Annotated in this window: 58 protein-coding genes (2 of these 58 cut by a window edge); 35 read left to right on the top strand and 23 right to left on the bottom strand. The window is 68.2% G+C overall.

Annotated features, from left to right (window positions below):
- The 5 genes from ABC419_RS07515 to ABC419_RS07535 form a co-directional block, all read left to right on the top strand.
- Window positions 1-157, top strand: the end of a protein-coding gene (locus ABC419_RS07515) for an enoyl-CoA hydratase (protein WP_412877858.1). 617 nt of this gene lie to the left of the window's left edge; only the last 157 of its 774 coding nucleotides appear in the window; the start codon falls outside the window, past its left edge; the stop codon is at window positions 155-157.
- 63 nt (window positions 158-220) lie between these two features.
- Window positions 221-733 carry a GNAT family N-acetyltransferase gene (locus tag ABC419_RS07520; protein WP_412877857.1) on the top strand — a complete coding sequence of 171 codons (513 nt, stop codon included), beginning with the start codon at window positions 221-223 and terminating at the stop codon, window positions 731-733.
- Window positions 734-781: 48 nt separating this feature from the next.
- Entirely contained in the window at window positions 782-1,342 is a 561-nt protein-coding gene (locus tag ABC419_RS07525) for a DUF1285 domain-containing protein (protein ID WP_412877856.1), read from the top strand.
- Complete coding sequence (locus ABC419_RS07530) at window positions 1,339-2,013, top strand: CoA pyrophosphatase (protein ID WP_412877855.1); 675 nt, start codon at window positions 1,339-1,341, stop codon at window positions 2,011-2,013. The genes ABC419_RS07525 and ABC419_RS07530 overlap by 4 nt, the downstream gene beginning before the upstream one ends.
- A complete protein-coding gene (locus ABC419_RS07535; RefSeq protein WP_412877854.1) occupies window positions 2,010-3,218 on the top strand; it encodes a CCA tRNA nucleotidyltransferase in 1,209 nt (402 codons plus the stop codon). Before ABC419_RS07530 ends, ABC419_RS07535 begins: the two co-directional genes overlap by 4 nt.
- Here ABC419_RS07535 and ABC419_RS07540 read toward each other — a convergent pair.
- Entirely contained in the window at window positions 3,199-4,146 is a 948-nt protein-coding gene (locus ABC419_RS07540) for an endonuclease/exonuclease/phosphatase family protein (protein ID WP_412877853.1), read from the bottom strand. The genes ABC419_RS07535 and ABC419_RS07540 overlap by 20 nt on opposite strands.
- 226 nt (window positions 4,147-4,372) lie before the next feature.
- On the opposite strand from ABC419_RS07540, the gene ABC419_RS07545 reads away from it, so the two are divergent.
- The 13 genes from ABC419_RS07545 (at window position 4,373) to ssb (ending at window position 15,424) form a co-directional block, all read left to right on the top strand.
- The gene (locus ABC419_RS07545) at window positions 4,373-5,860 is read left to right on the top strand and encodes a DUF2793 domain-containing protein (protein ID WP_412877852.1); all 1,488 of its coding nucleotides are present in this window, start codon (window positions 4,373-4,375) and stop codon (window positions 5,858-5,860) included.
- A 4-nt stretch (window positions 5,861-5,864) separates the two neighbouring features.
- On the top strand, window positions 5,865-6,065 hold the full coding sequence (locus ABC419_RS07550) for a hypothetical protein (RefSeq protein ID WP_368923962.1): 201 nt from the start codon (window positions 5,865-5,867) through the stop codon (window positions 6,063-6,065).
- Entirely contained in the window at window positions 6,062-6,328 is a 267-nt protein-coding gene (locus ABC419_RS07555; RefSeq protein ID WP_412877851.1) for a hypothetical protein, read from the top strand. The genes ABC419_RS07550 and ABC419_RS07555 overlap by 4 nt, the downstream gene beginning before the upstream one ends.
- Window positions 6,325-6,708, top strand: a complete 384-nt coding sequence (locus ABC419_RS07560; protein ID WP_412877850.1) for a M15 family metallopeptidase — start codon at window positions 6,325-6,327, stop codon at window positions 6,706-6,708. Before ABC419_RS07555 ends, ABC419_RS07560 begins: the two co-directional genes overlap by 4 nt.
- Entirely contained in the window at window positions 6,705-7,184 is a 480-nt protein-coding gene (locus tag ABC419_RS07565) for a hypothetical protein (RefSeq protein WP_412877849.1), read from the top strand. Before ABC419_RS07560 ends, ABC419_RS07565 begins: the two co-directional genes overlap by 4 nt.
- A gap of 348 nt (window positions 7,185-7,532) precedes the next feature.
- The gene (locus ABC419_RS07570; RefSeq protein ID WP_125899723.1) at window positions 7,533-8,339 is read left to right on the top strand and encodes a flagellin; all 807 of its coding nucleotides are present in this window, start codon (window positions 7,533-7,535) and stop codon (window positions 8,337-8,339) included.
- Between the two features lie 111 nt (window positions 8,340-8,450).
- A complete protein-coding gene (locus ABC419_RS07575) occupies window positions 8,451-9,254 on the top strand; it encodes a flagellin (protein ID WP_200216580.1) in 804 nt (267 codons plus the stop codon).
- 90 nt (window positions 9,255-9,344) lie between these two features.
- Window positions 9,345-9,626, top strand: coding sequence for a flagellar protein FlaG (locus ABC419_RS07580; protein ID WP_125899724.1), 282 nt, complete (start codon window positions 9,345-9,347; stop codon window positions 9,624-9,626).
- 137 nt (window positions 9,627-9,763) lie between these two features.
- Window positions 9,764-10,702: a flagellin N-terminal helical domain-containing protein gene (locus tag ABC419_RS07585; protein ID WP_125899725.1), complete on the top strand. Its 939-nt coding sequence runs from the start codon at window positions 9,764-9,766 to the stop codon at window positions 10,700-10,702.
- A 246-nt stretch (window positions 10,703-10,948) separates the two neighbouring features.
- Window positions 10,949-13,666, top strand: coding sequence for an NHL repeat-containing protein (locus tag ABC419_RS07590; RefSeq protein WP_412877848.1), 2,718 nt, complete (start codon window positions 10,949-10,951; stop codon window positions 13,664-13,666).
- Between the two features lie 79 nt (window positions 13,667-13,745).
- Window positions 13,746-14,414 carry a hypothetical protein gene (locus ABC419_RS07595; RefSeq protein ID WP_200168794.1) on the top strand — a complete coding sequence of 223 codons (669 nt, stop codon included), beginning with the start codon at window positions 13,746-13,748 and terminating at the stop codon, window positions 14,412-14,414.
- A gap of 26 nt (window positions 14,415-14,440) precedes the next feature.
- Window positions 14,441-14,836, top strand: coding sequence for a hypothetical protein (locus ABC419_RS07600; RefSeq protein WP_412877847.1), 396 nt, complete (start codon window positions 14,441-14,443; stop codon window positions 14,834-14,836).
- Window positions 14,837-14,926: 90 nt separating this feature from the next.
- Complete coding sequence (gene ssb / locus ABC419_RS07605) at window positions 14,927-15,424, top strand: single-stranded DNA-binding protein (protein WP_125899729.1); 498 nt, start codon at window positions 14,927-14,929, stop codon at window positions 15,422-15,424.
- Window positions 15,425-15,488: 64 nt separating this feature from the next.
- Here ssb and ABC419_RS07610 read toward each other — a convergent pair whose 3' ends face one another.
- Window positions 15,489-16,055, bottom strand: a complete 567-nt coding sequence (locus ABC419_RS07610; protein ID WP_412877846.1) for a nucleoside 2-deoxyribosyltransferase domain-containing protein — start codon at window positions 16,053-16,055, stop codon at window positions 15,489-15,491.
- Between the two features lie 52 nt (window positions 16,056-16,107).
- Between ABC419_RS07610 and ABC419_RS07615 the strand changes: the two genes are divergently transcribed.
- Window positions 16,108-17,064, top strand: a complete 957-nt coding sequence (locus ABC419_RS07615) for a DMT family transporter (RefSeq protein WP_125899731.1) — start codon at window positions 16,108-16,110, stop codon at window positions 17,062-17,064.
- Window positions 17,065-17,069: 5 nt separating this feature from the next.
- On the opposite strand, the gene ABC419_RS07620 is transcribed toward ABC419_RS07615, so the two are convergent.
- The gene (locus tag ABC419_RS07620; protein ID WP_244911901.1) at window positions 17,070-17,555 is read right to left on the bottom strand and encodes a superoxide dismutase family protein; all 486 of its coding nucleotides are present in this window, start codon (window positions 17,553-17,555) and stop codon (window positions 17,070-17,072) included.
- A 249-nt stretch (window positions 17,556-17,804) separates the two neighbouring features.
- On the opposite strand from ABC419_RS07620, the gene gyrA reads away from it, so the two are divergent.
- Genes gyrA through ABC419_RS07645 form a run of 5 tightly spaced genes read left to right on the top strand, consistent with a single transcriptional unit; the run spans window position 17,805 to window position 23,697 of the window.
- Complete coding sequence (gene gyrA, locus ABC419_RS07625; protein WP_412877845.1) at window positions 17,805-20,579, top strand: DNA gyrase subunit A; 2,775 nt, start codon at window positions 17,805-17,807, stop codon at window positions 20,577-20,579.
- 6 nt (window positions 20,580-20,585) lie between these two features.
- Window positions 20,586-21,389, top strand: coding sequence for an aminotransferase class IV (locus ABC419_RS07630; protein WP_412877844.1), 804 nt, complete (start codon window positions 20,586-20,588; stop codon window positions 21,387-21,389).
- A gap of 54 nt (window positions 21,390-21,443) precedes the next feature.
- A complete protein-coding gene (gene coaD, locus ABC419_RS07635; protein WP_412877843.1) occupies window positions 21,444-21,929 on the top strand; it encodes a pantetheine-phosphate adenylyltransferase in 486 nt (161 codons plus the stop codon).
- A 26-nt stretch (window positions 21,930-21,955) separates the two neighbouring features.
- Entirely contained in the window at window positions 21,956-22,777 is an 822-nt protein-coding gene (locus tag ABC419_RS07640) for a peptidylprolyl isomerase (protein ID WP_200168806.1), read from the top strand.
- 35 nt (window positions 22,778-22,812) lie between these two features.
- Window positions 22,813-23,697 (top strand): peptidylprolyl isomerase, encoded by an 885-nt coding sequence (locus ABC419_RS07645; protein ID WP_412877842.1) that lies wholly within the window; start codon window positions 22,813-22,815, stop codon window positions 23,695-23,697.
- On the opposite strand, the gene ABC419_RS07650 is transcribed toward ABC419_RS07645, so the two are convergent.
- Window positions 23,694-24,803: a Ppx/GppA phosphatase family protein gene (locus ABC419_RS07650; RefSeq protein ID WP_412877841.1), complete on the bottom strand. Its 1,110-nt coding sequence runs from the start codon at window positions 24,801-24,803 to the stop codon at window positions 23,694-23,696. The two genes, ABC419_RS07645 and ABC419_RS07650, sit on opposite strands and share 4 nt — an antisense overlap.
- A 200-nt stretch (window positions 24,804-25,003) precedes the next feature.
- Here ABC419_RS07650 and phhA point away from each other — a divergent pair, with 200 nt between their 5' ends.
- The gene (gene phhA, locus ABC419_RS07655; protein WP_200168804.1) at window positions 25,004-25,879 is read left to right on the top strand and encodes a phenylalanine 4-monooxygenase; all 876 of its coding nucleotides are present in this window, start codon (window positions 25,004-25,006) and stop codon (window positions 25,877-25,879) included.
- 479 nt (window positions 25,880-26,358) lie between these two features.
- Here phhA and ABC419_RS07660 read toward each other — a convergent pair whose 3' ends face one another.
- From ABC419_RS07660 to ABC419_RS07680, 5 genes are all read right to left on the bottom strand, one after another.
- Complete coding sequence (locus ABC419_RS07660) at window positions 26,359-27,789, bottom strand: alkaline phosphatase PhoX (protein WP_412877840.1); 1,431 nt, start codon at window positions 27,787-27,789, stop codon at window positions 26,359-26,361.
- Window positions 27,790-27,880: 91 nt separating this feature from the next.
- Entirely contained in the window at window positions 27,881-29,215 is a 1,335-nt protein-coding gene (astB, locus tag ABC419_RS07665) for an N-succinylarginine dihydrolase (protein ID WP_412877839.1), read from the bottom strand.
- A complete protein-coding gene (astD, locus tag ABC419_RS07670) occupies window positions 29,212-30,630 on the bottom strand; it encodes a succinylglutamate-semialdehyde dehydrogenase (RefSeq protein WP_412877838.1) in 1,419 nt (472 codons plus the stop codon). Before astD ends, astB begins: the two co-directional genes overlap by 4 nt.
- A 14-nt stretch (window positions 30,631-30,644) precedes the next feature.
- On the bottom strand, window positions 30,645-31,652 hold the full coding sequence (locus ABC419_RS07675) for an arginine N-succinyltransferase (protein WP_292056555.1): 1,008 nt from the start codon (window positions 31,650-31,652) through the stop codon (window positions 30,645-30,647).
- A 160-nt stretch (window positions 31,653-31,812) separates the two neighbouring features.
- A complete protein-coding gene (locus ABC419_RS07680) occupies window positions 31,813-33,069 on the bottom strand; it encodes a hydrolase (protein ID WP_412877837.1) in 1,257 nt (418 codons plus the stop codon).
- 117 nt (window positions 33,070-33,186) lie between these two features.
- On the opposite strand from ABC419_RS07680, the gene ABC419_RS07685 reads away from it, so the two are divergent.
- Together ABC419_RS07685 and ABC419_RS07690 are read left to right on the top strand one after the other, a co-directional pair.
- The gene (locus tag ABC419_RS07685; protein WP_412877836.1) at window positions 33,187-33,645 is read left to right on the top strand and encodes a hypothetical protein; all 459 of its coding nucleotides are present in this window, start codon (window positions 33,187-33,189) and stop codon (window positions 33,643-33,645) included.
- A 26-nt stretch (window positions 33,646-33,671) separates the two neighbouring features.
- On the top strand, window positions 33,672-34,013 hold the full coding sequence (locus ABC419_RS07690; protein WP_412877835.1) for an ArsC/Spx/MgsR family protein: 342 nt from the start codon (window positions 33,672-33,674) through the stop codon (window positions 34,011-34,013).
- Here ABC419_RS07690 and ABC419_RS07695 read toward each other — a convergent pair.
- On the bottom strand, window positions 34,010-34,234 hold the full coding sequence (locus ABC419_RS07695) for a hypothetical protein (protein ID WP_412877834.1): 225 nt from the start codon (window positions 34,232-34,234) through the stop codon (window positions 34,010-34,012). The genes ABC419_RS07690 and ABC419_RS07695 overlap by 4 nt on opposite strands.
- A gap of 140 nt (window positions 34,235-34,374) precedes the next feature.
- On the opposite strand from ABC419_RS07695, the gene ABC419_RS07700 reads away from it, so the two are divergent.
- Window positions 34,375-34,728 (top strand): ArsC family reductase, encoded by a 354-nt coding sequence (locus tag ABC419_RS07700; RefSeq protein ID WP_412877833.1) that lies wholly within the window; start codon window positions 34,375-34,377, stop codon window positions 34,726-34,728.
- 3 nt (window positions 34,729-34,731) lie between these two features.
- On the opposite strand, the gene ABC419_RS07705 is transcribed toward ABC419_RS07700, so the two are convergent.
- Window positions 34,732-34,968, bottom strand: coding sequence for a DUF2188 domain-containing protein (locus tag ABC419_RS07705; protein WP_200166786.1), 237 nt, complete (start codon window positions 34,966-34,968; stop codon window positions 34,732-34,734).
- 176 nt (window positions 34,969-35,144) lie between these two features.
- On the opposite strand from ABC419_RS07705, the gene ABC419_RS07710 reads away from it, so the two are divergent.
- The 6 genes from ABC419_RS07710 to der all read left to right on the top strand — a co-directional run bounded on the left by ABC419_RS07710 (window position 35,145) and on the right by der (window position 40,552).
- Window positions 35,145-35,522, top strand: a complete 378-nt coding sequence (locus tag ABC419_RS07710) for a DUF6249 domain-containing protein (RefSeq protein ID WP_412878125.1) — start codon at window positions 35,145-35,147, stop codon at window positions 35,520-35,522.
- 25 nt (window positions 35,523-35,547) lie between these two features.
- Complete coding sequence (locus ABC419_RS07715; RefSeq protein WP_412877832.1) at window positions 35,548-36,105, top strand: RNA polymerase sigma factor; 558 nt, start codon at window positions 35,548-35,550, stop codon at window positions 36,103-36,105.
- On the top strand, window positions 36,095-36,529 hold the full coding sequence (locus tag ABC419_RS07720; RefSeq protein ID WP_412877831.1) for a hypothetical protein: 435 nt from the start codon (window positions 36,095-36,097) through the stop codon (window positions 36,527-36,529). Before ABC419_RS07715 ends, ABC419_RS07720 begins: the two co-directional genes overlap by 11 nt.
- A gap of 118 nt (window positions 36,530-36,647) precedes the next feature.
- Entirely contained in the window at window positions 36,648-37,454 is an 807-nt protein-coding gene (locus ABC419_RS07725; RefSeq protein WP_412877830.1) for a tetratricopeptide repeat protein, read from the top strand.
- A 19-nt stretch (window positions 37,455-37,473) separates the two neighbouring features.
- Window positions 37,474-38,895: a PQQ-like beta-propeller repeat protein gene (locus ABC419_RS07730; protein WP_125899753.1), complete on the top strand. Its 1,422-nt coding sequence runs from the start codon at window positions 37,474-37,476 to the stop codon at window positions 38,893-38,895.
- Between the two features lie 31 nt (window positions 38,896-38,926).
- On the top strand, window positions 38,927-40,552 hold the full coding sequence (gene der, locus ABC419_RS07735; RefSeq protein WP_125899754.1) for a ribosome biogenesis GTPase Der: 1,626 nt from the start codon (window positions 38,927-38,929) through the stop codon (window positions 40,550-40,552).
- Between the two features lie 6 nt (window positions 40,553-40,558).
- Here der and ABC419_RS07740 read toward each other — a convergent pair whose 3' ends face one another.
- The 6 genes from ABC419_RS07740 to radA all read right to left on the bottom strand — a co-directional run bounded on the left by ABC419_RS07740 (window position 40,559) and on the right by radA (window position 46,577).
- On the bottom strand, window positions 40,559-41,890 hold the full coding sequence (locus tag ABC419_RS07740) for an O-antigen ligase family protein (protein ID WP_412877829.1): 1,332 nt from the start codon (window positions 41,888-41,890) through the stop codon (window positions 40,559-40,561).
- 7 nt (window positions 41,891-41,897) lie between these two features.
- Entirely contained in the window at window positions 41,898-42,659 is a 762-nt protein-coding gene (locus ABC419_RS07745) for an SDR family NAD(P)-dependent oxidoreductase (protein ID WP_200166791.1), read from the bottom strand.
- Window positions 42,660-42,698: 39 nt separating this feature from the next.
- Window positions 42,699-43,040 carry a VOC family protein gene (locus ABC419_RS07750; RefSeq protein WP_412877828.1) on the bottom strand — a complete coding sequence of 114 codons (342 nt, stop codon included), beginning with the start codon at window positions 43,038-43,040 and terminating at the stop codon, window positions 42,699-42,701.
- A 6-nt stretch (window positions 43,041-43,046) separates the two neighbouring features.
- Window positions 43,047-44,552 carry an amidophosphoribosyltransferase gene (purF, locus tag ABC419_RS07755; RefSeq protein WP_087139228.1) on the bottom strand — a complete coding sequence of 502 codons (1,506 nt, stop codon included), beginning with the start codon at window positions 44,550-44,552 and terminating at the stop codon, window positions 43,047-43,049.
- A gap of 81 nt (window positions 44,553-44,633) precedes the next feature.
- Window positions 44,634-45,170, bottom strand: coding sequence for a CvpA family protein (locus ABC419_RS07760; RefSeq protein WP_412877827.1), 537 nt, complete (start codon window positions 45,168-45,170; stop codon window positions 44,634-44,636).
- Between the two features lie 33 nt (window positions 45,171-45,203).
- On the bottom strand, window positions 45,204-46,577 hold the full coding sequence (radA, locus tag ABC419_RS07765; RefSeq protein WP_412877826.1) for a DNA repair protein RadA: 1,374 nt from the start codon (window positions 46,575-46,577) through the stop codon (window positions 45,204-45,206).
- Window positions 46,578-46,738: 161 nt separating this feature from the next.
- Here radA and ABC419_RS07770 point away from each other — a divergent pair, with 161 nt between their 5' ends.
- Window positions 46,739-47,356, top strand: a complete 618-nt coding sequence (locus tag ABC419_RS07770) for a Yip1 family protein (protein WP_200166797.1) — start codon at window positions 46,739-46,741, stop codon at window positions 47,354-47,356.
- Window positions 47,357-47,386: 30 nt separating this feature from the next.
- Here ABC419_RS07770 and alr read toward each other — a convergent pair whose 3' ends face one another.
- The 6 genes from alr to rplI form a co-directional block, all read right to left on the bottom strand.
- On the bottom strand, window positions 47,387-48,451 hold the full coding sequence (alr, locus tag ABC419_RS07775; RefSeq protein ID WP_412877825.1) for an alanine racemase: 1,065 nt from the start codon (window positions 48,449-48,451) through the stop codon (window positions 47,387-47,389).
- 178 nt (window positions 48,452-48,629) lie between these two features.
- The gene (locus ABC419_RS07780; RefSeq protein WP_125899761.1) at window positions 48,630-50,132 is read right to left on the bottom strand and encodes a replicative DNA helicase; all 1,503 of its coding nucleotides are present in this window, start codon (window positions 50,130-50,132) and stop codon (window positions 48,630-48,632) included.
- Window positions 50,133-50,251: 119 nt separating this feature from the next.
- Window positions 50,252-50,653, bottom strand: coding sequence for a hypothetical protein (locus ABC419_RS07785; protein ID WP_312204947.1), 402 nt, complete (start codon window positions 50,651-50,653; stop codon window positions 50,252-50,254).
- Between the two features lie 49 nt (window positions 50,654-50,702).
- The gene (locus tag ABC419_RS07790; protein ID WP_412877824.1) at window positions 50,703-51,077 is read right to left on the bottom strand and encodes a hypothetical protein; all 375 of its coding nucleotides are present in this window, start codon (window positions 51,075-51,077) and stop codon (window positions 50,703-50,705) included.
- 183 nt (window positions 51,078-51,260) lie between these two features.
- Window positions 51,261-53,669 carry a TonB-dependent receptor plug domain-containing protein gene (locus tag ABC419_RS07795; RefSeq protein ID WP_412877823.1) on the bottom strand — a complete coding sequence of 803 codons (2,409 nt, stop codon included), beginning with the start codon at window positions 53,667-53,669 and terminating at the stop codon, window positions 51,261-51,263.
- A 538-nt stretch (window positions 53,670-54,207) separates the two neighbouring features.
- Window positions 54,208-54,219 carry the 3' end of a 50S ribosomal protein L9 gene (gene rplI / locus ABC419_RS07800; RefSeq protein ID WP_125899765.1) on the bottom strand. It continues 573 nt past the right edge of the window, so the window shows 12 of its 585 coding nt (coding positions 574-585); the start codon falls outside the window, past its right edge; its stop codon occupies window positions 54,208-54,210.

The raw sequence follows: 54,219 nt of genomic DNA on the forward strand, positions 1-54,219 counted from the left end.
CAAGACCAAGGCGTTGATGCGCAACGCGGAGCTGTTGTGGACGGTGATGCAGCGCGAGGCCGAGGCCTTTGGTTCGCAGATGCGCAGCCCTGAGGCGATGGAGGCCTTCATGGCCTTCAGCCAGAAGCGGGCGCCGGACTTCTCCAAGCAGGGCTGATTTCCCGCCATTTCGCCGAAAATCGCGATTGATTCGAGGGGCGCGGGGGACTAGGGGCCGCGCATGAACGCCGCGCCTGCTTCCGCCCCTGAAAACGACCCGCAGATCGCGGGGGCGATCACGCGTGAGACGACGGCTGATGCAACCGCCGTCGACGCCCTGGTCATCGCCGCCTTCGGTCCCGGCCGTTTCGCCAAGACGGCCGAGCGTCTGCGCGAGCGCGCGCCGCTGGCGGCCGGGTTCTGCCTGCATGAAGACGGCCGTCTGATCGGTTCGGTGCGGCTGTGGTCGATCCTGACCGGCGAGGCGCGCTCGGTCTTTCTGGGGCCGATCGCCGTGGACAAGGCCAACCGCAGCACCGGCCTGGGCGGCGAACTGGTGCGCGCCTGTATCGAGGAGGCGAAGGCGCTGGGGCTGGACGGCGTCCTGCTGGTCGGTGATCCGCCTTATTTCTCGCGTTTCGGATTCGTGCCTGCGCCCGACGCCGTGCTGCCGGGGCCGGTGGATCAGCGGCGAGTGATGTGGCTGCCCTTCACCGCAGCGGCGCCGGTCGGAGCGGTTCGACCCGACGCCTGAGCCGGGCGCAGCCTTCCTTTGCGAGGCGACGCATCCCATAGTTCGGATATGACAAACCCACCGACATCCTCGGGTCTGACAGGCGTGGCCGAGGCTGCGCGACAGGCGCCGGGGCGTGGCCTGCCGCCGGTGCATCTGTGGCATCCGGAACATTGCGGCGAGATCGACATCCTGATCCGCGCCGACGGCGTGTGGATGCATGAGGGCTCGCCCATCGGTCGGGCCGAACTGGTGCGGCTGTTCTCGACGGTGCTGAGGAATGACCCGGACGGCTATCATCTGGTCACGCCGATCGAGAAGCTGAAGATCGCGGTCGAAGACCTGCCGTTCCGCGCCGTGGCGGTGCGCGAGGAAGACGACGCCCTGGTCTTCACCACGGATCAGGGCGACGAGGCCGCCGCAGGCCTCGACCACGCCATCGTCGTCGAGACGGACGCGGCGACTGGCGAGCCTGCGCCGCGCGTCCATGTGCGCGGCGATCTGTGGGCGCGGATCGCGCGGTCGGTCTTCTATGAACTGGTCGAGCGGGCGGGGGAGACTGACGGGCGCTTGGCCGTGCGGTCAGGCGGCGTGACGTTTCCGCTGGGGCCGGAAGGGGCGGGCCTGTGACGTGCAACAGCTTGAAGGCGCGCCTTCAGGCGCGGCTGGATCCGGTGTCCGACTGGTCGCCGGAGCGTGTGGCGGTGCGGTCCGACTATGACCTGAACCCCGATTTCAGTCGCCCGAAGGTCAAGCTGAGGCCCGCGGCGGTGCTGATCCCCATCATTGCGCGGGAGGACGGCCCCAGCGTGCTGCTGACGCGCCGGTCCGACAGTCTGGCCAGCCATACGGGGCAGATCGCCTTTGCCGGCGGGCGGCTCGATCCCGGCGAGACGGCGCTGGACGCAGCCCTGCGCGAGGCGTGGGAGGAGATCGCGCTGGACCCTGCCGTGGTCGAGCCTGTGGGGCTGGGCGATCCCTATGAGACGGGCACCGGCTTTCTGGTGACGCCGGTGGTGGGCTGGCTGACGGCGCCGCCGGTCGTCACCGCCTCGCCCGCCGAGGTGGCCGAGGTGTTTGAGGCCCCGTGGGACTTCCTGATGGACCCGGTGAACCATCGCCGTGACTACTACGATCAAGAGAACGGGCCACGCCGCTGGTTCTGGGCCATGCCCTATCGCGAGCGCTACATCTGGGGCGCGACGGCGGGTATTCTGAAGGGGCTGTTCAACCGGCTCTATGGCGAAGAGGCTGCGCCGCATCAGGCCGCCGAGGCCGATGCGACCGAGAGCGTCGAATGAGTCGTGTCCTTGAGGGCCAGGACTGGCTGACCGCGAGCGCTACCCGTGCGGTGATGGCGGCGCTGGCGGCGGCGGGCGGGGCGGATTGCGCCCGCTTCGTCGGCGGCTGCGTGCGCAACGCCGTCCTGGGCGCGCCGATCGACGACGTGGACATCGCCACCGTGCTGACGCCCGAGGCGGTGGTGAAGGCGCTGAAGGCGGCGGGCCTGAAGAGCGTGCCGACCGGCATGGAGCACGGCACGGTGACGGCCATATCGGAGCGCCAGCCGTTCGAGATCACCACCCTGCGCCGGGACGTCTCGACCGACGGGCGCCGCGCCACGGTGGCCTTCACCGACGACTGGGCGGAGGATGCGGCGCGCCGGGATTTCCGCCTGAACGCCCTCTATGCCGATGCGGACGGGCTGATCCTCGACCCGACGGGCGCGGGGTATGAGGACGCCCTGGCCGGGCGGATCGTCTTCGTCGGCGAACCGGAACAGCGCATCCGTGAGGACTATCTGCGCATCCTGCGTTTCTATCGTTTCTTCGCCTGGTATGGGCGCGGCGCGCCGGATGCGGCGGCGGTGGAAGCCTGCGCGGCCTTGGCCGAGGGGGTGGAGCGGCTGTCGGCCGAACGGGTGTCGAAGGAACTTCTAAAGCTGCTGGCCGCGCCCGATCCACGCGCGGCGGTGCGGCTGATGGATCAGGCGGGCGTGCTGGGGCGTGTGGCGCCGCAGCCGGAAAGTCTGACGCTGTTCGAGGCGATGGTCGGGATCAGCGCGGACTCGGTGCTGCGTCTGTCGGCGCTGTTGCCGGATGACGCGGAGGCTGTGCGCGCAGCGGCGTTGAAACTTCGTCTGTCGAACGCCCAGCGGGACCGGCTGGTCGAGGCGGTCGCCGAACGGATCGACCCGGCGATGAGCGAGGCCGAGACGCGCGTCGCCATCTGGCGCGCCGGGCGTCAGGCGGTCGAGGATCGTCTTTATCGCGTATGGGCGGCGGGCGCGGACGCCGGGACGACGCAACGCCTGCTGACGCTTGCGGCGAACTGGTCGCCGCCGAAGCTGCCGGTCGGAGGCAAAGATCTGGCGCGGCTGGGCCTGTCTCCGGGACTGGAGACGGGGCGGCTGCTCAAGGCGTTTGAAGACGGCTGGATCGCCGACGACTTCCCCGACCACGGGCATGAGGCGCGGCTGAAGGCCCTTATGGCTCGGTCCGGCTGAGGCGCACGATCACCGGGCGGTGGTCCGAGCCCGTCTTCTGGCCCAGCCGTCGCTCGACCAGCGCCAGATCGGGCGAGCGCCAGACGTGGTCGATGGTGATGCCGAGGGAGGCGGGCAGGGCCGAGGGCCAGGTGCCCGGCCGGGCGGGGGCGGGGATCAGGCCCGTCTCGGCCTTGATCTGACGGCCGATGCGGCCGCTTGAGATGCTGTTGAAGTCGCCCGCCACGACGACCGAGCCTTCCAGTCCGGCGCGCAGTCCGGCTAGGCGTTGCGCCTGACTGATCTGGCCGTAGGGATGCTGGAAGGGCCAGGGCCGCGTCATGTGGACGGCGATCAGGCTGACCGGCCCCAGCGGCGTCTCGGCCCGGGCGACCAGGGCGGCCAGGCCCTGACCGTCGGCGTCGCGCACACGGCGTAGGGGCAGACGCGAGGCGATCACTGAGCGCGCGGCGCCGCTGGGCCGGTCCTTGCGCGGCGTGGCGACGCGGTGGGGATAGGCGGCCAGGATCGTGTCCAGTTGCGCGGCGGGGGCGTCGCCCAGTTCGATCAGCATGACCACATCGGCGTCGGCCTGTTCGATGGAGCGGGTGATGGCCGCCACATCCTGATTTCGCGCCCACAGGTTTGCGGAATAGATGGTCAGGGTTTCGGGTCCGGCGGGGCGGTCCCGATCCGGCGCCCACTGCGGCCAGACGGCCAGAAGCAGCAGTACCGCCACGCCTGCGCCCAACGCCGCCATGTCCCACAGGCGAAGCAGCAGGAAGAGTCCGCACAGCACGACCGTCGCGATCAGGGCGGGCGCGGTGAACTGGGTCAGCAGGTCGGGCAGGCGGTGGCCGATGCGGCTGAGCGCCGAGACGGCGACGAGGCCGGGCGGCGCCAGCAGAGCCAGGGCGGCCAGCCGCATCAGGGCCTGGGTCAGGGTCATGCAGCGACCTTTGAAGAGAGCGTGTGGGCGCCCCCGGTTAGCGCGTCGGCGCAGCGCCTGTCGAGCGGGGCGTCATGCGTCCAAATGCGCGGGCGGGGCGCGGGTCGATAGCGTGCCTGACGCGGCCAATCCCAGAAAATTCCCGGCTTTGGCGCTGTGTGGAGCGGATCGGCGCGCCGGGGCTCGGCGCCTGACCAGACTGCGGTCTCAACCTTTGGAGACCGCCATGAGCGATGACGCCAGCGCGCGGCTGGGCCTGCCTTATCTGGCGGCCGGACAGCTGCAGAAACACGTGACCCTGAACGAGGCCCTGACCCGTCTGGACGCCCTGATCCAGACGGCGGTGGTCAGCCGCACGGTCAGCGATCAGCCCGCCGATCCCGCCGAGGGGGCGCTCTACATCCTGCCGGAGGGTGCGACGGGCGCGGACTGGGCGACGCATCCGGCAGGCCGTCTGCTGCGCCATGAGCGGGGCGGCTGGCTGCCGGTTCCGGCGTCGGACGGTCTGCTGGTCGTGGTGCTGGACAGCGAGGAGATCCTGGTCCGCCGCGAAGGCGTCTGGACGCCCCTGTCCTTCGGCCTGCCCGAGGAGATCCAGCAGATCACCCGTCTGGGCGTGAACACCACGGCGGATGCGACGAACGTCGTCGCAGTGCGAGCCAACAAGGCGCTGTGGACCGCGCTGGAAAGCGAGAGCGGCGGCGACGGCGATCTGCGCTTCACCTTCAACAAGCAGACGGCGGGCGACGTCCTTTCCCTGCTGTTCCAGAGCGGCTGGGGCGGGCGGGCCGAGCTGGGTCTGGTCGGGGACGACGACCTGCGGCTGAAGGTCAGCCCCGACGGCGGCGCCTGGCGCGAGGTGCTGATGGCCGACCGTCACACGGGCCGGGCCTGGTTCGCCAAAGGCGCGACGCGGCGCGAGACGACGACCCTGACGACGGGCGGCGCCTGGTCTCCGCCTGAATGGGCGCGGTGGGTCGAGGCGGTCTGCATCGGCGGCGGCGGAGGCGGCGGCGCCGGTCTGGCCGGTGCGGCGGGAACCGCACGCCACGGCGGCGGAGGCGGGGGCGCGGGCGGCGTGATGAGCGCCCTTTGGCCTGCCGAGGCCCTCGGCGTCGGGCTGACGGTCGTCGTCGGCGCGGGCGGCGGCGGCGGTCCCGGCTCGGGCGCAGAGGGCGCGTCGGGCGCGGACAGCCGCATCGCCCTGGGCGGCGTGACGCTGCTGACCGGCGAGGGCGGGCGCGGCGGGGCGGGGGGCTCTGCGGCGTCCGGGCTCGGCGGGGCGGGCGGCGGGGGCCTGCCTTCATCAAACGCGGGCGGCGCATCCGCCGCCACGCTTGCGGGCGGCGGCGGACAGTCGGGTGCCCGCCCTGACGGCGCGGGCGGCGGCGGGGCCGGGGGCGGGCTCAGCGCGGCTGACGTCGCCCAGTCCGGCGGAGCGGGCGGTGATGGCGGCATTCTGTCGGTGAAGGCGCTTGGCGGCGCTGCCGGCTCAGGCGTCGGCGCGGCGGGGCAGGGCGCGCCTGTCGGCGACCTGCACTGGGCGGGCGGCGGCGGCTCCGGCGGCGGCGCGCAGGCCTCGGGCGCGGGAAGCGCGGGCGGCGACGGCGGTCTTTATGGCGCAGGCGGCGGCGGCGGCGGGGCCGGCGTCACCGCGGCGGGCGTCGGCGGGGCGGGCGCGGCCGGCGTGGTCCGGCTGACGGCGATTGGGTGATCCGATGACACGACGCCTGCACCGCATCCTTGAGGCCGTGGAGCCTTGGGAAGACGCCGCGTCCGCCCTGTCGGAACTACCGGAACTGCCGGACCAGGAGATCTGGTCCGCGCCTGACCGTCTCAGCGCCGACGACTGTTTCGACCACCTGGGCGCCGACTGGCGAGGGCCGGTCCGTCCACATGATCCAGAGGATGAGCAATGATGTCAGAACATCACGACAAGCCCGCCCCCGCTGAAATGGCCGAAGGCCGCTGGTTGTGGCGCCGCCTCTATGTCTATGGCGCCAGTCTGGCGCTGTGGCTGCTGTTGCGCCTAGCCGTGAACCGGACCGAGGCTGCGGACATGCCGCGCATCGCCGAGGGGCTGATGGGGCTGATCGCCCTGATGCTGCTGCTCTATCTGGTGGCGCCCAGCGCCCAGCAGATCGTCAACATGATGCGCCTGCGCGCGGGCGGTCGGCCATGAGCTTTCGCCTGTCGCAACGCTCGCAGGATCGGCTGAAGGGCGTTCATCCCGATCTGGTCGCCGTGGTCGAGGCGGCGATCCGCATGACGCCGGTCGACTTCATGATCACGGAGGGGCTGCGAACGCCCGCTCGTCAGGCCGAACTGGTTCGCGCGGGGGCCAGCCGGACGCTGAACTCGCGCCACCTGACCGGGCACGCGGTCGATGTCGTCGCCTGGGTCGACGGCGACGTGCGCTGGGACTGGCCGCTCTACCCTCGCATCGCCGAAGCGTTCAAGGCGGCGGCGAAGGGCCGGGATGTGGCTCTGATCTGGGGCGGCGACTGGCCGCGCCTGCGCGACGGACCGCATTTCGAACTGGATCGGAGGGCCTATCCATGAGCGCGCGATTTCTGCGCGTGCTGACGCCTCTGGGGCGGTTGGTCGTGGCGATGTTGGCGCTGGGCCTGATGCTGCTGATCGGCAAGGGGGCGGGGCTGAACTGGGATCCGCTCGGCCTGCAGGCCCGGCGTCATGTCGAGACGGAGCGCCGCGCCGACCGGGCCGAACAGGACGCGGCCGCCCGCACGATCGAAGCGGAAGGGCGGGGGCGTCAGGTCGATCGCCTCCGCGATTTTCACGAACAGAGCCGGGCTGTCGATAGCGCGACGATCATGGCCGAACAGAAGGCGAGGAGCGCCGATGACGCCGACACACCCCTGGATGACGCTGTCGCTCGGCGTCTTGATGATCATGACCGCGAGCTGTGCCGTCTCTCGCCCCGTCTCGGCGGTTGCGCCGCCTCGGCTGATGCTGCCGCCGGAAGCCGAGGCGCGGTGCGGCCTGGCGCGGTTGCCGCCCCAGGCGACGGCGGCTGATCTGGAGGCCGCCTATGTCCGGCGCGGCGCTCAGATCGCGGCCTGCGACGCGGCGCGACAGCTGGCGGTGGACACGCTGAGGGACGAACGCGCCCTTATCGACGTCTGGATGGAGTGCGTAGGGCGGCAAAAAATGCCTGCCAACTCGGTAAAAAATGCCGCCCATCGGTGCTGAGGGGAAGGAAGTGCCGAGTGTCCCGCAGGTCGAGATGGTTTGTTTTCAATGAGATACATGAGGCGGGGCGTCGGTGCGGCCTGGCCCGCGGCTTGCTGCGTAGGCGTCCGAGCAGAATGCTCCCGGCAGCCAAAATGGCGTCGGACATCGTCTGAAGACAAAGGACAGCCAAAATGGCTAACAGCATCAACACCAATGCTGGCGCTCTCATCGCCCTGCAAAACCTGAACGCGACGAATCGTGACCTGAACGTCGCGCAAAACCGCGTGAACACGGGTCTGAAGGTCTCCACGGCCAAGGACAACGGCGCCATCTTCGCCATCGCCACCGCACAGCGCGCCGAAATGGGCGCTCTGGACTCGGTGAAGCAGTCGATTCAGCGCGGTCAGTCGATCGTCGACGTGGCCCTGGCCGCCGGCGAGACCATCACCAAGGCCCTGGAAGAACAGAAGAGCCTGGCGGTCGCCATCGCTTCGTCGACCGGCGCGGCTCAAACGGCTTACTTGGCTGACTACAACGCCCTGGGTGGTGAAATCACCAAGGCCCTGGCCGGCGCGACCTTCGACGGCGTGAACCTGTTCTCCAACACCACGCAGCAGTCGGTTCTGACCAGCACCTCGGGCGCGACCCAGAACATCGGCACGGGCGCGGCGATCACGGTCGCCACCACGGCTACCCTGTCGGCTCCGGCGGACGCCACGGCCGCTCAGGCTGCGATCACGGCCGTCGACACCGCCATCAGCGGCTTCACCGCCGAACTCGGCAAGCTGGGCACCCAGTCGAAGTCGATGGAGCGTCAACTGACCTTCGTCAGCAAGATGCAGGACTCGCTTGAAGTCGGCATCGGCAACCTGGTCGACGCCGACCTGGCCAAGGAAAGCGCCCGCCTGACGGCTCTGCAGACCAAGCAGCAACTGGGCGTGCAGGCGCTGTCGATCGCGAACCAGTCCAGCTCGATCCTGCTGGGCCTGTTCCGCTAACACTGAAGGCGGCGGTTGAGGCCGCCGCCTGACCACCTCTCGCTACCGAGCAGAATGCTCACCGACGCCAAAACGGCGTCGGCCATCGTCTGAAGACAAAGGACAGCCAAAATGGCTAACAGCATCAACACCAATGCGGGCGCTCTCATCGCCCTGCAAAACCTGAACGCGACGAACCGCGACCTCAACGTCACGCAGAACCGCGTCAACACCGGCCTGAAGGTCTCCACGGCCAAGGACAACGGCGCCATCTTCGCCATCGCCACGTCGCAGCGCGCCGAAATGGGCGCTCTGGACTCGGTGAAGCAGTCGATCCAGCGCGGTCAGTCGATCGTCGATGTGGCCCTGGCCGCCGGCGAAATCGTCACCAAGGCTCTGGAAGAACAGAAGGGCCTGGCGGTCGCCATCGCTTCGTCGACCGGCGCAGCTCAAACGGCCTACCTGGCTGACTTCAACGCCCTGGGCAATGAAATCACCAAGGCCCTGGGCGGCGCGAGCTTCGACGGCGTGAACCTGTTCAAGGCCAACGCTGCGGCTGTCGACGTCCGCACCGGCACCGGCGCGGCCGACACCTTTACTGTGAAGGCGATCGCCGCGACGGATACCGCCGTCGCCACCGCCGGCGGCGCGGCGACCGTGGCTACCGCCACGACCGCTGCGGTCGAGGGCGCCATCACGGCCTTCACCGCCGTGCTGGGCGACCTGGGCACCAAGTCCAAGTCCATGGATCGTCAGCTGACCTTCGTCAGCAAGATGCAGGACTCGCTGGAAGTCGGCATCGGCAACCTGGTCGACGCCGACCTGGCCAAGGAAAGCGCCCGCCTGACGGCTCTGCAGACCAAGCAGCAGCTGGGCGTGCAGGCGCTGTCGATCGCGAACCAGTCCAGCTCGATCCTGCTGGGCCTGTTCCGCTAATCCGACGCGGTTAAGGAAGGGGCGGGCCGCTGGTTCGCCCCTTTCTCGCATCGTTGAGACGGGAGGCGCGGCAGGGCCGCGCAGAGGGATATGGCTGACAATGTCGCAGGCGTTTCCAGCGTAACCTATCTGGATCGCGAGCCGCAGGGTGTCGTGGTCGAGCCGAAACCCGCTGTTCAGGCGTCTCAGGACGCAGCCGATGACGCGGGCCGTTACCGACTGACGATCGAGCGCGAGTCGACGGGCTATGTCTACAAGACCCTGGATCGCGTGACCGGGGAGGTGATCCGCCAGTTCCCGCGCGAGGAAGTGCTGAAACTGCGCCAAAGCCCGGCCTACGACGTCGGGAAGATCATCAAGACCGAGGCCTGACCAGCCGCGCGTCCGAACCATGAAACGCCCCTCGGCATGGCCGGGCGGCGTTAACAGGCGTTGCGATGGCGTTAACCATACGCTCAGGAATCAGCGTCACTAATGCTCGCCAGAATCGGACTGAGGCGAGAACAGCCATGAGCAACAGCGTAATCACCAATGCGTCGGCGCTTGTCGCGCTTCAGAACCTGAACGCCACCAACTCCAAGCTGGCGGCGACCCAGAGCCGGGTGAACACGGGCCTGAAGGTGCAGGGCGCGCGCGACAACGCCGCCACCTGGGCCGTCGCCCAGAACCAGCGCGCCGACATGAATGCGCTGGAATCGGTCAAGACCAGCCTGAACCGCGCCACCTCCATCGCCGATGTCGCCCTGGCCGCTGGTCAGCAGATCTCCGACATTCTGGTGGAACTGCGCCAGAAGGCCACGGCGGCGGCTGATCCGTCGGCTTCTGATGCGACCCGCAAGGCCTACAACGACGAGTTCCAGTCGCTGCTGAAGTCGTTGCAGTCGTTCGCGGACAACGCCGCCTTCGACGGCGAGAATATTCTGAACGGCAAGGTTCCGGGCGTGACGCCGACACCGAACCCGCTGACGCCTTTGAATTTCCTGGCCAATGCGGATGCGTCCGAGACGATCACCATGAACCGTCAGGACATGACGCTGGAGGGGCTTGGCCTGAATAACGTTTTCGGCGGCACACCCGGCAACGCCGGTCCGGATGGGATTCCGGGCAATGCGGATGACGTGGCGGCGGTGCCCGGAACGGCTGCGCCCAGCCTGCTGACGGAAGCGAATGCGACAGAGGTGCTGGCCGCCGTCGAGACCGCGCTGGCGACGGCCAACTCCAGGCTGGCTGAACTGGGCGCACAGTCCAAGCAGATCGAGAAGCACACTCAGTTCGTCACCAAGCTGATGGACTCGCTGGAGGTCGGCGTCGGCAATCTGGTCGATGCGGACATGGCCCGTGAAAGCGCGCGCTTGCAGGCTCTGCAGGTTCAGCAGCAACTGGGCGCTCAGGCGCTGTCGATCGCCAACCAGGCGCCGCAGATCATCCTGTCTCTGTTCAAGGGCTGATCGCGGCCTTAGCCCAGCCGCCGGTGCGCGCCGTGTCCTAGCGACAGGGGAGGCGGCCGACGGCGGGTCGGTCGGGGGATCAGGCCATAGAGGCTCATCAGCCTCATCAATATCCAGCGCACGCGTGACATGGGTGGTCTCACCTCGGCTGTGGCGAGGCGAAAACGACGCCGTCGGGCGCCGGTTCCTGGCGACGGTTAAACAGTTCGTTACCGCAGTGGGCGATGCTGACGGGCGGAGGTTTGCGTGGCGGCGATCAACAACAGCTATCTGCTCGGTCTTTTCGGCACGGGGACGGGTCTCGGCGGCCTGCCTTCGGCTGCGCCTGCGCCAAAGCCCAAGACGCAGCCGACCGCGCCCTGGACCCTGACTCCCAAGGAAAAGCCGAGCCAATCGGACCTGCTGCGTTCGGCGCTGAGCGGGCGCAAACTCGTCAACGAAGAGAATGCGGTCCTTGACGTCAAAGGGGCCTCGTCCGGCGATTATCGCAAGATCTTCGCCATGTATCAGGGGCTGACCATGCTGGAAGCCCTGACGACGCGGGCGGGCGAGCGGGGCGTGGGCAGGTTAGAGGCGGACCAGTTGTCGCGCCGTTTCGCCTCGGGCGTCGCCGAGATGACTGACTTCCTGGCCTCGGCCCAGTTCGACGGCGTGCGTATCGTACAGGGCGTTTCGGCCTCGCAGAGCCAGTCCACGGCGGCCGTCGCACGCGACAACTCCAAATATCTGACCGGCCCGATCCATGACGGCGCCCTGACCGATCCGGTCGCGGCCTTTCAGGGCGACGTGCGTTTCGGCGTCACGGTGAAGACCCTGACGGGAACCCAGACGGTCAACATCGACCTGGCCGAGATGGGGACGACGCCGCGCACCATGGATGCGGTGCTGGAGCACATCAACGGCAAGCTGGAGGCGGCGGGCGTGCAGACCCGAATCCACCGCCAGATGATCGAGGCCGAGCCGCGAACCGTGAAGGCGGGCGACAAGACCATCACCCTGCCGGCCGGGCCGACGCGCTGGGGGCTGACGGTCAGCGGAACCTCGGCGGAGACGATCAGCTTCGTTCCCGCAGAGGCGCGCGATTCGATCCAGGTGGTGCAGGGCGTCGGGACCAAGGGCGGTCACGAAGTGCTGAAGTTCGACCCGGACGGCAATCCGGTCGCCGGCGCGGGCGGCGAGAGTTTCTGGGTCGAGGGCCGCAGCGGCGTCTCCACCCTGCCGGACGGCGTAGAGACCGTGCGCGCCAGCGCCGCGGGGCCCGACGGCTCCATGTGGATCGTGGCTGACGTCAACGCCGGCTCCTCGACGCGGCCGATCAAGGGCCAGGCCGACGTCGTTCTGATGAAGCTGGATTCGGCGGGCAATGTGGTGGTCAGCCGGGCTCTGGGCGCGGCCTCGAAGGCCAGCGGCTACGCCATCGCCGTGGATGCGGACGGACGGGTGGCGGTGGCCGGCTCAGTGGTCGGCGCCTTGGTTCCTGGCGAGGCCGGAGCCTCGGCCACGACGGCGGACAGCTTCGTCACCGTCTTCGACGCCGAGGGCCGCGAGCAGTGGACCCAGAGGCGCGGCGCCAGGGCCGAGGATGAGGCGACGGCGGTCTCCTTCGGCGCGGACGGCCGGGTCTATGTGGCGGGGCGCGCCAAGTCGGCCATGCCGGGAACCTCGGCCGTCGGCGGCTGGGACGGCTACGTCCAGGCCTTCAGCGAAAGCCAGATCCACAGCCTGGCGCCGATCAAGGCGACGGCGACCGGCGCGGCCCAGTTCGGCACGGCGGGGGACGACAACGTCCAGGCCATGACCATCGACGGCGACAATCTCTATACGGCGGGCGTCGAGAACGGCGCCTTCGTGCTGCGTCACTTCCGCGTCGGCCCGACGGGCGCGCCTGAACTCTTGAGCGTGCGCGACCTGGGCGCGTCCTCGGGCGGCGAGATCGCCGGTCTGGCGGTGGCGGACGGGCGGCTGATCGTGTCGGGCGCGACGGGCAACGGCGCGCTGAACGCGGGTCAGGCCGTCAACGCGCATGCGGGAGGGCAGGACGCCTTCGTCGCCACCCTGTCCACGGACCTGGCCGCCTCGGGCGCGGATCGGCTGACCTATTACGGCGGCGAGGGCGACGACACGGCCGCCGACGTCAAGGTGCATGACGGCAAGGTCTGGCTGACAGGTGTTTCGGACCGCCCTCTCGGCGCCAAGAAGGATGATCCCACGCGCGGTTATCTGGCGCGACTGGACGCTCAGACCGGCCAGGTGGAATGGAGCCAGACCTGGACGGCGGCCGAGGGACAGGCCAAGCCGCTGGCCCTGACGGTTTCCTCCGGCGGCGCCAGCGTTCTGGATCGTCTGGGTCTGCCGCAAGGCGAGATCGATCAGAGCGATTCCAAGGCTCTGGTGGACGCCACCGCCGTGCGCGCCGGCGATCGCTTCTATGTGCAGAACCCCGCGACCGGGCGACAGACGGCTGTGACCATCGAGGCCAAGGACACGCTGCAGTCCCTGGCGCGCAAGATCGAACTGGCCTCGGGCCGCCATCTCAAGGTCACCATCAAGACGGATCGGGACTATCTGACGGGCATGGACGGCGACACGCGCGTGACCAGCGGCGGCGTTCAGCGTCTGTCGATCACCAGCGCTGACGGGCGGGCCGGGGCCGTGCTGATCCCTGGTGAAGGGGGACGCGACGCTCTGGCGGGGCTGGGCTTGACGCCCGGTTTCATCGGCAAGTCGGCGGACGACAAGAAGAAGACCTTCGGCGTCGACCTGTCGCCGCTGCTCAATCTGTCCAGCGCCGAGGCCATCGCCAAGTCAAAGGATCAGGTGCAACTGGCGATCAAGGCCATGCGCGACGCCTATCGCGCCCTGTCGCCCGAAGCGTCCAAGCCGCCGGTCACGGGACAGGCGCCGGCCTATCTGCAAGCTCAGCTGGCCAACTACCAGGCCGCCCTGGCGCGACTCACAGGCTAAGCCGGGATGAAAGGCGCTTTCGGTTGACGGCCGTAGGGCGGACGGGGTTAGTGGGGCCTTCTTTAGCGTTGAGAGCTGCATGGCCCTTTCCAAAGACAATCGTACGGTCCTGATCGTCGGCGCCGGCCTGGCCGTCGTCGGCGCGGTGGCGGCCGCCCTGGTCTTCAGCGGCGGGCGCGACGGACCTGTCGAGGCGCCGCCGGCGTCCAAGGGGGGGCTGACCATCGACGTCGCCGAGGCCCCGACCCTGGAGCCGACGCGAGAGCTGCGTTGCTTCGTCAACGGACAGTTCGTCGGCCTGGCCACCCTGGCCGATTGCGCCCAGAAGAACGGCGTGGCCACCAGCGCCCTGGACGTCGGCCTGGACGCCTCCGGTTCCCTTGTCGCCGCTCCAACCGCGTCCTTTGCTCCGCCGCCTGAACTGCCTGCGGCCCCGATGGTCGAGCTCGCTCCCGCCGGTCAGCCTGGAACGGTTGAAGACACGCGCCCTGCGCCGGCGTTGTCAGGCTCGGCCTGTCTGCGCCACACCGGCTCGGAATGGCGTCAGATTTCGGGCAACATGAGCCTGGCCGCCTGCGTGCAGGCCCTCTATTCCGGTACCTGCGTTTCACCGGGCGAGGCGCGCTATGGCCGTTGGGGCGACTCCACCCTGCGCTTGGTGCCGCGTCGCGTCGAGCAGTCGACGGACAACAACCGCTTCCGCACGCTGGCCCAGCAGGATCGCCAATGTCAGTTCCCGGAGTTGTGAGCATGTCGCGGTTTTCGATCGCGGCCATGGCCGTCGTGCTCGGCGGCGCGGGTCTCTCCGCTTGCGCCCAGAAGGTCGAGGCGCCGGCCGACAAGGGCGTCTGCTACCATGTGGGCGACACCGACGACGGCGGCGCGCTTTTCAATGTAGTCGCTCGCGATCAGCCGCAGATTGAGTTCTGCGCGGCGAGGCTTGAGGAGATGCGTCTGCGCTTCCTGCGTATGGGCGGGAGCAAGACTGAATTGGTGGGCGCCTACCAGGGACAGTTCATCTTTATCGATCGCGCGGGCGTCAAGTTCGGCAAGAGCCTGGACGGCCCTCGCTTCTTCGCTCTGGCGCGCACTGGCGACGGCCGGCTGGCTATTCCGGGCGCTATTCAACGCCAGATGGACGGTCGCCCCATCGCCGTCGCACCGAACTAATTTCGCCGTCCTTCGCGGCGTGAACAAAACTGGAACATTTCGTCGATCTCCGCTAGGGATCGACGCAACGATATATAAAGGACATCGGTCATGGCGGGCAGCGTCAACAAGGTCATTCTGGTCGGCAACCTGGGTCGCGACCCGGAAATCCGCTCGCTGAACAACGGCGATCGCGTCGCCAACCTGCGTATCGCCACCTCGGAAACCTGGCGCGACAAGGCCACGGGCGAGCGCAAGGAAAAGACCGAGTGGCACTCGGTCGTCATCTTCAACGACAACATCGTCAAGGTGGCCGAAAACTATCTGAAGAAGGGCTCGACCGTTTACGTCGAAGGCGCGCTGCAGACCCGCAAATGGACCGATCAGCAGGGCGTCGAGAAGTACTCGACCGAGATCGTCATCCAGCGCTTCAACGGCCAGCTGACCATGCTGGGCGGCCGCAGCGACAGCCAGGGCGGCGGCGGTGATCGCGGCGGATACGGCGGCGGTCGCGACGACGACTATTCCTCGGGCTTCTCGACCGGCGGCGCCAACAAGCCCTCGGGTCCGAAGGAAAGCTACGACCTGAACGACGACATTCCGTTCTAAGGTTCGTTCAGCGGAACATGAAGGCCGCGCCTCTGCTGGGGGCGCGGCCTTTTTCAATGAAGGATCAGCGCGCGAAACGGCCCTTCTCGGCGGCTTCGGTCAGGGCCTGGCGAACGGCGGCGGTCAGTTCGTCCATGGTCTGCACCTGATGTACGCCATAGGCGCGGGCGGTGATGTCGACGTTGCCCTTGCGCCAGAAGCCCTCGGGGGCCAGCACGATCAGCTTTCCGCCGCGCGCGTGCAGGCCCATTTCCAGCAGGCTGATCGGGCTTTGCGTGCCGGGCGCGAAATACATGACGATGACGTCGGCGCTTTCCAGGGCGGCCAGCTCCCACTCGACCTGACGACGGAACTCCGGCTCGTCCGCCTCGGGCCGCCAGGCGGGGTTCCAGTCGGGACGGCGGGGGTTCAGGACCGTGACGTCCATGTCGGACAGGGCGCGCGTCAGCGCCGCCTGCCACTCGGGCGCGCCGCCCATGTCGATGCTGCCGCCCAGGAAGACGCGCGGACGGGAGTCGTCGATCGGCAGGGGCTGGGGCGAGACCACGACTGTCGGCTCCCCGGTTGCGGGCGCTGCGGCGATGCAGGCGGACACGACGGCGAGGGCGGACAGCAGGGCAGGGGTCTTCATGGCGGCCTCTATAGCCGACAGGGCGGGCGGTTGTGCAGGGTAACCTGCGGTCATGCTTCGTGAGAGGCCAATCGTCGCGCCCTGTGGCAAGCATGGGGGCGTGTCCAGTTCCTCCTCCTCCCCGCACGCGCTGACGCCGCTCGAGATCGCAGCCATCGTGGCCGTTCTGGTCATCTGGGGCGTCAACAACGCCGCCGCCAAGGTCGCCACCGAGGTGCTGCCGCCGCTGATGACGGGGGCGCTGCGCTTCGCCATCGCCGCCGCCTGCCTGGTCTGGTTCGTGCGGCCGCCGTTTCCGAACTGGAAGAGTCTGCTGATCATCGCCGTGGTGGGCGGGCCGATCCACTATGGCCTGATCTATCTGGCCTTCTGGCTGGCCAATGACGTCAGCCCGGTGACGGTGGCGACCCAGCTGTGGATTCCGCTGACGTCCCTGTTCGCCTTCCTGCTGCTGGGCGAGCGGATTTCGCGGATGGCGACGGCCGGCCTGGTGATCGCCTTCATGGGCGTGGCCTGGATGACGCTGGACCCTCATGCCTTGCAGGACTGGAAGGCCATTCTGGCGGGGGCGCTGGGCGCCTCGGCCTGGGCGCTGACGACGGTGATCGCGCGGCGCACGACCTCGATCCCGCCGCTGAAGATGCAGGGCCTGTTGGCGCTGATGGCGTTTCCGGCCCTGACCCTCGGCTCGGCCCTGTTCGAGACAGGGCAGTGGGAGGCGGCCAAGGCGGCGACGCCGCTGGTGTGGGGCACGCTGGTCTGGGCGGGGGTGATCTCGTCCGTGTTCGCGACCAGTCTGATGTTCTGGCTGGTGCAGCGGCGCGAGGCCGGGCGGGTGACGCCCTATCTGTTGGGCTCGCCCCTGGTGTCGATCATGATCGGCGGCCTGTTCATGGGCGACGTGCTGACGCCGCAGATCCTGACGGGCGTGGCGATCGCCTTGGCGGGCGTGGTGACGGTGGCCCTGGGGGAGCGCGGCTTGCGCGCCGGCGCTCCCGCCAAGGTTTAAGCGGTTTACTGCGCCTTGATGACCGCGCAGGCCACGCGGTCGCCCGCGCCGCCGATCGGCTGGCTGGAATGGTCGTCGGCGTTGGCGTGGATCACCAGGGCCGAGCCGTCGGCGTCCAGCAGCCACTGGCCGGGGCCGTTCTGCGACAGGCGGGCGTGGCTGGTGAAGACCTCGGCGTTCACGGCGCCGGCGGCGTCGGCGAAGACGTTGGGCAGGTCGCCGTCATCGGGGCCTTCAGCGTTCAGCAGGCCGTGGGGCTTTTTGGGATCGCCGTGATTGATGTGGGCGCCGGCCGAGGTGAAGGGCGCCTCGCACTGGCCCGTGGCGTGGATATGGATGCCGTGCCAGCCGGGCGTCAGGCCCGTGGCCTCGACCTTGATCAGCAGGCCGGTCGAGCCCTGCGTCAGGGTGGCCTTGCCGATGTCGGCGCCCTGGCCGTTGATGATGGCGACCTGCGAGGTCTGGCCCGGCGTGGCGCGCATCATGGCCATGTGCGAGGCGTGCTGATCCGGCGTATGGCCTGCATGGCCCGCGTGCTGCTGCGCCGAGGCGGCGCCGGCGGCGAGAGCGATCGCCAGAACGCTGGGAGCGATGAAAGCGGCTGGGGTCAAACGCATGAATTTCCTGTCCTTTTATGCGTGGGGATTTCAGCGGCGTTTCTTTGCCACCACGGCCCCCTGATGATAGAAACCTGAATAGCGGATCACGTTCCGATTCCGGCCATCTAAAGCCTGATTTCCTTGACCGACGACAGCTACCAAAACGCCGCCCCTTCGGCGCCGGGCGATATTTCGACCATCACCATCGAGGATGAGCTGAAACGCTCCTACCTCGACTACGCCATGAGCGTGATCGTCAGCCGCGCCCTGCCTGACGCGCGTGACGGTCTGAAGCCTGTTCACCGCCGCATCCTGTATTCGATGCACGACCTGAACATGACGCCCGAGCGGTCGTATTCGAAGTGCGCCCGCGTGGTCGGCGACGTGCTGGGCCGGTTCCACCCGCACGGCGACGCCTCGGTCTACATGGCCCTGGTCCGTATGGCCCAGGACTTCTCCATGGGGCTGATGCTGGTCGACGGCCAGGGCAACTTCGGCTCGGTCGACGGCGATATGCCGGCCTCCATGCGTTACACCGAGGCCAAGATGGCCCCGGCCGCCGTGGCCCTGCTGACCGATATTGAAAAAGACACGGTCGATTTCCAGCCGAACTACGACGAGAAGGAACTGGAGCCTGTCGTACTGCCGGCGCGGATTCCGAACCTGCTGGTCAACGGCGCGGGCGGCATCGCCGTCGGCATGGCGACCAACATCCCGCCGCACAACCTGCGCGAAGTGATCGACGCCGCGGTCGCCCTGCTGGACGACCCGGACGTGTCGGACGACGCCCTGCTGGACATCGTGCCGGGACCGGACTTCCCCACGGGCGGCGAGATCATGGGCCGCACGGCCCCGCGCAACGCCCTGCGTGACGGCCGCGGCTCGGTCATCGTGCGCGGCAAGGCGTCGATCGAAGAGATCCGGAAGGATCGCGACGCCATCATCATCACCGAACTGCCGTTCCAGGTGAACAAGCAGACCCTGATCGAGCGCATCGCCGAAATGGTGCGCGAGAAGCGTCTGGAAGGCATCGCCGACGTTCGCGACGAGTCCGACCGTCTGGGCATGCGCATCGTGATCGAGCTGAAGCGCGACGCCTCGGGCGATGTGATCCTGAACCAGCTGTATCGCTATACGGCGCTGCAATCCTCGTTCGGCGTCAACATGCTGGCGCTGAACCACGGCCGTCCCGAGCAGATGGGCCTGCGCAAGCTGCTGGAGCTCTTCCTCGACTTCCGCGAGGAAGTGGTGGTCCGCCGGGTCAAGTTCGAACTGGCCAAGGCCCGTGATCGCGGCCACGTCCTGGTCGGTCTGGCCGTCGCCGTCGCCAACATCGACGAGGTCATCCACATCATCCGCAGCTCGGCCGATCCGGCCGAGGCGCGCGAGCGGCTGCAGGCCAAGGCCTGGCCGGTCGGGGACATGATGGCCCTGGTCGAGCTGATCGCCGACCCACGCACCGTCCTGGTCGAGGGCGACAAGATCCGCCTGACCGACGAGCAGGCCCGCGCCATCCTGGCCCTGACGCTGTCGCGTCTGACAGGCCTGGGCCGCGACGACATCTTCGGCGAGGCGCGCGCCCTGGCCGACACCATCCAGGGCCACCTGACCATCCTGTCGGATCGCAAGAACGTCCTGGCCATCATCCGCGAAGACCTGCTGCTGGTGAAGGATCAGTTCGGCGTTGATCGCCGCACCCTCATCGGCGAAGGCGACGCCGAGATGGAGGACGAAGACCTGATCCCGCGCGAGGACATGGTCGTGACCGTGACCCACTCGGGCTACGTCAAGCGCGTGGCGCTGAACGCCTATCGGACCCAGCATCGCGGCGGCAAGGGCCGCAGCGGCATGGCGATGAAGGACGAGGACGTCGTCACCAGCGTCTTCAGCGCCTCGACCCACACGCCGGTCCTGTTCTTCGCCACCAACGGCAAGGCCTATAAGCTGAAGACCTGGCGCCTGCCGCTGGGCAATCCGCAGTCGCGCGGCAAGGCCTTCGTCAACCTGCTGCCGATCGAGCCGGGCGACAGCATCATGAACGTGCTGCCCCTGCCGGAAGACGAAACGACCTGGGGCGACTACGACATCATGTTCGCCACCCAGTCGGGCGACGTGCGCCGCAACAAGCTCAGCGACTTCGCCACGGTGAACCGCGCGGGCAAGATCGCCATGAAGCTGGAAGACGGCGACGGCATGGTCGGCGTCGGCCTGTGCACGGCTGAGGACGACGTGCTGCTGACGACCGCTCTGGGCCGGGCCATCCGCTTCAAGGCCGACGACGTGCGCGTGTTCAAGGGCCGCGACTCCACCGGCGTGCGGGGTATCCGCCTGCAGGACGGCGACACGGTCATCTCCATGGCCATCCTGGGCCGCGTGGATGCGACCCCCGAAGAGCGCGCCGCCTATGTCAAACACGCCAACGCCATGCGTAAGGCGCTGGCTGGGGCCGATGCGGAAGAGGATGTCGTCACGGTCGAGGCGGACGATGAAGAGGCCGGCGACGCCGCCCTGTCCGTCGAGCGCATCGCGGAACTGGGCGCGGCCGAGCAGTTCATCCTGACGGTCACGGAAACCGGTTTCGGCAAGCGGTCCTCGGCCTATGAGTACCGCCGCACGGGTCGTGGCGGGCAGGGGCTGACGGCGCACGGCCTGGGCGGTCGCGCGGGCACGCGCCTGGCCGCCGCCTTCCCGGTCGAGGAGTCGGACGATCTGATGCTGGTCACGGACGGCGGCCAGATGATCCGCACCCCGGTCAGCCAGGTCCGCATCGTCGGTCGCTCCAGCCAGGGCGTGACCATCTTCCGCACCGGCAAGGACGAGAAGGTCGTCTCGGTCGAGCGTCTGGCCGATACGGGCGGCGACGATGAAGACGGCGACGTCGGCGAGGCGTCGACCGACGAGGGCGGCGAGGCCTGATCCTGCATGGCCGTCGCTCCTGAACTCTGGATCGACGGCCGATCTGCCGGGGTTGAGGATCTGGGCCGCCAGGCCTTGTTCAACTACGGCGCCCTGACCTCTTTCCGCGTAGAGGGGGGCGGGGTGCGCGGGCTGGATCGGCATCTGGATCGCCTCAACCGTGCGGCGCTCGAACTGTTCGGCGAGGCTGTGGCCGCAGATCGCCTGCGCGATCTGATGCGGACGGCGCTGGCCGGGCGGGATGAGGCCTGGCTGCGCATCAGCCTGTTTTCAAATGAGCTTTCCCTGCGCCAACCGGACTGGGTCGGCGCGCCGCAGGTGATGATCAGCGTTTCGGCCCCGCCGTCGCCCTTGCCGCACGGGGTCCGCCTGCAGAGCCAGGTCTATGCCCGCGAGGCGCCGCATCTGAAGCACGTCGCCACGATGGGCCTGTTGCGGGCGCGGCGCATGGCGCGGCTGGCGGGATTCGACGACGCCCTGTTCACCGACGCCGAGGGCCGGATTTCCGAGGGCTCGCTGTGGAATGTCGGCTTCATCGAGGGCGAGACGGTGGTCTGGCCTGAGGCGCCCATGCTGGACGGCGTGGCGCAGGCCCTGATCCGCGAGGCGCTGGACCGCGCCGGATCGCCGCAGCGGATCGAGGTCGTGCGCCTGTCGGACCTGCCTCGGTTTGACGGGGCCTTCCTGTGCAACAGCGCCACCCCCGCGGCGGAAATCGCGGCCGTCGACGGCCATGTCTTCACCGGCGCGGCTGATGCGGTGCAGCAGATAGGCGCCCTTTGGCGATCACAGCCGCGTCAGAAAATCTAGGCCGTTCATTTCGCACCTGCTAAACGGACCCAAACGATGGGGAGGCCGCTGGCCATGCGTATCGGACTTTATCCGGGCACCTTCGATCCGGTCACCAACGGTCATCTCGATATCATCGGGCGGGCGGTCAAGCTGGTGGACCGGCTGGTCATCGGCGTCGCTCAGAACGACGACAAGGGCCCGCTGTTCTCGACCGCCGAGCGGGTCGAGATGCTCAAGGCCGAGGTGGCGCGCTTCAACGCTGACATTGAGGTGCGGCCGTTTTTCAGCCTGCTGATGCATTTCGCCGAGGAACTGGAGGCCAGCGTCATCATACGCGGCCTGCGCGCCGTCGCCGATTTCGAGTATGAGTTCCAGATGACGGCGATGAATCAGCGCCTCAACAGCGACATAGAGACGGTGTTCCTGATGGCCGATCCGCGGCATCAGGCCATCGCCTCGCGACTGGTGAAGGAAATCGCCCGGCTGGACGGCCGGATCGACAGCTTCGTCAGCCCCGCAGTCGCCGCGAGCGTGTTGGCCAAGGTCAAGAAGGGTTGAGGTCGGGTTTGAAGATCAAGTCTGTGATGGCGCTGGCGGCGACCGCTGCCCTGTTGGCCGGTGGTGCGGCCGCTCAATCGAACGACTGGCGTACCGTGGCGCCTGAGAATTTGTGGGTGATCGACACGGCCAAGGGGCGTGTGCTGGTGGAGTTGGAGCCGCGCGCGGCACCGAACCACATCGAGCGTATCCGCACCCTGACCAATCAGGGCTTCTATGACGGACTGAAATTCCACCGCGTTATTCCCGACTTCATGGCCCAGACCGGCGACCCCCAGGGCACCGGCGCGGGCGGCAGCGAACTGCCTGACTTGAAGGGCGAGTTCACCTTCCGGCGCGGCCGCGACAGCGGCTTCGCTCCGGTCGAGAACAGCGGACCGGGCCTGCGCGGGATCATGGGCTCCATTCCGGTGGTGACGCAGCCCGACGCCCAGATGTTCGTCACGGCGGACTTCAAGACATCGGCCCAAGGGTTGTTCTGCCCTGGCGTTGCGGGCATGGCGCGCGCCGGCTCGCCTGACAGCGCCAACAGCCAGTTCTTCCTGATGATGGGCCAGAACGACAATCTGAACGGCGGCTACACGGTCTTTGGCCGGGTGGTGCAGGGGATGGACGTGGTGCGCGCGCTCAAGGCTGGCAACGAAGCGCAGGACGGCGCCGTGGGGCCGGACGCCGATGTCATGACGCGGGCGCGGCTGGCCTCGGCCATGCCGGAAGCCGAGCGGCCGACGATTCGCGTGGCTGTGCCCGGATCTGCGCCGTTCAACGCCGCCGTCGAGGCGACACGAGCCGAAAAGGGCGCATCCTTCAATATCTGCGACGTCCAGCCGCCCGTTCAGGGGGGGTGATCGACGTCTTTCGACACGCCGGGGAGGGCGGAGGAATGAGGCAAGGACTTCTGGCGACGCAGGCCGCCTTGATCTTGGCGTCGGCGCTGGCCGCATGGCCCGTCATGGCGCAGGAATCGGCTCCGGTCGCCCCGGCGGTCGCGGCTGCCGATTGGCGTGTTGTTCCAGCGGACAACCTTCTGGTGATCGACACCAGCAAGGGTCGTATCCTGGTCGAGATGGCGCCGGAGGTTGCTCCGGGACATGTCGCGCGCATCCGCATGCTGGCCAAGGCGGGTTTCTATGACGGCGTGCCGTGGCATCGTGTCATTGACGGCTTCATGGCTCAGACCGGCGACCCGCTGGGCACGGGCGAGGGGCAGAGCTGGCATCCCGACCTGAAGGCCGAGTTCACCTTCCGCCGCGACGCGCAGACGCCCTTCACCGCTGTCGCCGCGCCGGCGGGAGCCCAGGTCGGCTTCCTGCACTCCCTGCCGGTCCAGACTCAGCCTGACGCCGTCATGGCGACCACCGCGGATCGCAAGGTTCACGCCTGGGGCCTTTACTGCCCCGGTGTCGCAGGCATGGCGCGGGATGACGCTCCGGACAGCGCCAACAGTCAGTTCTTCCTGATGCGCCATCCCTACCCGGCGCTGGAAAAACGCTACACCGTCTGGGGTTCCGTGGTGTCAGGACTGGACGTCGTGCGCGCCCTGAAGTTCAGCCCCAATCCGGACGGCATTGTCAGCGAGCCTGACCGCATGACGCGCGTGCGCGTGGCGGGCGATCTGCCGGTCGCCGAACGGCCGACGGTGCGCGTCCTGAACACGACCTCGGCTGCTTTCCGCACCCTGGCGGACGGCGTGCGGGCGGCGCGTGGCGCGGACTTCTCGGCTTGCGATATCGCCTTGCCGGTCGAGGTGGACGCGCCAGGCGCCTAGGCCGTAACTGCGGCCCCGCCGTTGCGGCGGCGGCGGCGTTTCCGGCGGGGTTTCTGCTGGCGGTCCTCGCGCATTCTCTGCAGCAGAAGACCTTCGCGCAGGCCCCGGTCGGCGACGCGGACGCGCTCGCACGGCCAGGCGCGCTGGACGGCCTCGAGAATGGCTGCGCCGGCCAGGACCAGGTCGGCCCGATCCGGCCCGATGCAGCTTTCCGCCGCCCGACCTGCTGGACCCAGGGCGATCAGGCGGTCGGCCGCGCGCTCGCAATCGACCCGCGTCATCCACAGCCCGTCGACCAGATCGCGCTGATAGCGCCGCAAGCCCAGGTGGATGCCCGCCAGGCTGGTGATGGCGCCCGAGGTGCCGACCATGTGGCCGCGGCTGGTGCGGAACAGTTCGGCCAGGGCCGGGGCGTCCGGCGCCCCGGCGGCGATGGCGGCGCCGAAGTCGGCGACCATGGCTTCGTACCATTCCGGCGGGCTGCCCTCGGGTTCCGGGTGGCGTTCGGCCAGGGTGACGACGCCCAGCGGCGCCGACATCCAGGCTACGGTGTCGAAACCGGACGCGCCCTTGGTCAGCCAGGACAGTTCGGTCGAACCGCCGCCCACATCGATCACCAGCACGGCCTCGGCGCGCGGGTCGAACAGGTTGAGACAGCCGGAAACCGACAGGGCCGCTTCCTCGGACGGGTCGATGATCCGCAACCGCAGGCCCGTGCCGCGACGCACCCGCTCGACGAAGGCGGGGCCGTTCTCGGCCATGCGGCAGGCCTGGGTGGCGACGGCGGTCAGGCGCTGTGGATCCACGCCCTTGCGGGCCAGTCGTTCGGCACACAGGGCCAGGGCGTCATAGGCCCGGTCCATCGCACGGTCGTCCAGACGGCCCGTGCGCGACAGGCTTTCCCCCAGACGCACGATGCGGCTGAAGGAATCCACCACGCGAAAGCCGTCACGCGCCGGACGCGCGATCAGCAGGCGGCAATTGTTGGTCCCCAGGTCGAGCGCGCCATAGAGAGGCGCATCTCGATCGACGCTCCCGCCGTTGCGGGAAGATCGAAGCAGGGACCGCGAGTCGCGCCGTCCGGGCGCGCCAGGGGTCTCCGGCATGGGCCGAGCTTTCATGTGGGCGGTCCGAAGTGGCGCCCGTCCCGCATAAGTTAGACCGCGACTCCCTGACGCGCCAGTCGTCATTGTCGGTGGTGACGAATGAGCGACCTCGCGTCAGCGTTGCAACAGTCATGCGTGACGACAATGAAAGAGCGCGCTAATCTGCCCTGAAAGGCCATCAGAGCCGTGAGGAGCGTTCCATGTCCGACTTCGAGCACGTTTTCGAGCAGCCGCCGGAAGGCGCCGCCGCCGACTGGACCATCCCTCAGAACTGGTCGGCCTATACCGAGGTCGAGCATCAGACTTGGAACACCCTGTACGAGCGGCAGATGAAGATCCTGCCCGGTCGCGCCAGCGAGGCCTTCCTGCGCGGGCTGGATGCGCTGGACCTGAACGCGGGCGGCATTCCCGACTTCGAGATCATCAACCCCAAGCTTCAGGCCCTGACCGGCTGGACCGTGGTCTGCGTGCCGGGACTGGTGCCGGACGAGGTCTTCTTCGATCACCTGGCCAACCGCCGCTTCGTCTCGGGCCAGTTCATCCGCAAGCCGGATCAATTGGACTACCTGCAGGAGCCGGACATCTTCCACGACGTGTTCGGCCATGTGCCGATGCTGACCGACCCCGACTTCGCCGCCTATATGGAGGCCTACGGCAAGGGCGGGCAGCGGGCGGCGTCGCTGGGGATGCTGCCGAATCTGGCGCGCCTGTACTGGTACACGGTAGAGTTCGGTCTGATGCAGGAAGCGGGCGAGCTTCGCATCTATGGCGCGGGCATCGTGTCGTCGGCGACCGAGAGCGTCTTCAGCCTGGAAGACCCCTCGCCGAACCGCCTGGGCTTCGATCTGGAGCGGGTGATGAAGACCCTGTACCGCATCGACGACTTCCAGCAGGTCTATTTCGTCATCGACAGCATCGAGGCGCTGAAGACGGTGACCTTGCAGGACTTCGGCCCCGTCTATGAGCGGCTGAAGGGCGCCGAGGCGTTGCCGATCGAGGCTGTCCTGCCGACGGATGATGTCTTCACGCGCGGCACCCAAGCCTATGCGGCCAAGGGTGGACGCTTCGCGGCATAGGCGGCGCGCATCTTCTCCCTCCCCTTTATGGGGAGGGTGGTCGCGCAGCGACCGGGTGGGGAGGCTGAGGTGATCCAAGAGCGGCGATCAGCTTGCTTCGACGCCCCCACCCGGCCTCGCCTAACGGCTCAGCCACCCTCCCCATGAAGGGGAGGGAGAAAAATTGAGTCCAATTCGTCTGAATCGTCTGAATCTCTCCTCTGCGGTGGCGCGGGGGAGGGATGATGACATGTGTCTGGGCGATGGGGTGAAAGTGCAGGTCTGCGCGCGCCGACGCCGGGAGTTTCCTGCGTTTGGACGGTGAGGATGCGCTGACGCTCCCTTCTTTCCGTCACCCTCGGGCTTGTCCCGAGGGCCCAGGTTCCGTTCACGCTCCCGAGCACGTAGTCTAATCGCCGCGCCTAACAGCTAACCGTAGCGGGTGAGGCCCCGATGGGCCCTCGGGACAAGCCCGAGGGTGACGGTATGGGGGAAGGGCCTCAGACCCTGAACCGCTCCCACGGGCCAGTGACGGCCAGGGTCATGCCGGGGGAATACAGGTTCACGAACATGGTCTGGCCGTTCGGGGCCCAGCAGACGCCGGCGAACTCGGTGTTCGACTCATCGGCGTCGTGGCGCATGGCGTTGCGGGCGATGGCGTAGACGCGGCCGTCGGGGGTGACGCCCTTCACATGCTGGGTGCCGACCTGCTTGTCCTCGCAGCCGATGACGTGGCCGTTCGGGGCGATGGCGATGTTGTCGACATAGTCCAGCACGGCGCGGTCGCCCGCCTCGACGAACAACTCCAGCATGCCGGGCTGGCTCGCCTCGTCCGACTGGCCCTCGCGCGGGCTGGGGACGTAGCGCATGATCTGGCCGTGGCGGCCGACGCCGCCCGAGGTGCAGGTGAAATAGAGGTGGTCGCCCGCCCAATGGACGCCTTCGCCGCGCGCGAACAGGGCCGCGCCCGAGGCGTGGCCGCGCAGGGACAGGTCGCCGTCGGGGCTTTCGACGTGATCCAGATCGACCCAGCGCACGGCCAGGCGTTGTCCCTGACGCCACAGGACGCCGTTCCAGTTGCGAGTGTCGCCGCGCGCCTGATCGACCAGGGCCAGGGCCTGAAGGCGCCCGCCGGCCTGCAGGCGGCGCGGGTCAGTCGGCAGGTAGCGGTAGAAGAGGCTCTCGCTCGTGTCCTCGGTCATGTAGACGACGCCGGTGCGCGGATCGATGCAGGCGGCCTCGTGCTTGAAACGGCCCATGGCGCGGATCGGCGTGGGATCGACCAGGCCGGTGGCGCGCGACGGCACCTCGAACACCCAGCCGTGATCCTGGGGCAGGCCGTCCTTGGTCCCGGCCACGATCTCTTCGCAGCTGAGCCACGAGCCCCAGGGGGTGACGCCCCCGGCGCAGTTGACCGCCGTGCCGCCCAGGCTGAGGTGCTGGCGCTCGGTGCGGCCGGTCCTGAGGTTGTAGACGACGGTGGTCGTACCGCCGCCCAGCGGAGCGACCGCGCCGGTCTCATCGGGATAGACGCCATAGACGCGGGCGCGGTCGAGGTCGCCGACCAGTCGGTGATTGGCGCCCCAGGCGCTGGCGTTGAACTCCAGCGGATTGACCTCGTGGTTGCGGACCAGGATCACCCGGTCCTCGTCCAGCCCGAAGCAGCCCATGCCGTCGAACTTGTCGGGGGTCAGCAGGCCGTCGGCCATGGTCTCGCCCGCCTGGGACACCACGCGGTAGGAGAAGCCCTCGGGCAGGTCCAGCAGGCCGTAGGGGTCGGCCTTCATCGGGCCGTAGCCGAACACCTCGTTGCGCGAGGGGCCGTCGACGAAGCCGCCCGGCTCGGCGGCCATGGCCTGGGCGCGTTTGGCGTAGCCCGACAGGGCGAGGGCGGCGGCGGAGGCCATGAAGGCGCGGCGTGAAGCGATCATGCGCCGTGCTTACGAGCGGCGCATTACGGTCCGATGACGGCGGCTTGACCGCAGCGTGACGCGGACTGCGGCCGATGGTCCTGCCTGACGGTCAGACCCGCTGGAACGGATAGAAGCCGCCGCTGAGGTTCAGGATCTGCGTCAGCTCGTCAAGCGCGCCGCGCGTCTCGTCCAGCAGGGAGGGATCGGCCAGGTCGTGCGCCGTCAGGCTGTCGCGATACCAGCGGCGGCCCCAGTCCGACAGGCGGGCGTGAAGGGCGTCGGTCAGGCGCATGGCGGGGTTGGTCGCCGCCAGCTCGGCCTCGGTCAGGACGACCCTGAGACGGAGACAGGCCGGGCCGCCGCCGTTGCGCATCGACTGGCGCACGTCGACGTATTCGACATGGCCGATCGGGCCGTTGGAGGCGGCGAGCCCCTGCGCGACCGCATGGCTGCGCGGGTTGTCGCGCGTCTCGGTCGGGCAGATCAGGGTCAAGCGGTCCTGGCCCGGAACCCGGATCAGCATGGAGTTGAACAGATAGGAGCTGATGGCGTCGGCCAGCGGCAGGTCGGCGGCCGAGACCTCGACGAACTGCGGCTCGAAGCCGTCGGCGACGGCGCGGATGGCGGCCTTGGTCGCGTCCGTGTCTTCAAACGCCAGCTCATGGAAGAAGAGGGTGTCCAGGGCGCCGACGCAGACCACGTCGTTGTGGAAGGCGCCACCCGTGATGGCGGCCTTGCCCTGACGCGCCAGGACGGCGCCGGACGCTTCGTGGCGGCGCATGATCGCCTCGGACGCCTCGCGCGTCTGGCGGGCGGGGTAGGGGCCATCCCAATGCTCCCAGGCCTCGCGGCCCCAGACCATCAGATTGACGCCCGTCTCGCCGTGATCGCGGCACAGGCGGACGTGGTTGGCCGCCCCCTCGTCCGCCAGGTGGGCGACCGAGGGCAGGGCGTCGTGGACGGCGAACCTGGCCGTGTCGGGGAAGAGAGCGTCCAGCGCGCGCTTGGTCTGATCGTGCTCCAGGCTGCGGTGCAGGTTGGTGATCAGATTGGCGGGGGTGAAGTGGACGCGGCCGTCACGTGCGTCGGCGCTGGGCGTCACCGTGGCGGCGTTGGCGGCCCACATGGGCGAGGCCGAACAGGCGGCGGCGGCGAAGGAGGGCGCGTCCTTCCATCCGCGCTCCAGCACCTGGGCGTCGGAGCCCGAGAAGCCGAGGTCGCGCAGGAAGGGGATATTCGGCCGCTCATGCGGAGGCAGGACGAACTGGGGCAGGCCCAGGTCGGCCAGGGTCTTCATCTTGTCGAGGCCTTGCAGCACGGCCGCGCGCGGGTTCGACGCCTCGCCCTTGTTCAGGCTGGACGCCAGATTGCCCGGCGACAGCCCGGCGTAGGAGTGGGTCGGCCCGATCAGGCCGTCGGCGTTGGCCTCGACAGCAGAAGTCATGCGCGCAGGCCCTTGATCTCGCTTTCGATGTTCTTGACCGAACCGGCCTCGAAGCTGGCGACCGGATAGGCGCAGTAGTCGGCGGCGTAGTAGGCGCTGGGGCGGTGGTTGCCGCTGGCGCCCAGGCCGCCGAAGGGCATGTCGCCCGCCGCGCCCGTGGTCGGGCGGTTGAAGTTCACCACGCCCGCGCGGATGCGGTTGATGAAGCGGTCCCAGTTCTTCGCATCGTCGCTGACCAGGCCGGCCGACAGGCCGTATTTGGTGGCGTTGGCGGCGGCGATGGCGGCGTCGAAGGTCGGGACGCGCAGCACCTGCAGGAAGGGGGCGAACATCTCTTCGTCCTCGACCGCGACGCCGGTGACGTCGATGATCGCAGGCTTTACGAAGGCGCCCGGCAGGTTGTCGACGGGGCCGGAGGCGCGGATCACGCGCGCGCCCGCGTCGATGCGCTGTTGCAGGGCGGCCAGCGCATTGCTGGCGGCCTTCTCCGAGATCAGCGGCCCGGCGTAGGGTTCGGGGTCGCTGTCCCACGGGGCGAAGTTCAGGCGGTCCGACATGGCGGCCACGGCCTCGATGATGGCGTCGCCCTGGGCGCCTTCCGGCACGATCAGGCGGCGCGCGCACGAGCAGCGCTGACCCGTGGTGACGAAGGCGGATTGGACCACAATGCCCGCGACGGCCTCGGCGTCGGCGGCGTCCCAGACGACCAGGGGGTTGTTGCCGCCCAGTTCTAGCGCCAAGATGACGTGGGGATCGTCGGCGAACTTGCGACGGAAGTGCGCCCCGGCCGCGCCCGAGCCGGTGAACATCAGGGCGTCGATGGGCTGATCCAGCAGGGCCGCGCCGGTGTCGCGCCCGCCCTGAACCATGTTGAACACGCCCTTGGGCAGGTCCGCGGCTTCCAGGCATTCGGCCATCAGCTGGCCGGTCAGGGGCGTCTCCTCGGAGGGCTTGAACACGACCGTGTCGCCCGCCAGCAGGGCCGGGACGATGTGGCCGTTGGGCAGGTGGCCGGGGAAGTTGAACGGGCCGAGCACCGCCGAGACGCCGTGCGGGCGGTGGCGCAGGGTCGCGCGGCCGAAGGCGGTGTCGCTGCTGCGCTCGCCGGTACGCTCGTCATAGGCGCGGATCGAGATGTCGACCTTGCCCGCCATCGAGGCCAGTTCGGTCTTGGTCTCCCATAGGGCCTTGCCCGTTTCGCGGCTGATGGCCTCGGCCATTTCGGGGGCGCGCTCTTTCAGCACGGCCTGATAGCGTTTCACCGCGTCGATGCGGTCCTGACGTGGGCGGTCGGCCCAGTCGGGGAAGGCGGCGCGGGCGGCCTCGACGGCGGCGCCGACCTGTTCGACGGAGGCGGCTTCGCCTTCCCAGACGGTTTCGCCGGTAGCGGGGTTGGTGGAGGTGAAACGGGTCATGGCGGGTACTCGGTTCAGGATTTCACGCGGACGACAGCGCCGTCCTTGATCTTGAGGGCGGCCGCGACGTCGGGGGTCATGCGGACCATGTCGCCGTCCACCAGGACGCGGGCGCGGACGGCGCGGAAGGCGGAGACGCTGTCGGTCGAGACGAGGCTGGGCAGTTCGACCTCGACCTCCTTCTCGATGCGGGCCGTCAGGACGCGGGCGTCGCGGACGGTGCGGATGTTGTCACGGCCGCAGGCCACGGTCGGACCGGCGTCGAAGATGTCGACCAGGCCGTTGGGGCGGAAGCCTTCGGATTCCAGCAGGGCCATGGCGGGCACGCCCTGGGGGTGGACCTTGCCGATCACGGCGCGGGCCGGTTCGGGCAGCAGGTCGATGTAGATGGGGTGACGCGGCGCCAGGTCGAGGATGAACTGCTTGTCGGTCGAGCCGCTCATGCGGTCGGCGTCGTCGAAGTCCATCGGGAAGAACTTGTGCGCCACATGGTCCCAGAAGGGGCAGTAGCCGTCGGGCGTGAAGACGCCGCGCAGTTCGGCCAGGACGTTGTCGGCGAACAGGTCCGGCTGGGCCCCGATCAGCATGTAGCGCGACTGGCTGAGCAGGCGTCCGGCGCCGCCCTTGCGACGATCGGCCTTGAGGAAGAGCGAGCCGACCTCAGTCCAGCCTGTGCACTCGTTCACCAGCACCAGGGTCTGATGGTTCAGCTTGATGCCCAGAGAGGGCGACTGGACCGTGTTGTTGACCACGCGGAAGCTGAAGAAGGGCCGCTTCAGCCCCACGGTCGCCTTGACCGAGCCGACGCCGTCAATGTCGCCCGTGTCGCCGTCTTCCAGCATCAGGGTGTACCAGGCTTCCTGCGGCGGGATGCGGCCCTCGAAGCTGGCCTGGCTCAGTTCCAGGCGCTCGCTGAGGACGTCGGCGTCCTCGGGCAGGCTGGTGAAGCCGGGGCCGGACAGGATGGCCAGTTCGAGCAGGTGGTGAAGGTCGGCGGGGCCGGCGGGGCGAACAACGAGCACTAAATTCCTCCGTCACTCTCGGGCTTGTCCCGAGAGCCTATCGTTGGGCCGGACGCGAGGGTCGGCGTGAAGTTTCTTGAGCGGATCAGCAGCGATGGGCCGGCCTGTTGAACGATGGGCCCTTGGGACAAGCCCGAGGGTGACGATGAGGGCGTTATGCTCACATGGTCTCCAGTCGGAGCTGTTTCAGTTTGAGGGCGTCGATCTCGCCCGAGGCGATCTTGCATAGGATCAGGGCGGACAGCTGGGCCCGTTCGACGAAGCTGGCGGGCCAGGCGAACTCCTGGTCCGAATGGATCTCGCCGCCGACGACGCCGAGGGTGTCGACATTGGGCAGGCCTGAGGCGTGCAGGTTGTTGCCCTCGCAGACGCCGCCGGAGGGCTTCCAGGCGATGGTCTGGCCCAGCAGGTCGCCGGCGTCGCGCACGGCGTGGAACAGGGCGGTCTGGCTGGCGTCCATCGGCTTGGGCGCGCGGGTCATGCCGCCGTGCAGGTCCAGCGTCAGGCCGGGGAAGGGCGGCTCGGCGGCGAGAGCGCGCACCGTCTCGTCGATCCATGCGGCGCTTTGAGCGTCCGGCACGCGGACGTTGAAGCGGACCACGGCGTTGTCGGCCACGACGTTCAGGGGGCCGCCGCCGGCGATCTTGGCGACATTGACGGTGACGCCCTCGCGCTGGCCGTTCAGGCCGTGCAGGCGGGCGGCGATGATGGCGGCGCCCGCGACGGCGTTGGCGCCTTCGTGGAAGGCGCGGCCCGCATGGGCGGCCTTACCCGTGACGATCAGGTGGAAGTTGCCGCTGCCCTTGCGCTCGCCCGCGAGCGTCCCATCGGACAGGGCGGGTTCATAGGTCAGGCCGACGTGGCCGCGCGCGCCCAGTTCCGCCAGCAGGGGCGCCGAGGCGGGCGAGCCGATCTCCTCATCGGGGGACAGCAGCACGGTCCAGCCGACGCGGGCCCTGTCAGGATGCGTTTCGAAGGCTTCCAACGCGGCCAGCATGACGCTGATGCCGCCCTTCATGTCGGCGATGCCGGGGCCGTTCAGGGCGCCGTCGTCGCGCGTGACGACGGTCTGGAAGGCGCTGTCGGCGGGGAAGACGGTGTCGTAGTGGCCGGTCAGCACGACCTGAAGCGGGGCTTCGGGCCGGGCGACGATCTTCAGGCAGTCAGCGTAGCTTTCGGCGATCACCGCGCCGCTGTCGGCGACGGTGGTGGAGCCTTGGGTCGGCACGCGCACGATCGTCGCCTTGGCGAAGGCGGCGCGCGCCGTGGCGTCCAGAACATCGAGAACCCGCGCCAGGCCTTCGGCATGGCGGCTGCCTGAGTTGATGTTGGACCAGTCGACGGCGCGCTGAACAATGGCGTCGCCACGGGCCGCGACGTGATCGAGCACGGCCTGATCTTGAGGTTCGATCCGCATGGCGGCGACCCTAGACGGGCGGAGGTCAAAGGTGAAGGCGGGGCGATATCTCTCTCACGCACTTGGGATTTCGGCCTTGAGCAGGATAGTTTCGTCGCCTCAGTCAGGGAGTCGCGCATGAACCGTCGGATCGCACCGCCCCAACCCTTCGCCCCGGTCGATTCGACCGAGACGGCGACGGCGCTGGCGCGGGGCAGCGCCTGGGCCTTCTGGATCTGGGCGGGCGTGGGCCTGATGCAGGCCGGACTGGTCTGGTTCCTGAGCGCGCCCGAACAGGCGGAGTTCCGCGGGGCGACGACGGGCTTCGCGGTGGTCTTTTCAGGCGTGGCCGCCGTGCTGGGCCTGGTGCAGTGGCGCCGTCCCAACCGCATCCTGCCGGTCTTCGGCCTGGCCTGGGCGCTGTATGAACTGAGCGCGATGTCGGTCAGCCTGATGGTCGGAGCGTCGCCGGCCGCGCCGGGGCTGCCCGGCTGGAGCGTCGGCGTGGCGGGGGCCGGCATGGTGCTGTGCCTGCTGCTGCATATCGGCGGCCTGCGCGGGGCGGCGAAACTGGCGCACGGCGGCTTCAAGGCCTAGGTGAGGACGCAGACAGGAGCCTGACCATGACCGTCACCCTTTACCACAACCCGAAATGCTCGACTTCGCGCAAGGCGCTGGAGCTGCTGCGCGAGCGGGGAAATCAACCGACGGTGGTTGAGTATCTTAAGACCGGCTGGGACGCCGAGACCCTGAACCGTCTGGCGCGCGAGACGGGCGGCGGGCTGAAGGGCCTGCTGCGCAAGAAGGAGGCGAAAGCCGCCGAACTTCTGGCCGCCGACGCCGACGACGCGACGGTTCTGGCCGCCATGATCGAGAGCCCGGTCCTGGTCGAGCGCCCGATCGTCGAGACGCCCAAGGGCGCGGCGATCGGGCGGCCGGTCGAGGCGGTGCTGGAAGTTCTTTAGGGGCTCTTGGTTTTCTGAGCTTCAGGTTCCTGCGCTCGAATATGGGCTTCAACGGCCTCTGCCGCCTCTGCGGGGACTTCGACGCGGGCTTCAACAGATTGTTGGACGCCTGCGATCTTGCCCGTCTCAACAGGCGTCGTCACCTTTGCACTGACTTCATGACGGGGCTCGGAGCAGGCCGATATGAGCACCAGAGTCGTTAAGGCTGCTGCACGGTTCATCTTCGTCTCCGTTTGATAAACGTGACTCTTTCAAGCGAACGTTGGTCCGTCGAGTGAAGATTTCTTCATTCGACGGGTAAATTGACGCCTCCGCGCTTCGATGCCAGACCCCAGCCGTCCGTCACGCTTGGAGTTCGCCCATGACCCGCACCCTGTATGGCATCAAGGCCTGCGACACGATGAAGAAGGCGCGCGTCTGGCTGGATCAGAACGGCGTCGCCTATGACTTTCATGACTACAAGGCCGCAGGCGCGGATCGCGCCGAGGTGGAGCGTTGGGTCGCCGAGCATGGCTGGGAGAAGGTGCTGAACCGGGCGGGCACGACCTTCCGCAAGCTGCCCGACGCCGACAAGGCCGATATCGACGCGGCCAAGGCGGTGGACCTGATGCTGGCCCAGCCGTCTATGATCAAGCGGCCGGTGCTGGACCTGGGCGACGGGCGGACGCTGCTGGGCTTCAAGCCCGAGATCTACGCCGCCGCCCTGAAGGGCTGAGGGTCAGTCCTCGACGGCGGTGGTCGGGCGGTCGTGGCCGTCGGCGCGTTCGGTGACCCACTGGCCCGAGGCGTCTTCATACTCGATCCAGGAGGTGCGGTCCGGCACGCGTTGCTCGCGCGCTGCGGCCGTGGCCGCCGCCAGCGCCGCCGCGTGGTTGGGGAAGGTCTCGGAAAAGCTGTCGCCGAGCTTGTAGGCCCAGCCGCCGTCATGCTGGACGATGCGATAGGTGATGTTCATGCGCGTCTCCGAAGGGGTCGGCGGCACCGTTGAACGCCGCTTCGGGCATGTCGAGTCACGCTGTGGTGACGCATTACGAAGAGTTCATGCGCGCAACTGCATCCATAGGCGATCATCGCCGCCTCTTGTGATCAGAAGGCCGCCGCATCAGGCCCGGCCGAACAGGGGTCAAACTCATGGATGAAGTTTTCATTCCGCTGGCGTTCTTTGCAATGATCGCGGCCATCGTCGTCGTGCCGTCGTGGCTCAAGAGTTGTGAGCGCCGCGAGATGCAGGCCACGCTGAGGGCCTCCATTGAGAAAGGGCAGTCCCTTCCGCCGGAAGTGATCGAAGCCATCAGCAAGGAAAACACGAAGCCGCCGGCGACGGCGGCGCGCGACCTGCGAACGGGCGTGATCCTGCTGTCGGTGGCGATCGGCATCGCGCTGTTCGCCTATGCGGTCAGCTTTGCCGAGATAGACGCCTTCTATCCTATAGCCGGCGGCGCCGCGATCCCCGGCATGATCGGCCTAGCCTTCATCATCCTTAGCTTCTTCAACAAGAACAAGGACTAAGGCGGGTCGGAGCAGGGAAGCCGTCATGGCCCAAGCCTTACGTGATCTGCACGACGTCGAGCTGGCCGGGCTTGCGGCCGGCGGCGGCCGCCGCGAGTTCGGCGAGCTGGTCCGTCGGCACGGCTCGGCGGTGCGGGGCCTGCTGCGCCGCATGGGCGCCCAGCCGGCCCTGGCCGATGACCTGGCCCAGGACGCCTTTCTTCTGGCGTTCGAGAAGTGCGCCGAGTTCCGGGGCGAGGGCACCTTCGCCGCCTGGATCAAGCGTATCGCCGCCCGCATGTATCTGAAGCGCATCTCGAAGGAGGCGCGCTATGTGGCGGAAAGCGAAGCGGAAAACGTCGCGCCCGCCGTCGACAGCATCGGCCGTGTGGACTTGGACGAGGCCTTGAAGGGGCTCAGCGAGGTCGAACGCCTGTGCGTCTCCCTGTGTCATGGCGCCGGGCTGTCGCACCCGGAAATCGCCGCGGCCATGAATTTGCCGCTTGGAACGGTGAAATCTCATGTCAAGCGTGGTCTGGATAAACTTCGGGCCCGGCTCCAGCCGGGGTCGGTTGCAATCGGGAGCGCATCCCATGTCGGCTGACGAATTCGATCCCACGATTGAGCGCCTGTTCGCGCAGGCGCCGCACTTTTCCGATTCGGCCTTCTTTGAAGCGGATGTGGCCGCGAGGCTGCACAAGGCCTCCCGCGTGCGGTCCATCGCCCTGTCGGCGGCGGGGCTGATCGGCGGGCTGATCGCAGTGCGTGAACTTCTGGGCGTCAACTTTCATCTGGGGCCGGACGGCTTCACCGCCCAGGCGGGCGGGGGCGGGCTTGATTCGGTCGGCTCCCAGGCCGGGATGCAGGGCGGACTGGCGGTTCAGTCCCTGCTGGAGCGGAGCGGACTGGGCGATGCGGCCCTCAGCGCCATGGGCTCCATGGGCGGCATGCAGATGTTCTGGGCCACGGCCGGGGTGCTGGTCGCCCTGCTGGCGGCGGGCGTGGTGAAGCTGTCGCAACAGATCTGAGCGCCGTTTTCCCGCCCCAGTCCCGGCTTAGGGCTGGAAAAAGCCGTTTCGCGCCCAACGCCTGCGTTGCGGCCGTGACGCCGAACCTCTAGGGTCGCGGCGTTTTTAATGATCGGCCTTGGCTGCATTTTTGGGGCGACGCTTCGTGGTTGATGTCTTCGAACAGGTCGAGGAGGAGCTTCGCTCCGAACGCTATAAGCGTATGGCCCGTACCTGGCTGCCCGTTCTGGGCGGCGTTCTGGCGGTGGCCCTGGTCGCCGCCCTGGCCTGGTGGGGCTGGCAGTCCTATGTGACGTCCCAGGCCGACAAGGCCTCGGCCGCCTATGAAAAGGGCGTCGAAGCTCTGCAGGGCGGAAAGACGGCGGAAGCTGACGCCGCCTTCGCCGAAGCCGTGAAGGCCGGCGGCGGATATAAGGTTTTGGCGCTGATGCAACAGGGCGGTCTGGCCCTAGCCGACAAGAAGACGACCGAAGCTGTCGCCCTGTTCGACGAAGCCTCCAAGGCGACGCGCGATCCGATTCTTTCAGACATGGCGGCGCTGAAGGCCGCCTTCCTGGTCATGGACACGGCGTCGCTGGAAGACGTGCAGAAGCGTCTGGAGCCGCTGACCGGCGACAAGCGTCCGCTGCAGGCTTTCGCCCAGGAAGCCCTGGCCATGGCTCAACTACAACACGGCAAGACCGCCGAGGCGCGCCAGACTTTCGTTCAGCTGCAACTGGGCCAGGACGTGCCTGATCCGGTGCGCCAACGCGCCCAGGCCGGCGTGCAGGCTATCGACAACGGTACGGCCGCCAACCTGGCCGCCATCGTCAAGGCCGCCGCCGCTCTGCCGACCCCGTCTCCGGCCGCTGCCCAGGCCGCCGCCGCGCCGGCCGCAACGGCCGAAGCTCCCGCCGCCCCCGCCGCTGCGCCGGCCGCGCTTTGACGCCTTCGGAACGACTCGCATGAACAAAACCCTGAAAGTCGCTCTGCTTTGCGGTTTGGCGATGACCGTCGCCTCCTGCGGCACCGTGCGCAACGCCCTGCCGTTCGGCCTGGGCGGCGACAAGGAGCCGGCGGCGACCGCCAGCGAAGGCGAGCGGATATCCATCCTCGAGTTCGAACAGCAGCTGGCGCCGTCGGCGGCTCTGTCGGGCCGTGATTTCTTCCTGCCGGGACCGCAAGCGGTCACCGCCTGGAGCCAGCCCGGCGGCAACGCCGAGAACGCTGTCGAACACGTCATCGCCGCGCCGGAGTTCACGGTCGCCTGGCGGCGTGACATCGGCGCCGGTTCCGGCGGCACCAATCAGGTGATGTCGCCGGTCGTCGCGGACGGCGGAAAGATCTTCGTGCTGGACGGCGAGGCGGGCGTAACCGCTGTCGATGCCGGCACCGGCCAGGTGGTCTGGAAGGCCAGCGTCAAGGTCGAGGAAGCGGATCGCGGTCGTCGCATCCTGGGCATCGGTCTCGGCGGTGGTTCGGGCGGCGGCGGTTTCGGCGGCGGCGTCACTGTCGGCGGCGGCAAGGTCTTCGTCGCGTCCGGTTATCGCGTCATGACGGCCTTTGACGCCAATACGGGCGCCGAGCTGTGGCGCTCGACCGTCGACCTGCCGATCCACGGCGCGCCGACGGTGGCGGGGCAACGCGTCTATGTCGTCGACGTGGACAACCAGTTGATCGCCTTCAACGTCAACACTGGCCAGCAGGACTGGTCCTATCGCGGCATCACCGAGCCGGCTCGTATCATGCGCGCCTCCAGCCCGGCGGTCAGCGGCGACACGGTGCTGGCGCCCTTCTCGTCGGGTCAGATCGTGGCTCTGCGCGCCTCGAACGGTCAACCGGTGTGGGAGCAGGTGCTGTCGCGCACCAGCCGCACCAGCGCTTTGTCGGAACTGCGCGACATCGCCGGTCGTCCGGTCGTCAGCCGCGGTCAGGTTTACGCCATCAGCCAGTCTGGCGTGATGCAGGCGATGGACCTTCGCAGCGGCCAGCCGAAATGGTCTCTGCCCGTTGCGGGCGTGAACGCGCCCCTGCCAGTCGGCGACGTGGTCTACGTGGTGTCTCAGTCTGGCGAACTGACGGTGGTCAACCGCGAGACGGGCCAGGTCTATTGGTCGCGCGATCTGAACGAGGGTCGCGTCCGCAAGGAAGGCGGCTTCCTGGGCTTCGGCAAGCGCACCGTGCGTCCGGTCTGGTCGGGGCCGATCCTGGCGTCCAACCGTCTGGTCCTGGTCAATTCGGACGGCGAGGCCGTGGCCTTCGATCCGAAGACCGGCGCGCAGACCGGCAGCCTGAAGCTGGGTTCGGCCGCCTATATCGCCCCGGCCGCCTACAACGGCGCCCTCTATGTCCTGACCGACAAGGGCCAACTGGTCAGCATCCGCTGACCTTTTCACCGATTTAAGCTAGAAGGCCGACATGGCTCTGAAGGTCGCCATCGTCGGCCGCCCCAATGTGGGCAAGTCGACACTGTTCAATCGCCTCGTCGGCAAGCGCCTTGCGCTGGTCGATGATCGCCCCGGCGTGACCCGCGACCGCCGCTACGCAGACGGCGTGATCGGCGACATGGATCTGACCCTGATCGACACCGCAGGGTATGAGGACGTCACCGACGAAAGCCTGGAAGCCCGCATGCGCGAGCAGACCGAGGCGGCGATCGAGGACGCGGACCTGATCATGTTCATGATGGACGCGCGCGAAGGCGTGACGTCGCTGGACCGCATCTTCGCCGATCGCCTGCGCAAGGTGCACAAGCCCATCGTCCTGCTGGCCAACAAGTCGGAAAGCCGCGAAAGCGGCGGCGGCGTGGGCGAGGCGCACGGCCTGGGCTTCGGCGAGCCGGTGCCGATCTCGGCCGAGCACGGCGAGGGCATGGCCGATCTGTATCAGGCCCTTCTGGCTGCGTCGGAAGACATCTTCATCGAAGAGATCGACGAGCCGGAAAAACCGATCCGCATCGCGGTCATCGGTCGCCCGAACGCGGGCAAGTCCACCCTGATCAACCGCCTGATCGGCGACGACCGCCTGTTGACCGGCCCGGAAGCCGGCATCACCCGCGACTCCATCTCGGTGGACTGGGTCTACGAAGACAAGAACATCCGCCTGGTCGACACCGCCGGGATGCGCCGCAAGGCCCGCGTCCAGGAAAAGCTGGAAAAGCTGTCGGTCGCCGACACCATCCGCGCCATCACCTTCGCCGAGGTGGTGATCATGGTGATGGACAAGGACGACGCCTTCGACACTCAAGACCTGCAACTGGCCGATCTGGTCGAGCGGGAAGGGCGGGCGCTGGTCTATGTCGCGTCCAAATGGGATCTGGAGGAAGAACCTCAGGCGCGTCTGGCCGAACTGAAGCGTCTGGCCGACGACAAGCTGCCCCAGTTGCGCGGTTCGCCCTTCGTGGCCCTGTCGTCGTTCAACGGGCGCGGCGTCGAGCGCCTGATGCCCGCCGTGCTTCAGGCCTATGACACCTGGTCGGTCAAGGTGAAGACCAAGGATCTGAACGACTGGCTGTCCCTGGCGACCCAGAGACACCCGCCGCCCGCCGTGGACGGCAAGCGCATCAAGCCGAAATACATGGCCCAGACCAAGGCGCGTCCTCCGACGTTCGTGCTGATGGCCAGCCGGGCTGAGGCCATGCCGGAGCACTACAAGCGCTATCTGGTCAACTCGCTGCGCGAGAGCTTCGACCTGCCGGGCACGCCGATCCGCCTGAACGTCAAGTCGGGCTCGGCCAACCCTTATGCGGATGGCGGCGCCAAGTCGGGGCCGGAACGCTTCAAGGGCGACGCCAAGACCGCGCCGCGCCGGGTGATCAAGGCCGAGAAGGCCGAGAAGCTGTCCAACCTGCCCGGCAAGGCGCTGGAGCAGAAGGCCAAGGCCGGCATCAAGCCCAAGGTGAAGCCCCTGGGCGGGCTGAAGGCCAGTGCGTCCAAGAAGGCGGGCTCCAACGCCTTCGTCGGCAAGGGCGCACGCGGCGGCGCACGTCAGGTGTCCCGCTCGGGCCGTGTCCGTACGGGCCAGAAGGGCGGCGCCAAGCGCTGATTCACATCAGACCTGCCCGGTCGCGCTTCTCTTGAGACGCGGCCGGGCAGGGGCTGTCGGTTCGTCCCCCAACGCCAGCTTCAGCGCCAGCGCCACCACGATCACCCAACGCAGTTCATGCCAGTTCATGGCGATGCTCTCGGTCAGCATCGTCACGGTGAAAGACGCGATGAGCGGCAGGGCCAGCCAGCCGCCGGGGCTGGTGTAGGCCGCCCACAGGGACTGCGCCCAGATCTGGGTCAGGAACAGGGCGAACAGGATGACGCCGCCCAGGCCCAGGGCGATGTACAGCTCCAGCCAGCCGCTGTGCGCATCGGCGGGCATGAAGTGCGCCTGATAGCCGATCCAGGCCTTGGGCCCGGTGAAGCTGGGATCGTCCCATACGGCGCCGTAGCCGAAGCCTTTCCAGGGGTGCTCGGCCATCTGCTGCATGATGCCAGACCAGATTTCGGTTCGCCCGGTCAGGGTCGCGTCCTTGCCGAGTAGGGCGAAGAAGGTGTCGGTTTCCATCGCGATCAGCAGACCCGCGCCGATGACGAAGACGACGGCCAGCCAAGTGGCGACGACCGCACGCAGCGGTCCAGACTTGACCACGGCGACAAAGCCCATGGACGCCAGAGACAGGACCAGGACGACCAGGGCGGTCTTCGACGTCGACAGCAGGATCAGCAAGACGGGGACGACGGCGAGACCGAACCACAGCTTGCGCCGCTCCGGAGCCATCACGCCGGCCGCCAGCAGGAAGACGGTCGTCTTGACCATGACGTTGCCCATGGAGTTCTTCTCCAGCCACAGGCCGCGCCAGGCGCCGGGGAATATCTCCTCCATCCGGCCCATGTGAGGCAGCAGGGCTCCGACCAGGAACGAGAGGATCGCCAGGGCCGCCAGGGTTCCAGCGATGATTTCCGTCAGGCTGCGCCAGCTCCACCGCGAGGCCAGCGCGACGCCCGCCAGGGTGGTGAAGGCCAGGGCGGGTATGCGCCGCGCGGTCAGCTCCGGCATGATCGACCAGAAGTAGGTTGCCGCCGTCAGCAGCAGGAGCGCGATCAGAAGCGGCGATCGTATCAGGCCTTTGAGCGCGCGCTCAGGCCGCAGGCAGACCAGGATCAGCGCCAGCAGATAGGCCGGGTAGTAGAAGTTGCGCAGGAAGTCCGCGGACCTTGCGCCGTAGCCGGTCAGCGGCGCGCTCCAGAAACCGACGTAGGTGAGGATCAGCCCGACCGAAGCCACCACAGCGACGATGTCGGCCAGGGGGGCGGCGCGCACAAGTGGAAGCGAGGGGCGTTTTGCCGCCGGGTTCGCTAGCGACCGTGCGCCCGGATCCAGCCCCTCGATCACGCGCAGATCAGACCAGGGCGTCCGCCGACAGCCCTTGCTTCCATTCCTTGAAGCTGACCGTCAGCGGCGGGGTGAGATCGGGGCGGGCCAGTTCGACGATCAGGGGACCGATCTCCGAGGGATGCGGCAGAACGCTGGGGTCTTCACCCGGAAACGCTTGGGCGCGCAACTGCGTCCGCATCCGGCCCGGATCGACGATGCAGGCGCGGACGGGCGTGCTCTCGATCTCGTCGGCCCAGCATTTGACCAGGGCCTCGGCGCCCGCCTTGGTCGCGGCGTACATGCCCCAGAAGGCGCGCGGCTGGCTGGCGACGCTGCTGGTCAGGTGGATGGCGCGTCCGGCGTCCGAGGCGCGCAGCAGCGGCTCCAGCGAGCGGATCAGGCGATAGACGCCGGTGAAGTTGATCTTCTCGACCTTGGCGAACTCGCGCGGTTCGGCGTGGGCGACCGGGGTCAGGCCCGACGGGCCCATGGTGGCCGCAGCCTGAACCCAGATGTCGAGCTTGCCGTAGCGTTGGAACAGGGCGCCGCCCAGGCGGTCGATGGCGCCGCCGTCCACCAGGTCGAACGGGACCAGGCTGGCGTGCTGGCCGGTGGCGGCGAAGATCTCGTCGTCCAGCTCCTCCAGGGCGCCCTGGGTGCGCGCGGCGGCGATGACGTGGGCGCCGGCCTTGGCCAGGGCCAGGGCGGATTCGCGGCCGATGCCGCGCGAGGCGCCGACGACCAGGGCGACGCGGTTGGCGAGGGGGAGGGAAGCGTGTTCGGACATGGGGCCGCTGATAGCGCGGCCGGACGCCGGGCGAAAGGCTCAGTAGCCCGGCGCAGCCTGCCATAGGCTGAAGCTGACGCCCTGGTCGTCGCTGACCACGACCGACAGGCCGGACGGGCTCTCGGCCGGCACGGCGGCGCGGCCGCCCAGCTCGGTCACGCGGGCGCAGGCGGCGTGGATGTCGTCCACGCGGAAATAGAGATTGGGGAAGGCCTTTTGCTCGCCCTTGGTGAGGCCGAAGGCGGGGACGGACCCGGCCACATGGGCGTAGGTCGGGCTGGACGAGGCTTCGTCGAAGCGCCAGCCGAACAGGCCCGCGTAGAAGACGCGGGCCTTGTCGACGTCAGGAGTGTCGAGCGTGAAGTAGCCGAGCTGGATCATCCAGCCTTAAGCGGTCACCAGCAGAGAAAGTTGCTTCCCGCGCGGATCGCGGCCGCCTTCCTCGATCTCACGGTCCAGCAGGCGGGTCGGATAGTCGCCGGTGAAGTAGTGGTCGGTGTACTGCGGGCTGGCGGCGTTGCGCGGTCCGGCGCCCAAGGCGTCGTACAGGCCGTCGATGGACAGGAAGCCGAGGGAATCGACCTCCAGCACCGCGCGCATCTCTTCCATGCTGTGGGTGGCGGCCATCAGTTGCGACCGCTCGGGCATGTCGATGCCGTAGAAGTCGGGGAAGAGGATCTGCGGGCTGGCCGAGCGCAGGTGAACCTCCTTCGCGCCCGCCGCGCGCACGGCGCGGACCAGCTTCAGCGAGGTGGTGCCGCGCACGATGGAATCGTCGATCAGCACGACGCGCTTGCCTTCCAGGGCGGCGCGGTTGGGGCTGTGCTTCATCCGCACGCCCTTCTGACGAGCGCCCTGGCTGGGCTGGATGAAGGTGCGGCCGAGGTAGTGGCTGCGAATGATGCCCATTTCATAGGGCAGGCCGCTTTCCTGTGCGTAGCCGAGGGCGGCGGGGACGCCCGAGTCGGGCACCGGCACCACGATGTCGGCCTCGACCGTGTGCTCGCGCGCCAGGCGACGGCCCATCTCCTTGCGGACGTCATAGACCGACAGGCCGTTCACGACGGAATCGGGACGGGCGAAGTAGACGTATTCGAACAGGCAGGGGCGAGCGGCCCGCGCGGCGAAGGGCTTGATCGAGGTCAGGCCTTCCTCGTCGATGACCACGACCTCGCCGTGTTCGACGTCGCGCACGAAGGTGGCGCCGATGGTGTCCAGGGCGCAGGTTTCGGACGCCAGCACCCAGGCCTCGCCGACCTTGCCCAGCACCAGCGGGCGGATGCCCAACGGGTCGCGCGCGCCGATCATCTTGTAGCGGGTCTGGGCCACCAGGGCGTAGCCGCCTTCGATCCGGCTCAGGGCGTCGATGAAGCGGTCGACGATCTTGGCCTTACGGCTGCGGGCGATCAGGTGAAGGATGGCCTCGGAGTCCGAAGTGGACTGGAAGATTGCGCCTTCCGAGACAAGTTGCGCGTGCAGGTATTTGAAATTGGTCAGGTTTCCGTTGTGGGCGATGGCGATGCCGCCCTGGTCCAGATCGGCGAACATCGGCTGGATGTTGCGCAGGAAGCTGCCGCCGGCGGTGGAGTAGCGGGTGTGGCCGATCGAGGCCTGGCCCGGCAGGCGCTTCGTCAGTTCGGCGTTGCCGAAGGCGTCGCCGACGAGGCCCTGATGCCGTTCGGTGTAGAAGCGGTCGTCGTGGACGCTGGCGATGCCGCAGGCTTCCTGGCCGCGATGCTGCAGGGCGTGCAGGCCCAGCGCGACGATGGAGGACGCCTCGTTCTCGGGCGCGCCCCAGACGCCGCAGACGCCGCATTCCAGGCGCAGCTGATCGTCTTCCGGCTCACGCCAATGCTCACGGTGAACGACGGGTTCGGCGATATGGTGGCGCATCGTCAGGCTCCGATGACCGGGGAAGGATAACTCAAAGGGCGGCGCCGCGCACGTAAGCCGCCCAGGCGTCCGGGGCAAGCCTCATTGGTCGGAAAACCCTTCGCGAACGGAAGAACCGACGACGGGGGTCAGGGCGTCGGCGCCCTTTCCAAGCGTGGGCAGCACGATCTGGATGGCGCGGGCGGCGCCTTCGCTGACCGGGGCGGTGGCGGCGTCGGACAGCCAGCGCGGCGGGTTGTCCTGCATGGCGCCCATGATGATCAGGTGCACCGCCCCGATCAGGCCCAGGGCGCGGACGAGGCCCACCAACAGGCCCAGCGTCTGGTCCAGCACGCCGAGGGCATGGCCACGCGCGCCTTGGGAAATGGCCGAGCCGAGGAAACGCAGGCCGAAGTAGAGGATGACGAAGACCAGCCCTACGGCCAGCACCGAACCGGCCCAGTCCGGATCGACCAGCGACCGTCCGACCGGCGCCGTCCACGGCAGGGTGATCAGCGCCAGCAGCGCCGCCAGCAGGAAGCTGAACAGGGCCGTGATCTCGCGCATGCCGCCCCGGAACCATCCGGCGGCGCCCGAGGCCAGCAGGGCCAGGATCACGAAGACGTCGTAGCCGGTCACGCGCTCTGCGGCCTCATGGGATGGGAACGCGCTTTAGTAGCGGTTCTGGGAGATTCGCTCGACCGCGTCGGTCAGGCGGGTGACGACGGTCAGGGCGACATCGCCCTTCTTCACCTTGCCATTGGCTTGTGGCGGCGCGAGGGCGCGCTCGAAGCCCAGCTTCTGGGCCTCGCGCAGGCGGGCCTCGGCGCGGCCGACGGCGCGGACCTCGCCCGACAGGCCGATCTCGCCGAAGACGACGCAGCCCTGCGGCAGGGGCATGTCCAGGGCCGAGGAGATCAGGGCGGCGGCGGCGGCCAGATCGGCGGCGGGCTCGTTGATCCGCATTCCGCCCGCGACGTTCAGATAGACGTCCTTGTCCCCGAACCCCAGACCGCAGCGCGCCTCCAGCACCGCCAGCAGCATGGCCAGGCGGCCCGAGTCCCAGCCGACGACCGCGCGTCTTGGCGTTCCGTATGCAGAAGGCGCGACAAGGGCCTGTATTTCCACCAGAACGGGGCGCGATCCCTCGATCCCGGCGAAGACGGCGGCGCCGGGCGCCCGGTCCTTGCCTTCGCCCAGGAACAGGGCCGAAGGATTGGGCACTTCGCGCAGACCGGCGTCGCCCATCTCGAAGACGCCGATCTCGTCGGTGGCGCCGAAACGGTTCTTGCCTGCGCGCAGAATGCGGAAGGGATAGCCGCGCTCGCCCTCGAAGCTGAGCACGGCGTCGACCATGTGTTCGACCACGCGCGGCCCGGCGATCTGGCCGTCCTTGGTGACGTGGCCGACCAGGACGATGGCCGGGCCGCCGTTCTTGGCCAGCCGCACCAGTTCGGCGGCGCAGGCGCGTACCTGGGTGATGGAGCCGGGACCGGCGTCGTGCGCGTCGCTCCATAGCGTCTGGATGGAATCGATGATGACGATGTCGAACGGATCGCGCTTCAGCGTCGTCAGGATGTCGCGCAGGGCGGTGGCGGAGGCCAGCGACACATCGGCGTCGGCCACGCCCATGCGTTTGGCGCGGGCGCGGATCTGCTCGATCGCCTCTTCGCCCGAGATATAGGCGACCTTGGCGCCGTTGCGCGCCGCCTTGGCCGTGACCTCCAGCAGCAGGGTCGACTTGCCGACGCCGGGGTCGCCGCCCAGCAGGATGGCCGAACCCGGCACCACGCCGCCGCCGCAGACGCGGTCGAACTCGGTCACGCCGGTGACGATGCGCGGCGGCTCGGGCGTGTCGGACTGCAGCGTCTCGAACTGCACCCCGCGCCCGCGCGCGGTCGAGGCGGGCTTCATGGCGCCCGGCGGGGCCGCCTTGGATTCCTCGACCAGGGCGTTCCACTCGCCGCAAGACGAGCATTGCCCGGCCCATTTGGAATGAACCGCCCCGCAGGATTTGCAGACGAAGAGAAGAGAGTCGCGCGCCATGCGTCAGACCTAGCAGATCAGACGGGCGAGGGCAGGCGGGTCGGAATGCGCTGCGTCCGAAATTGTCATAGGGAGACTGCGGGGTTGCGCCCGCATCCACACAGCCGTCATTCTGACATGATAAGGCCGTGATCCGACTCAACCGCCCAGAAGGCTACCGAATGACCCTGGAAAACCCCCCCGCCGTCGATCCCTCGCTCGTCTCGCGGGTCAAATACATCCTGACACGGCCCAAGTTCGAATGGCCGGTCATCGACGCCGAGAGCGCCAGCATCAAGGGGCTGTTCACCAACTACGCCGTCATCCTGGCGGCCATTCCGGCGGTGGCGACCATCGTGGGACAGATCGCCTTCGGTCATCGCGGTCTGGTCGGACCGGTGCTGGCGGGCGCGCTCAGCTATGTGCTGAGCCTCCTGAGCGTCTACATTCTGGGCCTGATCATCGACGCCCTGGCGCCGACCTTCGGCGGGACCAAGAACCCGGTGAAGGCGATGCAGGTCGCCGTCTATTCCATGACCCCGATGTGGGTGGCGGGCGTGCTGAACGTCATCCCGACGCTGGGCTGGCTGGCTGGGCTGATCGGCCTTTACGGCTTCTATCTGATGTATCTGGGCCTGCCGGTGCTGATGAAGACGACGGCTGAAAAGGCGCTGGGCTACACCATCGTCGTGGTCGTGGCGGCCATCATCCTGTGGGCGATCGTCTGGTCGCTGGTCGCAGCGGTCATCGCCAGCTTCGTCATTGTCGGCGTGGGCGCCACGGCGTTCGCCCTGAGCTAAGTTGTAAGAGAAGGGCTGGGGCCTTGCGCCTCAGCCCTTTGCTGTTCGGCCCTGATAGACGCGCGGCACGCGCGGCGTGATCGAGGTCAGTAGCTCATAGCTGATGGTGCCCGCCGCCGCCGCCGCGTCGTCGATCAGGCGATTGGCGCCGAAGATCTCGACCGGATCGCCCGCCTTGACGTCGAGGCCGGTCACATCGACCGCCAGCACGTCCATCGACACCCGGCCGATGATGGGCCGCATCTCGCCCGCGATGCAGACCTGTCCCTTGGAGCTGTAGGAGCGCAGCACGCCGTCGGCGTAGCCCGCGCCGACGGTCGCCACGCGCATCGGCCGCTCCGCCTTGTAGCCTTGCGAATAGCCGACGGTTTCGCCCGCGGGCACGTCGCGCACCTGCACCGCCTGGGCGATCAGGCTGGCGACGGGCGCGATCTTATCATGTGGGCGGCCTTCCGGCCCGCCGCCGTAGAGGCAGATGCCCGGACGCACCACGTCGAAGGCGAAGTCCGGCCCCAGGAAGCAGCCCCCCGAGTTGGCGAAGGAGCGCGTCACGCCCGGATAGCGGGCCGCCGCCGCCGCATAGGCGTCGCGCTGGGCCCGGTTCAGCGGGTTCGACGGTTCGTCGGCGCAGGCCAGATGGGTCATCACCAGTTCGAGGCCCTCGAACGGTTCGGGCGCGTCCTCGACGCGGAAGCCCAGCCGGTTCATGCCGGTGTCCATCTGAAGCCCGCAGGCCCCGCCGCCCGCCGCCTGCCAGGTCTGAAGCTGGGTCGGGTGGTTGATGACGGGCCGCAGGTTCGAGGCCTTGAGCATGGCGGCCCCGTCGCCGTGGCAGCCGTCCAGAATATAGATGACCGGCTCAGGCCCGATCGCCTCGCGCAGGCGCACGCCCTCGGCCGCGCGGGCGACGAAGAAGGTGCGCGCGCCTTCGGCCATCAGGCGCCGGGTCACGGCGGCGGCGCCCAGGCCGTAGCCGTCGGCCTTCACGACCGGATTGACCGGCGCGCCGCTGACGGCGCCCAGGGTGCGATAGTTGCGGGCGAGCGCGTCCAGATCGACGTTGAGGACGGCGGGAGCGAGGACGGGGGAGGTCATGGCGACGGTTATAGGCCGCTGTTCAGGCGGCGCTAGCCTTTGCGCGACCATCCGCCCCTTCTATCGCCGTCATGCCCGGACTTGATCCGGGCATCCAGCAGACGCAGCCGGGGATGCGTCAGGCGTCGGCGCGGCTGGATCGTCGGGTCAAGCCCGACGATGACGGCAGGGGGCGTTCCTACTCCGGAATATCCGCATAGGCGCCGCCGTAGCGGCCGTCGTGGGCCAGGTTGCCGAAGCGGGTGGTGTTGGAATCGAACGCCAGCTTGACGATGCCGATGGGGCCGTGACGCTGCTTGCCGATGACCACTTCGGCCTGATGCTGCAGGCGGTCCATGTCTTCCTGCCACTTCAGGTGTTCTTCGGTGCCTTCGCGCGGCTCGGCCCGGCCCAGGTAGTAGCTTTCGCGATAGACGAACATGACGCAGTCGGCGTCCTGCTCGATCGAGCCGGATTCACGCAGGTCGGACAACTGGGGTCGTTTGTCCTCGCGCTGCTCGACCTGACGCGACAGCTGCGACAGAGCGATGATGGGGACGTTCAGCTCCTTGGCCAGCGCCTTCAGGCCGCCGGTGATCTCGGACACTTCCTGCACCCGGTTCTTCTGGCTGTTGTCGCCGGTCGTCACGAGCTGGAGATAGTCGACCACGATCAGGTCCAGGCCGTTCTCCATCCGCTTCAGCCGTCGCGCGCGCGCCGCCAGCTTGGAGATGGACAGACCGCCGGTGGCGTCGATGTAGAGCGGGCTTTCGCCGATCTCGATGGCGGCGTCGCGGATCTTGCCGAAGTCCGAGGCGTCGATCTCGCCCTTACGCAGTTTGTCCGAGGACACGCCCGACGCATCGGCCAGGATACGCATGGCCAGCTGTTCGGCGCTCATTTCCAGCGAGTAGAAGGCGACGACGCCGCCGTCGACGGTCTTGCGCCCGCCTTCCGGCGTCGGTTCCCAGCGATAGTTGCGCGCGACGTTGAAGGCGATGTTGGTGGCCAGCGCGGTCTTACCCATCGACGGACGGCCCGCGAGGATCAGAAGGTCGGACGGGTGCAGGCCGCCCAGCTTCTGGTCCAGATCGTCCAGGCGGGTGGCGAGGCCCGCCAGCTTGCCCTCGCGCTGATAGGCCTCGCCCGCCATTTCGACCGCGCCGGACAGGGCGTGGGAGAAGCTGACGAAGCCCGACGACGGCTTGCCCGTCTCGGCCAGTGAATACAGGGTCTGCTCGGCCTGTTCGATCTGTTCGTCGGCGGGCGTCTCGGGGTTGGGCGCCTCCTTGATGATCTCGCCGCCGATGCGGATCAGGTCGCGGCGCAGGGCCAGGTCATAGACGACGCGGGCGTAGTCGGGGGCGTTGGCGGCGGGCGGCGCCCGGTCCACCAGGTCCGCGAGGTAACGCAGGCCGCCGAATTCCTGGAACGCCGGATCCTGCTTGAACCGCTCCATCAGGATGGTCGGCTCGGCCAGCAGACCCTGACGGATGTGGTCCTCGATCGCGTCGAACAGGCGCTGGTGGAAGGGCTCGTAGAAATGGCTGCCGCGCAGCCGGTCCGACAGGCGCTCGAACACGGCGTTGTCGAACATCAGCGAACCCAGAAGGGCCTGCTCCGCCTCCAGGTTGTGGGGCATGGACGACACCTGCACGGGGTCGTTGGCGGAATCATAGGGCATCGGGGCGAAGGCGTTCATCGACATCATCAATACGCATAGGCGCGCCCTACGTCAGACGCGGGCGGGGTCGTGGTCGTGGACAGTCGCCGACGCCTGTGGACGGGCCGGAAAACCGCTGTCGGATCAGTAGGGGGTCGTCAGGCGCGGCAGGGGTAGCGCTCGGCCATCCAGTCGCGCACGGCCTGGGTCACGGTGATGCGGCGACGCGATTCCGGCATGGTCTCGAAGCGCGCGACCAGGGCCTCGGGCGTGATGCCGGTGCCGGAGGCGGGGATGCAGTGCGCGGGCGTGCGGCCCGCCGAGACGGCCGAGGCCTGCTCGGCCTTGACGGTGCTGACGGCGCCGGTGACGACGCGGATCAGGCGGCGGGTGTCCGGGCGCATCATGGCCACGGCGCGGTTGCGCGGGATGTTCTGGCCGATCGTCAGAAACTGCTGGACGGTCATGTCGGACGACTGGGCCTTGGCCAGAGGCGCGGAGGCGAGCAGCGTCAGGGCGCCTAGCGACGCGGCGAATAGGATGTGAACGGAACGCGACATGGGGGCTAGATGCGCTCGCCTGCGCCGCGGTTCAAGTCTCAGGCGGCGCTCAGGCGGGGCAGGGGTATTCCTCAGCCATCCACTCGCGGACGGCCTGGTTGACGCTGATGTTGCGCCGTTGGGCCGGGATGGCGTTGAAACGGTTCAGGATCTGCTCTGCCGACAGGCTGATTTTGCCATCGGGGATGCAGGTGGCGGAGCGCCGGCCGGCGGCCTTGGCGGCGGCCTGATCGTCGCGCACCGCTTTGAAGGCCCCGTTCATCTCATTCATCAGCCGCCGCGTGTCCGACCGCAGCAGCGCCGTGGGATTGCGAGGAATGCGATTGGCGGAGGTCAGGAACTCCTGCACCGTCATGGCGGCGGCCGCGCTGGGCAGGGCGGACAGCGCCAGGGCGGCGACGGCGGCGAACGTGGCGGCTTTCATGGGCTTCCCTCCCGTGAGACGGTGAAGCCTAGCGTGTGGTTCGCGACCGAACCATGACCGGTGAACGTCGTATCACATTAAGTTTTCGTCAGACGCGGCGGCTCCCCGCGGGCCGCCGCGTCTGACGAGGGAGGCGCGCTCAAAGGACAGGGAGGAAGCCCCGATGCGCGCGCTCCAAGCCGATCACCACTTCACGTTCAGGCGGGCGTAACCGTAGCGGCCGTTGAACCCGAACGGCGAGTAGTAGGGGAAGCCTAGTACGCCGTTGTTGTTCAGGTTGGCGGGCACGAAGTCCGGGTACTCGTCGAAGACGTTGTCCACGCCGATGGCCAGGCCGACCCGGTCGGTGATCTGGAAGCGGCCTTCCAGGTCGATGGTGGTCTTGTCGCCGGTCGAATAGTCGTTGGCGGACGTCGAGCCGGGCTGCAGAACGCTGGCGTAGTAGGTCGCCCGCGCGGTCGCGCCCCAACGGCCCTGGTTCCAGTCGGCCGAGGCCGCGACCTTGGTGTCCGGCGTGCCTTCCTCGATGGTCAGGATGCGCTGGCGCGCGAACAGGGTCGGGACCGGGTTCAGCACCGAGGAGGAGGTCGGGATCTTGGTCACGCTGACATCGTTGACGTTGGCGGCGACGGTGAAGTCCCAGTCGCCCGCCGCCTCGGTGCGCAGGCGATAGCGGCCGACGATGTCGACGCCTTCGGTCTCGGTCGACACCCCATTGAGGAAGAAGCGCGCAGCCTGGACGCCCAGCGGGTCCAGCAGGCCGGCGACCTGGGGCGAGAAGCTGCGGTTGATCAGTTCCGACAGGACGATCTGGTTCTCGATCTCAATGCGATAGGCGTCGATCGTCAGGTCGAAATTCCCCAGACGGATCACGGCGCCCAGGGTGTAGTTGGTCGAGGTCTCGGCCTTAAGCGGGCGGGCGCCCAGGACCGAGGCGACCTCGCTGGTGGCGGGGAAGGTGCCGGTTTCGACGAAGCCGCCGTTCTGGACGACCGAGGAGGTCGAGGTGAAGAAGCTCTGCTGCAGCGACGGGGCGCGGAAGCCGGTGGAAACCGAGCCGCGCAGGGCGAAGTTCGGATTGAAGTCGTAGCGGGCGGCGAACTTGCCCGTCTGGGCGTCGCCGAAGTCGGAATAGTCCTCGACGCGCAGCGCGCCCTCGACCGTCAGCTTCTCGGTCAGCGGGATTTCGACGTCGGCGTACAGGGCCACGGCGTCGCGGTCCTCATCGACTGCGTTCGAAGGCTGGAAGCCGGGGAAGCCCTGGGCGCCGCCGGCCAGGGCGGTGTTCGATCCCAGCGGGCCGCGGTTCCACGATTCCGGCTGACCGGCGTCGATCTTGTAGTTCTCCTTGCGGGCCTCCAGACCCCAGGCGAAGTTCAACGGGCCGCCGTCCAGGCCGATCTCGAACTGACGGGTGAAGTCGGCGCCGAAGACCAGCTGGTCATAGGTCAGGCCGCCGGAATCGAAGCTGGTGAGGGAGTTGGCGCCATAGGTGGCGTTCAGCGAATCCTCAGTGCGGAATTCCAGGGCGTTGCGGCCATAGACCAGGCTGAAGTCCGCGTCCCATCCGGCCAACGTCCCGCGCACGCCGCCGGCGGCGGAAACGTCCTGCGAGTTGATGGCGATCTTGGGCAGGAAGCCGTTCGGATAGATGGACGGCACGTTGTTGGGGTTGTCCGACAGGCGCGGGAAGGCGGCCGAGGCGCTGTCGCGCTCCTGATAGCCGGCCCAGCCGTAGGCCTCCCAGTCGGCGTTCAGCGGCTTGCCCGCATTGGCGAAGACGCTCCACTGCTCGACCTTGGGATCGCCGAAGCGGGCGGTGATCGCGCCGTTGGCGGCGGCGCGCGGGTCGTAGTCTGAACGGTTGGTCGGGTCGCGGTCGGAATACTCCGCCGACAGGGTCAGGAAGCCGTCCGAGCCCAGGCCGAAGCCTTGCCAGGCCGAGACGGTGACGGCGCGGCCGTCCTCTTCATCCCGCTCGCCGCGCGCGGTTTCCACACTGGTGAAGTACTGGCCGTAGGTGACGCTGGCCCCGCCGCCCTCGCGGGCTTCCTTGAGGCGCAGGTTGACGACCCCGGCGATGGCGTCCGAGCCGTATTGCGCCGAGGCGCCGTCGCGCAGCACCTCGACCCGGTCCAGGGCGCCGCTGGGGATGGCGTTCAGATCGACGGCGGCCGAGCCGCGCCCGACCGTGCCGTTGACGTTGACCAGGGCCGAGGTGTGACGGCGCGTGCCGTTGACCAGCACCAGGGTCTGGTCCGGCGACAGGCCGCGAAGAGTGGCGGGACGGATCGAGTCCGTGCCGTCGTTGGCCGAGGGCCGCTGGAAGGTCAGGGACGGCACCGTCTGGGCCAAGGCGGCGGCGAACTCGGTCGTGCCGCGGTTCTGCAGGGTCTCGGCCGTCACCACATCGACGGGGGCCAGGGTGTCCAGGCGCGAGCGGGCCGGGGCGCGGGTGCCGGTCACCACGATGTCGTCGACTGAGGTGGCGTCGTCAGGAACAGTTTGGGCCGAGGCGGCGCCGGCGATCAGCAGGGCGGCGCCGGATACGGCGGCCAGAAGGGCGGGGCGGCGGGGGAAGCGGGAGGTCATCTCGAGAGGTCGTCTTTTCTGATTGGACGCGCGTCAGGGCTCGCCGTCGCGGGAGGGCGAACGCCGGCTGCGTCTGGAAACGGAAGTCTGGAAGCGGATGGAAACCACGGACCGGCGGCGGACCGGTCGGAGGGGGTGGCTTCAGGGTCGCTGGCACGGACATCGCGCCGGTCGGATCACCGGGCGATGCAGTTGGGCGTAAAGGCCGGGGCGCATCGTTATCTCCTGCCCGTCAACGGTGACGAGCCATGGCGATATTGCGGTGCGAAAGCGGCGACGCCTATCGAGATTATGTGTGGGGATGTTTAGGAAAGCTAAAGTGTGAGCGATATGGTCAATACCCGCTCATCCCGGCGGACGCCGGGATCCAGTGCTTTGGCTTCAAGGCACGAGGCAGGATGGATAGCTTCTAGACTGGCGCTCTCACTGGATCCCGGCGTCCGCCGGGATGAGCGGAACAGGGGAGGGGTGTTCAGCCCAAGAAAAGGGACGCTTCCTTGCGGAAGCGCCCCTCGATCATCTCGCCGAAGCGACAGGATCAGGCTTCGTC

Source organism: Brevundimonas phoenicis (assembly GCF_047237745.1).
Classification (GTDB): domain Bacteria; phylum Pseudomonadota; class Alphaproteobacteria; order Caulobacterales; family Caulobacteraceae; genus Brevundimonas.

Excerpts from the sequence above, each read along its gene's own strand:
- ABC419_RS07520 (WP_412877857.1), top strand. The coding sequence starts at position 221 with ATGAACGCCGCGCCTGCTTCCGCCCCTGAAAACGACCCGCAGATCGCG.
- ABC419_RS07525 (WP_412877856.1), top strand. The coding sequence starts at position 782 with ATGACAAACCCACCGACATCCTCGGGTCTGACAGGCGTGGCCGAGGCT.
- ABC419_RS07535 (WP_412877854.1), top strand. The coding sequence starts at position 2,010 with ATGAGTCGTGTCCTTGAGGGCCAGGACTGGCTGACCGCGAGCGCTACC.
- ABC419_RS07540 (WP_412877853.1), bottom strand. The coding sequence starts at position 4,146 with ATGACCCTGACCCAGGCCCTGATGCGGCTGGCCGCCCTGGCTCTGCTG.
- ABC419_RS07545 (WP_412877852.1), top strand. The coding sequence starts at position 4,373 with ATGAGCGATGACGCCAGCGCGCGGCTGGGCCTGCCTTATCTGGCGGCC.
- ABC419_RS07550 (WP_368923962.1), top strand. The coding sequence starts at position 5,865 with ATGACACGACGCCTGCACCGCATCCTTGAGGCCGTGGAGCCTTGGGAA.
- ABC419_RS07555 (WP_412877851.1), top strand. The coding sequence starts at position 6,062 with ATGATGTCAGAACATCACGACAAGCCCGCCCCCGCTGAAATGGCCGAA.
- ABC419_RS07560 (WP_412877850.1), top strand. The coding sequence starts at position 6,325 with ATGAGCTTTCGCCTGTCGCAACGCTCGCAGGATCGGCTGAAGGGCGTT.
- ABC419_RS07565 (WP_412877849.1), top strand. The coding sequence starts at position 6,705 with ATGAGCGCGCGATTTCTGCGCGTGCTGACGCCTCTGGGGCGGTTGGTC.
- ABC419_RS07570 (WP_125899723.1), top strand. The coding sequence starts at position 7,533 with ATGGCTAACAGCATCAACACCAATGCTGGCGCTCTCATCGCCCTGCAA.
- ABC419_RS07575 (WP_200216580.1), top strand. The coding sequence starts at position 8,451 with ATGGCTAACAGCATCAACACCAATGCGGGCGCTCTCATCGCCCTGCAA.
- ABC419_RS07580 (WP_125899724.1), top strand. The coding sequence starts at position 9,345 with ATGGCTGACAATGTCGCAGGCGTTTCCAGCGTAACCTATCTGGATCGC.
- ABC419_RS07585 (WP_125899725.1), top strand. The coding sequence starts at position 9,764 with ATGAGCAACAGCGTAATCACCAATGCGTCGGCGCTTGTCGCGCTTCAG.
- ABC419_RS07595 (WP_200168794.1), top strand. The coding sequence starts at position 13,746 with ATGGCCCTTTCCAAAGACAATCGTACGGTCCTGATCGTCGGCGCCGGC.
- ABC419_RS07600 (WP_412877847.1), top strand. The coding sequence starts at position 14,441 with ATGGCCGTCGTGCTCGGCGGCGCGGGTCTCTCCGCTTGCGCCCAGAAG.
- ssb (WP_125899729.1), top strand. The coding sequence starts at position 14,927 with ATGGCGGGCAGCGTCAACAAGGTCATTCTGGTCGGCAACCTGGGTCGC.
- ABC419_RS07610 (WP_412877846.1), bottom strand. The coding sequence starts at position 16,055 with ATGAAGACCCCTGCCCTGCTGTCCGCCCTCGCCGTCGTGTCCGCCTGC.
- ABC419_RS07615 (WP_125899731.1), top strand. The coding sequence starts at position 16,108 with ATGCTTCGTGAGAGGCCAATCGTCGCGCCCTGTGGCAAGCATGGGGGC.
- ABC419_RS07620 (WP_244911901.1), bottom strand. The coding sequence starts at position 17,555 with ATGGCCATGATGCGCGCCACGCCGGGCCAGACCTCGCAGGTCGCCATC.
- ABC419_RS07630 (WP_412877844.1), top strand. The coding sequence starts at position 20,586 with ATGGCCGTCGCTCCTGAACTCTGGATCGACGGCCGATCTGCCGGGGTT.
- coaD (WP_412877843.1), top strand. The coding sequence starts at position 21,444 with ATGCGTATCGGACTTTATCCGGGCACCTTCGATCCGGTCACCAACGGT.
- ABC419_RS07640 (WP_200168806.1), top strand. The coding sequence starts at position 21,956 with ATGGCGCTGGCGGCGACCGCTGCCCTGTTGGCCGGTGGTGCGGCCGCT.
- ABC419_RS07645 (WP_412877842.1), top strand. The coding sequence starts at position 22,813 with ATGAGGCAAGGACTTCTGGCGACGCAGGCCGCCTTGATCTTGGCGTCG.
- ABC419_RS07650 (WP_412877841.1), bottom strand. The coding sequence starts at position 24,803 with ATGCCGGAGACCCCTGGCGCGCCCGGACGGCGCGACTCGCGGTCCCTG.
- phhA (WP_200168804.1), top strand. The coding sequence starts at position 25,004 with ATGTCCGACTTCGAGCACGTTTTCGAGCAGCCGCCGGAAGGCGCCGCC.
- ABC419_RS07660 (WP_412877840.1), bottom strand. The coding sequence starts at position 27,789 with ATGATCGCTTCACGCCGCGCCTTCATGGCCTCCGCCGCCGCCCTCGCC.
- astB (WP_412877839.1), bottom strand. The coding sequence starts at position 29,215 with ATGACTTCTGCTGTCGAGGCCAACGCCGACGGCCTGATCGGGCCGACC.
- astD (WP_412877838.1), bottom strand. The coding sequence starts at position 30,630 with ATGACCCGTTTCACCTCCACCAACCCCGCTACCGGCGAAACCGTCTGG.
- ABC419_RS07680 (WP_412877837.1), bottom strand. The coding sequence starts at position 33,069 with ATGCGGATCGAACCTCAAGATCAGGCCGTGCTCGATCACGTCGCGGCC.
- ABC419_RS07685 (WP_412877836.1), top strand. The coding sequence starts at position 33,187 with ATGAACCGTCGGATCGCACCGCCCCAACCCTTCGCCCCGGTCGATTCG.
- ABC419_RS07690 (WP_412877835.1), top strand. The coding sequence starts at position 33,672 with ATGACCGTCACCCTTTACCACAACCCGAAATGCTCGACTTCGCGCAAG.
- ABC419_RS07695 (WP_412877834.1), bottom strand. The coding sequence starts at position 34,234 with ATGAACCGTGCAGCAGCCTTAACGACTCTGGTGCTCATATCGGCCTGC.
- ABC419_RS07700 (WP_412877833.1), top strand. The coding sequence starts at position 34,375 with ATGACCCGCACCCTGTATGGCATCAAGGCCTGCGACACGATGAAGAAG.
- ABC419_RS07705 (WP_200166786.1), bottom strand. The coding sequence starts at position 34,968 with ATGAACATCACCTATCGCATCGTCCAGCATGACGGCGGCTGGGCCTAC.
- ABC419_RS07710 (WP_412878125.1), top strand. The coding sequence starts at position 35,145 with ATGGATGAAGTTTTCATTCCGCTGGCGTTCTTTGCAATGATCGCGGCC.
- ABC419_RS07715 (WP_412877832.1), top strand. The coding sequence starts at position 35,548 with ATGGCCCAAGCCTTACGTGATCTGCACGACGTCGAGCTGGCCGGGCTT.
- ABC419_RS07720 (WP_412877831.1), top strand. The coding sequence starts at position 36,095 with ATGTCGGCTGACGAATTCGATCCCACGATTGAGCGCCTGTTCGCGCAG.
- ABC419_RS07730 (WP_125899753.1), top strand. The coding sequence starts at position 37,474 with ATGAACAAAACCCTGAAAGTCGCTCTGCTTTGCGGTTTGGCGATGACC.
- der (WP_125899754.1), top strand. The coding sequence starts at position 38,927 with ATGGCTCTGAAGGTCGCCATCGTCGGCCGCCCCAATGTGGGCAAGTCG.
- ABC419_RS07745 (WP_200166791.1), bottom strand. The coding sequence starts at position 42,659 with ATGTCCGAACACGCTTCCCTCCCCCTCGCCAACCGCGTCGCCCTGGTC.
- ABC419_RS07750 (WP_412877828.1), bottom strand. The coding sequence starts at position 43,040 with ATGATCCAGCTCGGCTACTTCACGCTCGACACTCCTGACGTCGACAAG.
- purF (WP_087139228.1), bottom strand. The coding sequence starts at position 44,552 with ATGCGCCACCATATCGCCGAACCCGTCGTTCACCGTGAGCATTGGCGT.
- radA (WP_412877826.1), bottom strand. The coding sequence starts at position 46,577 with ATGGCGCGCGACTCTCTTCTCTTCGTCTGCAAATCCTGCGGGGCGGTT.
- ABC419_RS07770 (WP_200166797.1), top strand. The coding sequence starts at position 46,739 with ATGACCCTGGAAAACCCCCCCGCCGTCGATCCCTCGCTCGTCTCGCGG.
- alr (WP_412877825.1), bottom strand. The coding sequence starts at position 48,451 with ATGACCTCCCCCGTCCTCGCTCCCGCCGTCCTCAACGTCGATCTGGAC.
- ABC419_RS07780 (WP_125899761.1), bottom strand. The coding sequence starts at position 50,132 with ATGAACGCCTTCGCCCCGATGCCCTATGATTCCGCCAACGACCCCGTG.
- ABC419_RS07785 (WP_312204947.1), bottom strand. The coding sequence starts at position 50,653 with ATGTCGCGTTCCGTTCACATCCTATTCGCCGCGTCGCTAGGCGCCCTG.
- ABC419_RS07790 (WP_412877824.1), bottom strand. The coding sequence starts at position 51,077 with ATGAAAGCCGCCACGTTCGCCGCCGTCGCCGCCCTGGCGCTGTCCGCC.
- ABC419_RS07795 (WP_412877823.1), bottom strand. The coding sequence starts at position 53,669 with ATGACCTCCCGCTTCCCCCGCCGCCCCGCCCTTCTGGCCGCCGTATCC.